Below are 56,889 nucleotides of genomic sequence, written 5' to 3'. Positions count from 1 at the left end.
GAGGTGCCTACAAGGACCTGCCCATCACCGTGGCCGAACTCGAAGATGAGAGCGCGCGCCGCAATGTGGAGCCCGCGCCCAAGCCGGCTCCCGCCCTGGGGCTGGCCGTGACCGACATCAGCGAGGCGCAGAAGCGTGAGCTCAAGCTGCGCGGCGGTGTGCGTGTGGAATCTGTGGAGGGGGCTGCCGCTCGCGCCGGCCTGCGCGAAGGCGATCTGATCCTCGCTGTGGACAACACCGAGATCCAGAATGCCAAGCAGTTCCACGCCGTGATCGCCAAGCTGGAGAAGGCCAAGCTGATCAATCTGCTGGTCCGCCGAGGCAATGTGGTGAACTACCTGCTGCTGCGACCGGGGCGCTGAGCCCTTGCCAACCAAGTGCGGTGGCGGGTCTTTTCACTTGGTGAGAGCCCGCCGCCCCGGATTTCAAGGGTTGGCAGTCGCTAACTTGTGCGTGGCAATGCGGATTGTGTGGGTACTCAGATAGAATCCGGGGTGCTTAAGCTTTGTTTGCGCTGCGCGCGCGATGCAAAGCAAGGCTGGCTTGAGCTATCCCCAGGCTACCCACAGCAGTCTGTTGATAACTTGTGAATAAATTCCTGTTGGCGGTCTGCAACGGCGGCCAATCCTGGGGCGGCGCGGTTTTCTGCCAGGGGCTTTTGGCTACAATGAAGGCCCAACAAGCAGTTGCCATAAGTTTTGTTGGAAGGCGCGTCACCTCTTTCGACGTGCCTTTTTTTTGACTTCAGCACGGCGCTCCCGCGCCTTCACATCGCTTCGCGATATGAGCTTCCGTCGCAACGGCTTCGCCGTTGTTTGTCCGGCTTCTGCATCGCGAATCAAAGCATGAACCACATCCGCAATTTCTCCATCATCGCCCACATCGACCACGGCAAGAGCACGCTCGCCGACCGGATCATTCAGCGATGCGGCGGTCTTTCCGACCGTGAGATGGAGGCCCAGGTGCTGGACTCCATGGACATCGAGCGTGAGCGCGGCATCACCATCAAGGCCCAGACCGCAGCCCTGCAGTACAAGGCTCGCGACGGTCAGGTCTACAACCTGAACCTGATCGACACCCCGGGCCATGTGGACTTCTCCTATGAGGTGAGCCGCTCGCTCTCGGCCTGCGAGGGCGCGCTGCTGGTGGTGGATGCCAGCCAGGGTGTCGAGGCCCAGACCGTGGCCAACTGCTACACGGCCCTGGATCTCGGTGTCGAGATCGTCACCGTGCTCAACAAGATGGACCTGCCGCAGGCCGATCCCGAGAACGCCAAGGCCGAGGTCGAGGACGTGATCGGCATCGACGCCAGCGACGCGATTCCCTGCTCGGCCAAGACCGGCATGGGCATCGACGACATCCTGGAGGCCGTGATCGCGCGCATGCCGCCGCCGCAGGGCCAGATCGAGGCGCCGCTGCGCGCCATGATCATCGACTCCTGGTACGACGCCTATGTGGGTGTGGTAATGCTGGTCCGCGTGGTGGACGGCACGCTGCGCAAGGGCGAACGCATCCGCATGATGGCCACCGACGCCGTCTATCCGGTGGAGCATCTGGGCGTGTTCACGCCCAAGAGCGAGAACCGCGATCAGCTCAATGCGGGCGAGGTAGGCTTCATCATCGCAGGCATCAAGGAACTGGCCGCCGCCAAGGTGGGTGACACCATCACCCTCGAGAAGAAGCTGCCCAACAATCTGGGTCCCGCCTCCGAAGCCCTGCCGGGCTTCAAGGAAATCCAGCCCCAGGTCTTTGCGGGTCTGTACCCCACCGAGGCCAGCGAGTACGACTCGCTGCGCGACGCCCTGGAAAAGCTCAAGCTCAATGACGCCTCGCTGCGCTTCGAGCCCGAGGTGTCGCAGGCTCTGGGCTTCGGCTTCCGCTGCGGCTTCCTGGGCCTGCTGCATATGGAGATCGTGCAGGAGCGTCTGGAGCGCGAGTTCGATCAGGATCTGATCACCACCGCGCCCAGCGTGGTCTACGAGGTGGTGGTGGGCGATGGCGAGGTGATCGAGGTCGAGAACCCCTCGAAGATGCCCGAGCAGAGCAAGATCGTCGAGATCCGCGAGCCCATCGTGACCGTGCATCTGTACATGCCGCAGGACTATGTGGGCCCGGTCATGACCCTGGCCAACCAGAAGCGCGGCGTGCAGATCAATATGGCCTACCACGGCCGTCAGGTGATGCTCACCTACGAGATCCCGCTGGCCGAGATCGTGCTGGACTTCTTCGACAAGCTGAAGTCCGTCTCGCGAGGCTACGCCTCCATGGACTACGAGTTCAAGGAGTACCGCGCTTCCGACGTGGTCAAGGTGGACATGCTGATCAACGGCGACCGCATTGACGCGCTGTCCATCATCGTGCACCGCTCGCAGAGCCAGTACCGCGGTCGCCAGGTGGCGGCCAAGATGCGCGAGATCATCCCGCGCCAGATGTACGACGTGGCCATCCAGGCCGCCATCGGCGCCAACATCATCTCGCGCGAGAACATCAAGGCGTTGCGCAAGAACGTGCTGGCAAAATGCTATGGCGGTGACATCACCCGCAAGCGCAAGCTGCTTGAAAAGCAAAAGGCCGGCAAGAAGCGCATGAAGCAGATCGGCTCCGTCGAGGTGCCGCAGGAAGCCTTCCTGGCCATTCTCCAAGTTGAAGACTGAGGAACGACAGAAGTCGATGATGAGTGCTCTGACCGGAATTCTCTACGCCGCCCTGATCGCCTACCTGGGCGGCTGGTATACCGGCTACTGGAGCGGCAATTTCTCGCTGCTGCTGTTCATCCTGACCGTGGTCACTCTGGCCTACTGGTTGGCTGAGCGCTTCCACTTCGCACCGGCGCGTGAGCGGGCCGCTGCCCGGCTCAGCGAGGCAGACGCCCAGCGTCGGGCGGCCCTGAGTGCACAGGGGATCGCCCGCGTCGATGGCGATGTGGAAGGGGCGCGGCAAGAGGTGCTGCGCCAGCCCTGGTGGCTGGACTGGACGGCTGGGCTGTTCCCGGTGATCCTCATCGTCTTCCTGCTGCGCAGCTTCCTGTTCGAGCCCTTCAAGATTCCCTCGGGTTCCATGGTGCCGACCCTGCTGGTGGGTGACCTGATCCTGGTGAACAAGTTCCACTACGGTGTGCGCCTGCCGGTGATCAACAAGAAGATCATCGCCAACAACGATGTGCAGCGCGGCGATGTGATGGTGTTCCGCTATCCCGAGGACACCAGCCTGGACTTCATCAAGCGTGTGGTGGCCATCCCCGGTGACGAGGTGGCCTATATCAACCAGCGCGTCTACATCAATGGGCAGGCGGCACCGCTGCAGCCCCAGGGTGACTTCTACGACGAGGACAGCCGCGCCTACCGCCCGCACTTCCTGGAGAAGCTGGGCGAGAAGGAGCACCAGATCCTGGTTGATCCGCGACGCGAGCCCCTGTTCCGCGCCGATCGCCGCGACGGTCCCTTCCCCTATCAGGACAACTGCCGCTACAGCCCCGAGGGTGTACGCTGCACGGTGCCGGTCGGACACTACTTCGTGCTCGGGGACAACCGGGACAACTCGCGGGACTCCCGCTTCTGGGGCTTTGTGCCGGACGAGAACATCGTGGGCAAGGCCTTTTTCGTCTGGATGAATTTCGGTAGCCTCAAGCGCATCGGCAGCTTCAACTGATGTGCCGCGCGAGGAGCCGGGCCTGATGGAGGAAATGGATCAATGCGTCAGCAAAGTATGAAGCGTTCCCGCGCGCGGGGTATCAGCCTGCTGGGCCTGCTGTTCTGGGCCGTGCTGCTGGCTTGCGGCGGCGTGGTCGTGGCCAAAGTGGTGCCGACGGTGATGGAGTACTACACCATCCAGAACGCGATCAACCGCATCGCCAAGAACAACCCGGGCACGGTGCCGGCGGCCAAGGCCGAGTTCGAGCGCATCAAGCAGATCGAGTACTCCATCCAGAGCATCACCGGCAACGATCTGGTGGTCAGCAAGGAGAACGACAAGGTGCGCATCTCCTTTGCTTACGAACGCCAGATCGAGCTCTTTGGCCCCGTCTCCCTGCTGATCAAGTACCAAGGCCACTCGAACTGAAGTCCGGCGGGCTCTGTTGTATCGTTCCTCCCATGGTTGCCTTGTCGTCCCTCGAATCCCTGCAGCAGCGCCTGGGTCACCAGTTCGGTGATCTCGGCCTGTTGGTGCGCGCGCTCACCCACCGCAGCTTCGGTGCCGATCACAACGAGCGCCTGGAGTTTCTGGGGGACGCGGTGCTGAGCTTGGCTGTTTCCAGCCTGCTCTACGAGCGCTATGCCGGCTCCGACGAGGGTGACCTGACCCGCATCCGCGCCCATCTGGTGCGCGAGGACAGCCTGCACAAGCTGGCCCTGCAGCTGGGCTTGCCCCAGGTGCTGCGTCTCTCCGAGGGCGAGGCCCGCGGCGGCGGCGCGCAGCGCCCCTCCATCCTGGCCGATGCCCTGGAAGCCCTGATCGGCGCCGCCTTTGTGGATGGTGGCTACGAGGCCGCCCATGAGGTCGTGCGCGGCCTACTGGGCGAGCTGATCGCCAGCAGCGGCAGCGACAACTGGGCCAAGGACGCCAAGACTGCCTTGCAGGAATGGCTGCAGGCCCGCCGCCTGGCCGTGCCCAGCTATCGCATCACCGAAACCCGTGGCCAGGCCCACAACCAGACCTTTGCCGTGGAATGCGCGGTGCCGGCCCTGAGCCTGGCCACCCAGGGTGAAGGCCGCTCGCGCCGCGCCGCGGAGCAAGATGCCGCCCGTCGCCTGCTCGACGAACTGATGGCCCGCGACAAGCCCGGATCCGGGCTGCGGGATTGAAGGCGGCCACGAGCCGACACCCCATGACCGAAGACAAGAGCTCCCCGGCGCCCAGCGATGCTGGTGTCACGCCCGCCCGCCGCAGCGGCCTGATCGCCATCGTGGGCCGCCCCAATGTGGGCAAGTCCACCCTGCTCAATGCCCTGGTGGGTCAGAAGGTGAGCATCACCTCGGCCAAGGCCCAGACCACGCGCCACCGCATCACCGGCGTGCGCACCCTGGACGAGGCCCAGTTCGTGTTCGTGGACACGCCCGGCTTCCAGACCAAGCACAACGCTGCGCTCAACCGCAATCTCAACCGCACCGTGCACGGCGTGCTGGGCGATGTGGACCTGGTGCTCTTCGTGGTGGAGGCCGGCCGCTTCGGCCTTGACGACGCCAAGGTGCTGTCCCTGCTGCCCGAAGACCGCCCCGTGGTGCTGATCGCCAACAAGCTCGATGCCGTGCACCGCCGCGCCGAGCTGGCGCCCTGGCTCAAGAGCATGCAGGAGCGGCGCAATTTCGCCGAGTTCGTGCCGCTCTCGGCCAAGAAGGCGGCCGACGTCACCCGCCTGTTCAAGATCCTCAAGCCCTACCTGCCCGAGCAGGAATGGTTCTACGAGGAGGACGCGCTCACCGACCGTAGCGAGAAGTTCCTCGCCAGCGAGTTGATCCGCGAAAAGCTCTTCCGCCTCACCGGCGACGAGCTGCCCTACACCTCCACCGTCGTGATCGACAAGTGGGAGGACGAGGGCGAGCTGCGCCGCATCTCCGCCTCCATCATCGTGGAGCGCGACGCCCACAAGGGCATGGTCATCGGCCAGGGCGGCGAGCTGCTCAAGCGCATTGGCTCCGAGGCCCGCCAGGAGCTGGAGCATCTGTTCGACGGCCGGGTCTTCCTGGAGCTGTGGGTCAAGGTGCGTTCCGGCTGGGCCGATAGCGAAGAGCATCTGCGCAGCTACGGCTACGAGTGAACGCATCCAGGGCCAAAGCGCCTGCGGTTCAGCAAGCCTTCGTCCTGCACCACTACGACTGGAGCGAGACCAGCCTGGTGCTGGACCTCTTCACCCGCGAGCAGGGCCGGCTGGCCGTGGTGGCCAAGGGGGCCAAGCGCCCTTACTCGCAGCTGCGCGCGGTGCTGCTGCCCTTTCAGCGCATCCAGGTCGGGCTCTCGCGCCCGGCCAAGGGCGAGGCCGCGGCCGAGGTCAGCACCTTGCGCAGTGCCGAATGGGTGGGCGGCCACACCCTGCCGGCCGGCGCGGCGCTCTTCAGTGCCTACTACCTGAACGAGCTGCTGCTCAAGTTCCTGGCCCGTCAGGACCCGCATCCCGCGCTTTTTGAAGCCTATGCCCAGACCCTGGCCCGCCTGGATGAGCCGGCCCTGCGCGCCTTCGAGCTGCGCCTGCTGGCCGAGGTGGGCCTGCTGCCCGACCTCAGCCTGAGCGGCACGCGCCAGACCCCGCTGGAGCTGGAGCGGCTCTACACCATCTCGCCCGAGACCGGCGTGCTGGCGGCCGAGGCCGAGAACCCCGCGGCCCTGCGCGGCGCCAGCCTGGTGCAGCTGCAGGCGGCCCTGCTGCACGGCAGCCCCGCGGCCCTGCATCAGGCCTGCGAGGGCGCACCTGCCCAGGCCCTGCGCGCCGCGCTGCGCGGCCTGCTTCAATATCATCTGGGCCACAAGCCCTTGCGCACGCGCCAGGTCCTGCTGGACGTGCAGAAGCTCATGGAGTGAAACATATGCCCCCACGCTCTCTTCCTTCGCTGCGCCCCGAGGGGGCCTGCAGAGTCCTTCGGACGGCCGGGCGGACTCTGCCATGAACCCTTTGGTCGCTCCTGATTCCCGCCACGACGCCGGGCGCTGCGCGCTCTCGGTCAATGTCAACAAGGTGGCCCTGCTGCGCAACACCCGGCACCTGGGCATTCCCAGCGTGAGCAAGGCGGCCGAGCTCTGCCTGCTGGCCGGTGCCCAGGGCATCACCGTGCACCCCCGGCCCGATGGCCGCCACATTCGCACGCACGACGTGCATGAGCTGGCCGCCCTGCTGGGCAAGGACTGGCCCCAGGCCGAGTACAACATCGAGGGCAATCCCACCCAGAACCTGATGGACTTCGTGCGCCAGGTCCGCCCGCATCAGGTGACCTTCGTGCCCGACAGCGAGGATCAGTTCACCTCCGACCATGGCTGGAACCTGCCCGCCGATATGGAGCGGCTGCGCCCCCTGGTGGCCGAGTGCAAGAGTCTGGGCGTGCGCGTGAGCCTGTTCATGGACCCGGTGCCGCAGGCCATGCCCTTTGTGGCCGAGCTGGGCGCCGACCGCATCGAGCTCTACACCGAGACCTACGCCAGCGCCTGGGGTACCGAGCGCCAGGCCGAGGTGCTGGCCGGCTTCACCGCCACCGCCCAGGCGGCCCTGGCCGTGGGCCTGGGCATCAATGCCGGCCATGACCTCAACCGCGAAAACCTGACGGACTTCTTGCGTGCCGTGCCCGGCGTGCAGGAAGTGTCCATCGGCCACGCCCTGATCGCCGATGCCCTGGAGCTGGGTTACGCCGAAACCGTGCGCGAGTACCAGCGCGCCATCCAGCGCGCCTATGCCTGACAGGTAGTTGATGATCTACGGCATCGGCACCGATATCTGCGACATCCGTCGCATCCGCGAGACCCTGGCGCGGCGCGGCACGCGCTTTGCCGAGAAGGTGCTGGGGCCGCACGAGATCGAGGTCTTTCGGGAGCGCCTGGCCACGGTGGAGGCGCGTGGCGTGGCCTATCTGGCCACGCGCTTCTCGGCCAAGGAGGCCTTCTCCAAGGCCATAGGCTTAGGGCTGCGCATGCCCATGACCTGGCGCGCCTGCGAGATCGTCAAGGCCCCGAGCGGCAAACCCGAGATCCGCCTTCACGGCGAGTTGGCCGCCTGGTTCGAGGCCAAGGGTCTGCGGGCCCATGTGAGTGTGACGGACGAGACCGAGTACGCCGCAGCCTTTGTGGTAGTGGAGACCCGCGGCTGATCCGCGTCCGACGCTCCAAAGGAAACGCCGCCCGGGCTGAGCCCGAGGCGGCGTTTGCATTTCTGCGGCTAAGGCCCGCGAAGGACCGGCCTAGCCGGTCTCGCGGGCAAAGCGCCACGCTTACTGCTCGAAAGGCAGCTTGATCTGGGAGAGATCCTTGCGGGTCTCGACCAGCACCAGCGGGCCTTCATCGACCACCACCAGGGGTGGGCGCTCGCGCGGCACATGCACGGGCTTGGGCTCGGCCGCGATGGCCTCCTGGGCCTGACGGATCTTCTCGGCATCCGAGTTGACCCACTGCAGGCCGGCGCCTTCGGCCACGGCGTGCAGATCGGCCAGTGGCAGCACGAAGCTGGGCACGGCCACCGGGGCGGCAGCTTGGGCCACAGGGGCCGGGTGCTCCACCGGGGCGGCGGGCGCGGCCGGGGTGCTGGCAGCGGCGGTCTCGATCGGCGCGGCCTGGGGCGCAGCGTCGGCTGCAGCCTGGGCACCGGCCTCTGCGCCTTCGGTCACGGCTTGGCCGTCCTGGGCCTGGTCTTCGCGGCGTTCGCGGCGATAGCGATCACGGCTACGGCGGCGGCGGCCGTCGCGACCATGACCTTCACCGGCGTCGTCACCCTCGGGGCGGGCTTCGCTGCCTTCGGTCTCGAGCTCGCCGGTCGTTTCGACCGGGGTGCCCGTCGCCTCGGCGGCCATGGGCAGCTCGCTCTGCTGGCCTTGCTCCAGGGCGCCTTCGGCACCCCGCTCACCGCGGCCGCCACGACGGCGGCGGCGGCGGCCCTGGCGCTCGTCACCCGCTGCCGTGCTGCCGTCCTGGCCTTCGGCCTGGCTATCCACAAAGGCGGGCGGAGCCTCGTGCTCGGCGGCCAGCGGCGTGGCGTTCAGATCCAGGGCGGCCTGGGGGGCGCTGGCCTGCTGGCCCTGCTGCTCCTTGCGCTCGCCGCGCGGGCGGCGCTCGCCACCACGGTCACCGCGTTCGCCGCGCTCGTTGCGCTGCTGCTCCTGGCCCTCGGGCTTGGCGCTGCTGGCATCGCGCTCCTGGCGCTCGTTGCGGCGGCCGTTGCGCTCAGCACCGCGTTCGCCCCGCTCGGCGCGCTCACCGCGCTCCGGACGCCCATCCTGCGACTTGGCAGCCTGGCCTTCGCCGCGCTTGCTGCGGTCGCCACGCTCACCACGCTCACCGCGGCGGCCTTCGCCACCGCGCTCGCCACGTTCGCCACGACGACCATCGCCGCGCTTGCCGTCCTTGCCGGCGCGCTCGCTCTCGGCCGGCTTGGCTTCTACCGCGGGGGCGGGGGCGGGCGCCGGAGCGCCGCCGAACAGGCTCTTGATCCAGCCGAAGAAACCGCTGCCTGCGGCAGGGGCGGGCGCCGCGACCGGGGCGGCCGCGACCGGGGCCGGTGCGGGCTTGGGCGCTGCCACGGGGGCCGGCTGCTCGGGCAGGATGCCCTTGATCACCGGCTCCTGCTTGTTCTTCTTCTCGCCAGCGTCACGACGGGTGATGCCCACCTCGTCGGTCGCCTCTTCGATCATGGTGTAGCTGGCCTGCAGATTCTCCAGGCGCGGATCGTCGTGGCGCAGGCGCTCCAGCTTGTAGTTGGGCGTCTCGAGATGCTTGTTGGGCACCAGCAGCACGGTGACGCGCTGCTTGAGTTCGATCTTGGTGATCTCGGTGCGCTTCTCGTTGAGCAGGAAGCTGGTCACTTCCACCGGCACTTGCACGTGCACGGCGGCGGTGTTGTCCTTCATGGACTCTTCCTGGACCATGCGCAGGATCTGCAGGGCCGAGCTTTCCGTGTCGCGGATGTGGCCGGTGCCGTTGCAGCGCGGGCAGGTGATGTGGCTGCCTTCGCTCAGCGCGGGGCGCAGGCGCTGGCGCGAGAGTTCCAGCAGGCCGAACTTGCTGATGGAGCTGAACTGCACGCGGGCACGGTCCTGGCGCAGGGCGTCGCGCAGGCGCTGCTCGACGTCGCGGCGGTTCTTGGACTCTTCCATGTCGATGAAGTCCACCACGATCAGGCCGCCCAGGTCGCGCAGGCGCATCTGGCGGGCGATCTCGTCGGCCGCTTCCAGATTGGTGCGGGTGGCGGTTTCCTCGATATCGCCGCCGCGCGTGGCGCGGGCCGAGTTCACGTCCACGGAGACCAGGGCCTCGGTGTGGTCGATCACGATGGCGCCGCCCGAGGGCAGGTTCACGGTGCGGCTGAAGGCCGTCTCGATCTGGTGCTCGATCTGGAAGCGGCTGAACAGCGGCGCATCGTCGCGGTAGCGCTTCACGCGATGGCCCTGGTCGGGCATCACGTGGTTCATGAACTGGCTGGCCTGCTCGTACAGATCGTCCGTATCGATCAGGATTTCGCCGATGTCCGCGGTGAAGTAGTCGCGGATGGCGCGGATCACCAGGCTGGATTCCTGGTAGATCAGGAAGGCGCCCTTGCCGCCCTTGGAGGCGTCATCGATCGCCGTCCAGAGCTTGAGCATGTAGTTCAGGTCCCACTGCAGCTCGGCGGCGGAGCGGCCGATGCCGGCGGTGCGGGCGATCAGGCTCATGCCCTTGGGGTACTCGAGCTGGTCGAGGTTTTCCTTGAGCTCCTCGCGGTCCTCGCCCTCGATGCGGCGGCTCACGCCACCGCCGCGCGGGTTGTTGGGCATCAGCACCAGATAGCGGCCGGCCAGGGAGATGAAGGTGGTCAGGGCCGCGCCCTTGTTGCCACGCTCTTCCTTCTCGACCTGGACCAGCAGTTCCTGACCTTCCTTGATGGCGTCCTGGATCTTGGCCGAGCGCACATCCACACCGTCGCGGAAGAACTGCTTGGAGATTTCCTTGAAGGGCAGGAAGCCGTGGCGGTCCTCGCCATAGTCGACGAAGCAGGCTTCGAGCGAAGGCTCGACGCGGGTCACGACGGCCTTGTAGATATTGCCCTTGCGCTGTTCGCGGCCTTCGATCTCGGTTTCGAAGTCCAGCAGCTTCTGGCCATCGACGATGGCCAGGCGACGCTCTTCCTGCTGCGTCGCATTGATCAGCATGCGTTTCATGTCTTCACACTCCTCGCACGCCCCCCGCGGCTCGCTGAGCCCCGTGGACGGCGTGCGCTACATCGCACATATCGCCCGGAGCTTGCGCCGGCGGGCGACTCATCGATGCACGTGCAGACGTGAAAGAACCGAGGAAGGAATCGCCCTGGACTGGTGGTGATCGAGACGTATGCGTCGATCAGGCCGCCGGCGTTGGCGCGTGCGAGAGCTGTTCAACAGCAGGCGGTGCCGCAAGCCTCGCTCCCCAGCGCGCCGCGAGGGGCGCGGCCCGGCCACGGCCGAGGATGCGCGCCGCGCCGGTCAGTGGCGACCGGGGCTGCATCCGCCAGCGGCGGGGGGTGGGGGAGGTTGGAGGATGGCTCATCCGCTAGGACTGAAGCTGACAACAAACGCGGGTCCGAGGTCTGGGCCGCGTCCACAAGGGGCGGGCTCAAGGCCTCGGGCCTTGTAAACCTTTTTCTTCGCCGAGCCCGCCGTCTTCAAACAGCTGGCGGCCCCGACGGGGTTCTTGCAAATCTGCGCTGCCACGCGCTGTCGACAACCGCCCGGTCACTTGGGGACAGGGCCCGCCGCCTCGAGCGCGCGTTGCATCACCTTATGGGCCGATCTTGCCGGCCCGCCACGCCTGCGCCGTGGTCCTAATGCCCGTAAAATCAGGCAAATCAAATACTTACGGCGCAATTGTGGTTCGGAACATTATAGGGGCTAAAGCGGGCCCTAAAGCTGGGGTCAGCCCCAGGGCCCCCAAGCCTGCCGCGCCGGCCGGTGAGCAAACGCCAACTTTGCAGGTTCGCCGGGTGCTGATCGACGAGGGTTCGGCCGGCCAGCGACTGGACAACTTCCTGCTGCGCGAGCTCAAGGGCGTACCCAAGACCCATATCTACCGCGTGATCCGCGCCGGCGAGGTGCGGGTCAACAAGGGCCGCGCCCAGGCCGACACCCGGCTGTCCCTGGGCGACGAGGTACGCGTGCCGCCGGTGCGCCTGCCCGAGCGCGCCACGGCCAAGCCCGACTATGTGCCGGCCAAGGAGTTCCCGGTGCTGTTCGAGGACGAGCACCTGATTGCCGTCAACAAGCCCGCCGGTGTGGCCGTGCATGGCGGCTCGGGCGTGAGCTTTGGTGTGATCGAGCAGCTGCGCCAGGCCCGGCCCCAGGCCAAGTTCCTGGAGCTGGTGCACCGCCTGGACAAGGAAACCTCGGGCCTGCTGCTGATTGCCAAGAAGCGCAGCGCCCTGGTCGCCCTGCAGGACCAGTTCCGCGAGCGCGAGACCGGCAAGACCTATGCCGTCCTGGTGCTCGGCGACTGGGCCGAGAACAAGAAGGTGATCGACGTGCCCCTGCTCAAGTTCGTGGGCAGCGATGGCGAGCGCTGGGTGCGCGCCGTCACCAGCTCGCACGATCCCCAGGCCGAGCAGGCCAAGCGCTCCATCAGCCTGGTGCGGGTGGTCGAGCGCTTCCCCGGCGCGGCCTACAGCCTGCTGGACGTGACCATCAAGACCGGCCGCACCCACCAGATCCGCGTGCACCTGGCGCATGAGGGCCATCCCATCGCGGGCGATCCCAAGTACGGCCAGTTCGAGGCCAACCGCCAGCTGGCGCGCGGAGCGCTCAAGTTCGAGCGCATGTTTCTGCATGCCCGGCGCCTGAAGTTCAGCCACCCCGCCAGCGGCGCCGAGATCGAGCTGCTGGCGCCCCTGCCCCCCGAATGCGAGCGCCTGCTGGGCGCGCTGAGAGCCACCGCATGAGCACCCGACCGCAACGCTTCGACCTGATCGTCTTCGACTGGGACGGCACCCTGTTCGACTCCACGGCCCTGATCACCCGCTGCATCCAGGCCGCGGCCGAGGACCTGGGCCTGCCGCGTCCCAGCGACGCGCAGGCCAGCTATGTGATCGGCATGGGCCTGCACGAAGCGCTGGCCCACGCGGTGCCGGGCCTGGACCCGGCGCGCTACCCCGAGCTGGGGCAGCGCTACCGCCATCATTACTTCGCGGCCCAGCATGCGGTGACGCTCTTCGAGGGCACGCTGGCCATGCTGCAAGCCCTCAAGGCCCGCCACCATTGGCTGGCCATTGCCACCGGCAAAAGCCGGCGCGGCCTGGACGAGGCGCTCAAGGTGGCGCCCGAGCTGGGGGCGCTGTTCGATGGCAGCCGCACCGCCGACGAGACCGCCGGCAAGCCCAACCCGCTGATGCTCAAGGAGCTGATGCGCGAGTTTGGCGCCGAGCCCGAGCGCACCCTGATGATCGGCGACACCAGCCACGACCTGCAGCTGGCCCTGAACGCTGGCACCGCCAGCGTGGGCGTCGGCTATGGTGCCCATGACCACAGCACTTTTGGCGAGTACCGGCCCCTGCACATCGCCCATACCGTGCCCCAGCTGCACGCCTGGCTGATCGAGAACGCCTGACGAGCATGAACGAACCCGACACCCCATCCCAGGGCCTGCCCCTGTGCCCCTCCGAGGCGCTGGAGGAGCGTGGCCGCGCCCACAGCTTCGATGTGCTGCAGTGGAACCAGCCCGCACGCGCCTTCGCCCTGCGCTTTGATGGCGAGGTGGTGGCCTATCTGAACCGCTGCGCCCATGTGCCCACCGAGATGGACTGGCAGGAGGGCGAGTTCCTGGACCGTGACAAGCAGTACATCATGTGCTCCATCCACGGCGCTGTGTACGACCCGCGCAGCGGGCGCTGCGTCACCGGCATGTGCGGGCGCATGGGCCTGACCAAGATCACCGTCTCCGAGCGTGAGGGTCAGGTCTATTGGTATCCTAGCCGCGACACCAAGCCGGCTTTCGAGGAGTAGAAGAAGCCACCATGAATCCCCACGACGATCTGCCGCCCCCGATTGCCGACCCGATAGGCACACCGTCCCGGGCCGCCGCACCCGCCAGCGCCGGCGGCGAGGCCTACGAACATCTGATGGCGCAGTTTGCGCGTGACTATTTGCGTGACCGCCGCGCCGAGCGGCGCTGGCGCAGCTTCTTCCGCCTGGCCTGGCTGGCCCTGATTGCCAGCCTCCTCTACCTGATGTTCGCCCAGCGCCATCCCGGGGCCACCCAGACCACGCCGCATACGGCCCTGGTGGAGGTGCGTGGCGAGATTGCCGTGGACTCGGAGGCCAGCGCCGAGCTGATGATCTCGGCCCTCAAGAATGCCTTCGAGGACAAGGGCGCCCAGGCCGTGGTGCTGCGCATCAACTCGCCCGGTGGCAGCCCGGTGCAGGCCGGCATCGTCAACGACGAGATCCGCCGCCTCAAGGCCAAGCATGGCAAGAGGGTCTATGCCGTCGTGGAGGAGGTTTGCGCCTCCGGCGCTTACTACATCGCGGCCGCGGCCGACGAGATCTATGTGGACAAGGCCTCGGTCGTGGGCTCCATCGGCGTGCTGATGGACGGCTTCGGCTTCACCGGCCTGATGAACAAGCTGGGCGTGGAACGTCGGCTGCTCACGGCGGGTGGCAACAAGGGCATGCTCGATCCCTTCTCGCCCGAGAACCCGCAGCAGAAGGCCTATGCCCAGGCCATGCTGGACCAGATCCACCAGCAGTTCATCACCGTGGTCAAGGAGGGCCGCGGCAAGCGCCTGAAGGAAACCCCCGAGACCTTCTCCGGCCTGTTCTGGAACGGCGAGGAGGCCGTGCGCATGGGCCTGGCCGACGGTCTGGGCAATCTGGACTATGTGGCCCGCGAGCTGGTCAAGGCCGAGGAGGTGGTGGACTACACCCCTCGCGACAATGTGGCCGAGCGCCTGGCCAAGCGTTTCGGCGCCTCGGTGGGCGAGGGCGCCGTCAAGGCCTTGCGCAACCTGGCTCCCATCCATTGAGGCAAGGTGCCGGGCGGCGTGGGCGCGCGAGCTCCTGCTCTGCTCGCCGCTGCTTGGCAATGCGCTCGCCCTCCGCCGGGTCCGCGGCGCTGTGCATGTCCTCGGCACGGCGCCTTGCGTCGGCGGCATTGGAGCTGCTCTGGGCCGCGCGTGCCTCGCGGCTGATGCGCCAGTCCTCCGCTGAGTAGCGGCCCTGGCCCTTGCGGCACTGGCGCACCCGGCGGATTTCGTCCTGCATGAATGCCCGCTCGGCGTCGCCCAGGCTGCGGGAGTTGGCGCGTACCTCCATATCACGCAGCTCCTGGTCGCCGGGGCAGTCATTGACGGGCTCGCTTCTGGCCTGGGACTCCGTGGCTGCCGAGGCAGGCTGTGAAGCGGCAGCGCGCCTGGGCGCCTCCACCACATTGCCTTGCAGGCGCCGCGCGTCCAGTGCCTGGCCCTGGCTGGGGCAGGGACGGTCCGAGAAGCTGATCTGGCCTTGCGCATCCCGGCACTGCCAGACCTCGGCAAGCGCCGGCCAGGGCAATGCCATGGCCAGCCAGAGCGGCAGGCTGCGCAGGCGCCATCGCGATGGGGTGCTGAAGAGGTGGGTCGGTGGCATAAGGCTTCCCTGAGCTGTGCGCCTGTCAACGCGCTGGGCCTGTGTTTGGTGGACCGGCTGCGCATAATCCGCCGATGTCTACAGCATCTTCTTGGCGCGCCGATCCCCGAGCGCTCCTGCGACATCTGTTTGAGGTGGCCGTGGCGCAGGCCTTGCCGCTGAACATTCTGGCAGCTCAGCTACCCGATCCGCCCCGCCGGGGGCGCACCCTGGTGCTGGGGGCAGGCAAGGCGGCCGGCGCCATGGCCCAGGCCCTGGAGGCTGCATGGCCCGAGCAGGCTCCGCTATCGGGTCTGCTGGTCACACGTTACGGCCATGTGCCGCCGGGCTACCGGCCGCGGCGCCTGCGAGTCGTGGAAGCGGCCCACCCGGTGCCGGATGCCGCGGGCCAGCAGGCCGCTCAGGACATGCTGGCCCTGTGCCAGGGGCTGGGGCCGGATGACCTGGTGCTGTGCCTGATCTCAGGCGGTGGCTCGTCCCTGCTGAGCCTGCCGGCCGCCGGACTCAGCCTGCAGCACAAGCAGGACATCAACCGCGAGCTGCTGCGCAGCGGCGCCTCCATCGAGGAGATGAACTGCGTGCGCAAGCATCTCTCGGCCATCAAGGGCGGCCGGCTCGCCCTGGCCTGTGGGCCGGCGCGCGTGCTGACCCTGGCCATCAGCGATGTGCCCGGTGACGATCCGGCCGTCATCGCCTCGGGGCCCACGCTGGCCGATCCCAGCAGCTGCGCGGACGCCCTGGCCATCTGCCGTCGCTATGGGCTGAACCTGCCGCCGGTGGCGCAGGCCGGTCTGGAGTCTGGGGCATTCGAGACGCCCAAGTCGGGCGATCCGCGCCTGGCTGGGCATGAGTTCCGCATGCTGGCCACGCCCCAGCAGAGCCTGGAGGCCGCGGCCCGGGCCGCCCGTGAGCTGGGTCTGGAGGCTCATATCCTGAGTGACGCCATCGAGGGCGAGTCGCGCGAAGTCGGGCGCGTGCACGCCGCGCTGGCGCGTGCCGTGGCCCGACGTGATGCACCCTTTCGCAAGCCCTGCGTGCTGCTTTCGGGGGGCGAGACCACGGTCACGCTGCGCACCCGAGGTGGTCGCGGAGGCCGGGCCACCGAGTTTCTGCTGGGCGCCGCGATTGCCTTGCAGCGCGAGCCGGGGGTGTATGGCTTGGCCGCCGATACCGACGGCATCGACGGGGTGGAAGACAATGCCGGCGCCCTGCTCACGCCCGACACCCTGGCGCGTGCGGCCGCCTTGGGGCTGAGTGCGCAGCGCGAGCTGGAGGCCCATAACGCCTATGGCTTCTTCGCGCCCCTGGGCGATCTGGTCTCGCCCGGCCCGACCTTCACCAATGTCAACGACTTCCGGGCGTTCTTGATCGTGTAGGGGGCTGGAGACAAGCGCTCCGCTTGTCCCTGGTATCGGGGGAGGGGCTTCAAGGCGGGCCGGAGTTTTGACCCAGCGCAAGGCCCCGGCTGCGGGCTTGGCGCACATTGCGCACATGTTCCACCCCCAGCGCCTTGAGCCCCTCGCGTCGTGAGTTCATCGCTGCAAAGTCTGCATGCCTATGCACCGCCCGTCCTGCCGCCCTCGGGGCTGTCGGGTCTGCCGGGTATCGAGCAAGGGGCGCTGGCAGAGCGCTGGCAAACCCTGCTGGGCGGCGCTCGCCCGAGTTCCGAGGTTCTGGCCGCCCTGCAGCTCATGGCGGAGCCGCGGGACTTGGCGGCTGGCGCCCGCGTGTTCAGCCGCAGCGATGCGGCGCGCGGCTTGGTCGCCGTGCTGGAGGGCACGGTGGGCCTGGGGCAGCAGCGCGAGGACGGCAGCTTCCAGCTGGAGCGCACCCTGCGTGGGCCGGCCTGGGTGGATCTCGCCAGTGCCTGGCTGATGGAGGGCCATGACCAGGATGCCCAGGCCCTGGGCCCGGTCCGTGTGGTGGAGTTACCGCTGCCCGCCATGCGCCAGCTCATGCTGCGCCAGCCGCAGTTGCAGGAACGCGTGCTGGTGGCCATGGCGCAGACGGTGCGTGCCCTGTCCGCCGCCACCCATGATCTGATGCACAAGGATGCCGAGAAGCGTCTGGTGGCCTGGCTGCTGCAGCAGTCCGAAGGGCGCCCTCAGCTGCGTCTGGCCGAGCGCAAGCGCGATATCGCTGCCCAGCTGGCCATCACGCCCGAGACCCTGTCTCGCATGATGCGGCAGCTCAAGGAGAAGGGGCTGATTGCCGTGGCGGGCTATACCGTCCAGCTGCTGGACTTGGCCGGTCTGCGCGACCTGGCGCGCGAAGCCTGAACCGACGCCGCCCGGTCGCCGGGCCTGCGCGCCTTAATTCACGGCCTGTAACAGCTTCAAGCCCGATCCGGTCGCCTTTGGCCGGCCGCGCCCCGAAAATACGCCCTTTTGCGGGCTGGCGGGAGGCGGCGCCGCGGAGGAAGGCGCTTGCAATACACCGACTATGTACACAGGGTGCGCCTGCACGAGCAGGCCAGCCAGGATCAGCCACAGGCTTACCGCCGCCGTGTGCTGGCGTTCGCATTGCTGGGTTATGCCCTGATCGGCCTGCTGGGCTTGCTGGCCTTGGGCGGGCTGCTCTGGCTGGCCGGGTCGCTGATCCAGGGGGAGTTCCGAGGCTGGATGCTGGGCCCGGGGCTGGCCTGTCTGGGTCTGCTGTGGGCCACGGTCAGCGGTCTGCGGGTGCCTTTCAGGGAGCCCGAGGGCCAGCGGCTCACGGCCGAGGAGGCGCCCGAGCTCTTCGAGGGCCTGGAGCGCATACGCGACAAGATCAAGGGCCCCCCGCTGCACGCGGTGCTGATCACCGAGGACTTCAATGCCGCCATCGTGCAGCGTCCGCTGTGCATGGGTCTGCGCCACCGCAACTACCTGCTCATCGGCTGGCCCTTGCTGGCGGCCATGGAGCCGCGCCGCGTCTTCGCCGTCCTGGCGCATGAATACGGACATCTGCGCGAGTCTCATGGCCAGCTCTCGGCCTGGATCTACCGCAGCCGTGCCGCCTGGTCGCGCCTGCTGGCGCGTTATCAAGACGATGCCTCGCCCATGGCCTGGCTGCTGGCGGGTTTTGTGCGCTGGTATGCGCCGCGCTTCGATGCCATGAGCTTTGCGCTGGCCCGCGAGGACGAGTATGCGGCCGACCGTGTGGCGGCGCGCATCTTCGGTGCCGAGCTTTTCGGCCAGACCTTGCAGGAGGTGGCGGTCAAGAGCCGGCTCTATGAAGAGCATTTCTGGCGCCACTGGTGGCGACTGGCCCGCCTGCGACAGGGTGGTGCGCCTGCGGCACCGCATGCGCAGATGGCCAGCACCTTGCTGCATCTGAGCGAGCCCGAGCGTCTGCAGCAGGCCTTGCGCCAGGTCTTGCGCGCGCCGGCCGACCCCAGCGACACCCATCCGGTGCTCAAGGATCGCCTGGCCGCCCTCAAGCAGCGGGCCACCAGCCTGGCGCCGAGTTCCACGCGCAGTGCGCTCACCTTGCTGGGGCGGGCACGCGAGCGCATCGGTGCGGAACTCGATGCACGGTGGTGGCAGCAGCACCGGCAGGACTGGCAGCGCCATGGCGAGCAACTGCGTGCGCTCCACGCCGATGTGCGTGCCTTCCAGGCGCGAGCCACCGTCAACGACATGCTGGGGGTCGAGGATCTGCTGCGATGGGCCGCCGGACTCAAGGCCCTGAGCGAGCGGGACCCCAGCCCGGTGCTGGAGCGTGCGCTGCAGCTCTCACCGCGGCATGAGCAGGTCTTGCTGAGCCTGCTCACGCATCACGCGCCGCTGGGCACGCCGCAGGAACGGGTGGCCGACTGGCTGGAGCGGCTCTACCAGGAGCATCCCGGCCAGGCCTGGCGTGCGGCCTGCCTGGCGCGGCAGTGGATGGATCGATGCAGCGACCCCGCCATGCTTGCCCGATTGAGACCCTTGTGGCGTGAGCGCTATGCCCGTGCAGAGGCCATGGAGCAGCAGGCCTGGGCGCAGTTTGCCGCCACGCCCTGCTGGGAGCGCAGCGTGCCCCTGGCGCTGGATGAGGACGGCCTGCGCCGGCTCAGGACCTTGCTGCTGCGTGAGCGCGATGTGCGCGCCGCCTGGCTGGGGGCGCAGGACATCGTGACCCAACCCCCCGGGGCCCATTACACGCTCTGGCTGCAATGCCGTCCCGGCGTGGGGGCGGGCAGCGCCGCGGAGCTGGCTCGGCGCATCGAGGCGGCCCTGGATCTGCCGGGGCGGGCGCGGGTGGTGCTGGTGGATCACGAGGTGGAGCGCGCCCGCGTGGAGCAGACCCTGCACCTGCTGGCGCTGGTGCAGCGGCGCTGAAATCCGCCCTCAGGGGCGGCTGAGGAGGGCGCGCAGCACCGCCTCGGCTGTGGCCGGGGCCCTGAGTGGCGGATCCCAGCGCACCGGGCCGGTGGCCGCCACCGCGTCCTTGATGGCCAGCAGCACCGAGAAGGGCAGCAGCAGGGGCGGCTCGCCCACCGCCTTGCTGCGGTGGATGCTGTCCTCGCGGTTGGGCGCATCGAAGAGCGCCACGCGGAAGTCCAGCGGCATGTCATTGGCCGTGGGGATCTTGTAGGTGCTGGGCGCGTGGGTGAGCAGCAGGCCGGTCTGCGGGTGCCACTTCAGCTCTTCCATGGTCAGCCAGCCCATGCCCTGCACAAAGGCGCCCTCGACCTGGCCGATGTCCAGGGCCGGGTTCAGGGACTGGCCCACATCGTGCAGCACATCGGCGCGCAAGACCCGGCTCTCGCCGCTGAGCGTGTCCACCAGTACCTCGGCCACGGCCGCGCCATAGGCGTAGTAGTAGAAGGGCCGGCCCTGCAGGCGGCTGCGGTCCCAGTGCAGGCCCGGCGTGGCGTAGAAGCCCTCGCTCCAGAGCTGGAAGCGTTCCAGATAGGCCTTGGACACCAGCTCGGCAAAGCCGATCTCGCGCCCGCCGCCGGCCACCCGGCCGCCGGCAAAACACAGCTCGCTCTCGGTGCAGCCCAGCAGGCGCGCGGCCAGGGGCATGAGCCGGGTCTTGATGCGCCGGGCGGCGTCCTGGGCGGCCTTGCCATTGAGGTCGGCGCCGGTGGAGGCGGCCGTGGCCGAGGTGTTGGCCACCTTGCTCGTGTCGGTGGCGCTGGCGCGCACCCGGCCCAGATCCACGCCCAGCTCATGCGCCACGACCTGGGCCACCTTGGTGTTCAGGCCCTGACCCATCTCGGTGCCGCCGTGGTTCACCAGCACCGAGCCATCGGTGTAGATGTGGACCAGGGCGCCGGCCTGGTTCAGATGCACCACATTGAAGGAGATGCCGAACTTCAGCGGTGTCAGCGCCAGGCCCTTCTTGAGCACGGGACTCGTGGCGTTGAAGGCCTGGATGGCGGCGCGGCGCTGCCAGTAGTCGGACTGCGCGATCAGGCGCTGGGTCAGGGGTTCGAGGATGTTGTCCTCGACCTGCTGGCCATAAGGCGTCACATCCCGGCCGCCCTCGCTGCGGTAGAAATTGCGCTGGCGCACCAGGAGCGGGTCCAGGCCCAGGCGGCGCGCCACCGAGTCCAGGATCATCTCGATGGCCAGGGCGCCCTGCGGGCCGCCAAAGCCGCGGAAGGCGGTATTGCTCTGGGTGTTGGTGCGGGCGCAAAAGCCATGCATGGCCACATGGGGCAGCCAGTAGGCATTGTCGAAATGGCACAGGGCCCGGGCCATCACGGGGGCGGAGAGGTCGGCGCTGTGCCCGCAGTTGGAGATCAGCTCGATCTCGGCGGCCAGGATATGGCCCTGCTCGTCAAAGCCCACCTGCCAACGGTAGTCAAAGCCGTGGCGCCGGCCGGTGATCAGGAAGTCGTCATCGCGGTCCAGGCGCAGCTTGACCGGCCGGCCCAGGCGCATGGCCGCCACCGCCGCCACGCAGGCGAACAGGGCCGACTGCGACTCCTTGCCGCCAAAGCCCCCACCCATGCGCCGGCACTGCACCTGCACCTGGTGCGCGCTCCAGCCCAGGGCATGGGCCACGAGCTGCTGCATCTCGCTGGGATGCTGGGTGGAGCAGTGCAGCAGCAGGCTCTGTCCCTCCTGGGGCAGGGCGTAGGAGATCTGGCCTTCCAGATAGAACTGCTCCTGGCCGCCCACCGACCATTCGCCCTCCAGGCGCTGCGGCGCGCTCGCCAGGGCCGCGGCGGGCTCGCCGCGCGTGAGATGCATGGGCGGCACCACATACTGGCCCGCGGCATGGGCCTCGCGCGCCGTCAGGATGGGGGGCAGGGGTTCGGCCCGGATGGCTTGCTTGGCGAGCGCGCAGGCGCGCCGCGCCAGCTCGCGATCGGTGGCGATCACCGCGAACACCGGTTGGCCCAGGTACCTGAGTTCGCCATCGGCCAGGATGGGGTCGTCGTGCACCAGGGGGCCGCAGTTGTTCTCGCCGGGCAGATCGGCGGCGGTGAGCACGGCCACCACGCCGGGCTGGCGGCGCAGCAGCTCCAGGTCCACGCCCAGCAGGCGGCCATGGGCCAGGGGCGAGAGGCCCAGGGCCGCATGCAGGGTGCCCTGGGCCTCGGGGATGTCGTCGGTGTAGCGGGCCTCGCCGCTGACATGCAGGGCGGCCGACTCATGCGGCCGGCTCACGCCCACCTGGGCCAGGGCGGCCTGGGGCAGATCGCTGGGCTTGTTCATGCGCTGAGGCTCCCGTGTTGGGCGGCCTGCCAGACGCTGGTGGCGCCGGCCGGCAGCGGGTTGTCGGGCCGGGTTTCCAGCCAGAAGCGGGTGATGAGATTGCGGGCCACCTGCAGGCGGTAGTCGGCACTGGCGCGCAGATCCGTCATGGGCTGGAAGTCCTGGCCCAGGGCCGCAGCGGCGGCCTGGGCGCTGGCCTCGCTCCAGGCCTGGCCGCGCAGCGCGGCCTCGGCCGCGGCGGCGCGCTTGACGATGGCGGCCATGCCGCCGAAGGCCAGGCGGGCCTCGCGCACCGTGTCGCCTTCCAGATCCAGGCTCAGCACCGCGCAGACGGCGGAGATATCGCTGTCATAGCGCTTGGAGATCTTGTAGGCGCGCAGCACCGTGTCGGGCCCGGGCAGCGGTACCAGCAGGGCCTCCAGGAACTCGCCGGGCTGCAGCGCGTTCTTCATGTAGTCCAGGTAGAAGTCCTGCAGGGGCAGGCGGCGCTGCTGGGCGCCGCGGCGCAGCAGCAGCTCGGTGCCCAGGGCGATCAGGGCCGGCGCGCCATCGCCGATGGGGCTGCCATTGGCGATATTGCCGCCCAGGGTGCCGGCCAGGCGCACCGGGGGCGAGGCAAAGCGCAGCCAGAGTTCGCGCAGGGCCGGCACGGCCTCGGTCAGCGCGCCCCAGGCGGCCTCCAGCGAGGCCGCGGCGCCGATGCGCAGGGCCGGGCGGCCGTCCGCCAGCGTGGTGCTTTCGATGTGCTTGAGTGCCTCCACCGTGCCGATGTAGAGCAGATCACCCACATCGCGGAACTGCTTGTTGACCCACAGGCCGATGTCGGTGGCGCCGGCCAGCAGCCGGGCCTGGGGCCGGGTCTCGCGCAGGGCAGCGAAGTCCTCCAGGCTGCGCGGCGCATCGAAGCGGTCCAGCCGGCCGCCAAAGGCGGGGCTGGCGGCCTGGTAGTGCAGGGGCGGGTCGGCGCGGAACTGCTGCAGGGCGGCGGTGGCGGGGGCCAGATCCAGACGGCGCGCGGGCTGGATCTCGAACATGCGCTGGCCGGCGTCCAGGATGGGCCGGTAGCCGGTGCAGCGGCAGAGGTTGCCGGCCAGATCGTCGGCCAGCGCCTGGCGGCTGGGCCGGGTGCCGGCCTGGCAGTGGCGCTCATAGCTGGCCTGCAGGCTCATGGCAAAGCCGGGGGTGCAGAAACCGCATTGCGAGCCATGACAGTCCACCAGGGCCTGTTGCACCGGGCCCAGATCCTGGGCGCCGCCCAGATCCTCGACGGTGAAGAGCGCCTGGCCGTCCAGTGTGGGCAGGAACTGGATGCAGGCATTGACATTGCGCAGCGCCAGCCGCTCGCCGCTCGCGTCCAGCGATCCCACGAGCACGGTGCAGGCGCCGCAATCGCCCTCGGCGCAACCCTCCTTGCTGCCGCTGCAATGCGCGTGCTCGCGCAGGTACTGCAGCACCGTGGTGGTGGTGGGCAGGTGCTGGACCTCGCGGATCTCGCCGCGGTGGAAGAAGCGGATGGGGCGGCTGCTGGGCGTCATGGCGGCGTGGACGGAACTGGGCGGCATTGGGCGGCGTGCGGGGCGGCTGTGGCGATGACAGTCTCGGGACAATCCCGCACCTTAGCAACTTGCTTTCCTGGGAATATATGCGTTCAAGCATAGTAGGTATCAAGGAAACGATATGAGTGGCCGGGCGCTCTTCGACAAGATCGAGCTTCAACTCGTGCGGGTTCTGCACACCGTGATCAGCGAACGCAGCGTTTCCCGGGCCGCCCTGCGGCTCCAGAGCAGCCAGCCCGCCGTCAGCGCCCAGCTGCGGCGGCTGCGCGAGCTCACGGGCGACGCCCTGCTGGTGCGCGGTGCCGGCGGCATGACGCCCACGGCCACGGCCCTGGAGCTGCTGGCCCCGGCCGCGGCCCTGCTGCGCGAGGCCGAGACCCTGTTCGGCGAGCGCCAGCGCGCCGGTCGCGGGGCCGGCTTCGAGCCGGCCACGGCGCGCCTGAGCTTTCGCCTGGCCGCCAGCGACTATCTGGACCCGCTCTTCCTGCCCGAGCTGGTGGCGCATCTGCAGCGCCTGGCGCCGGCTGTGCAGCTGGACCTGCAGCCGCTCTCGGCCGAGTACGACTACCGCGCCAGCCTGGCCCGGGGCGAGGTGGATCTGGTGATCGGCAACTGGCTGGAGCCGCCGGAGGAGCTGCATCTGGGCCGCCTCTTGTCCGACGAGGTGGTCTGCCTGGTGGCCGAGAACCACCCCCTGGCCAAGTCGCGCAGCCTCAGTGTGGAGCGCTGGCTGGACTGCCAGCATCTGGCGCCCATGCCGCTGTCGCCCGGCCAACCCGGCGTGATCGACCAGCATCTGGCCCAGCTGGGCCTGAGCCGGCAGATCGCCGTGCGCAGCGCGCACTTTGGTCAGCTGCCCGAAATGGTGGCCCGCAGCCTGCTGGTGCTGACCACGGGCCGGCTCTTCTGCAGCCGCTATCTGGACCGGCTGCCGGTGCGCATCGTGCGCTGTCCCGTGAGCTTTCCCCCCATGGCCTATTACCAGCTCTGGCACGAGCGCAGCCATGGCCATGCCGCCCAGCGCTGGTTGCGCGAGCAGGTGCGCGAGGTCGCGCGGGGCCTGGTCGCGCGTGCGCCCGCTGCCGCGCGCGTCAAAGCCTGAGTCCGGCCTGAGACAATCGCAGGCTTCGCCTTATGAACATGCCTTCCCCTACGAATCCTGCGCCCCTACGCGGCCGCCAGGCCCTGCGCGGCGACCTGCTGGACTTCAGCGCCACGCCCGCCTGGGCCGCGCTGGACGACCCGGCGGTGCGCTACCGGCCCGACCACTGGCTGCTGATCGACGCCGACGGCCGCATCGCCGGCGTGCAAGCGCACGAGCCCGACGCCAGCTGGCAGCGCCGCGATTACCGCGGCCGCCTGATCCTGCCGGGCTTCATCGACACCCATGTGCACTGCCCGCAGCTGGATGTGATCGCCTCCTACGGCACCGAGCTGCTGGACTGGCTGAACACCTATACCTTCCCGGCCGAGACCCGCTATGCCGACCCGGCCGTGGCGCGCCTGGGGGCCGAGCGCTTTCTGGACGCGCTGCTGGCCCATGGCACGACCTCGGCCGTGGTCTTCCCCACGGTGCACAAGGTCTCGGCCGAGATGCTGTTCGAGGCGGCGGCCGTGCGCGGCATGCGACTGATCACGGGCAAGGTGCTGATGGACCGCCATGCGCCGGACGCGCTGCGCGACGATGTGGCCGGCGCCGAGCGCGACTGCGTGGACCTGATCCAGCGCTACCACCAGCGCGAGCGCCTGGCCTATGCCGTGACCGTGCGCTTCGCGCCCACCAGCACACCCGAGCAGCTGGCCATGGCCGGCGCCCTGTGCCGCGCCGACGCCTCGCTCTATATGCAGACCCATGTGGCCGAGAACCGCGACGAGGTGGCCTGGGTGGCCCGGCTCTTCCCGCAGGCACGCAGCTATCTGGACGTCTATGCCCGTGAGAGCCTCTTGCACCCCCGGGCGGTGCTGGCCCATGGCATCTGGCTCGACGAGCAAGACCGCCGCGTGCTGGCCGCCAGCGGCGCCCAGGTGGCGCACTGCCCCTCGTCCAATCTCTTCCTGGGCAGCGGGCTCTTCGACTGGGTGGCCGCGCGCGAGGCGGGCTACACGGTGAGCGCGGCCTCGGATGTGGGCGGCGGCACCTCGCTGTCCATGCAGCGCACCCTGGCCGACGGCTACAAGATGCAGGCCCTGGGCGGCCGCCGCCTGACGGCCTGGGCGGCCCTGCACGCCGCCACCCTGGGCGCGGCCCAGGGCCTGGGTTTGCAGCAGGAAATCGGCGCTTTCGAGGCCGGTACACTGGCCGACGTCTGTGTTTGGGACTGGGCCTGCGGCCCGGTGGCCCAGGCGCGCGACGCCGTGGTGCGCGGCCTGCATGAGCGGGTGTTCGCCTGGCTGACCCTGTCGGACGAACGCAATCTGGTGGCCAGCTATGTGGCCGGTGTTCCGCGCTTCAGGCGCGATCCTGAGAGCGAGCCAACATGACACTGCGCCTCGAACTGAGTGGCATCAGCAAGCAGTACCCGGCCGTCAAGGCCAATGACGATATCTCGCTGCGGGTGGAGCCCGGCCAGATCCATGCGGTGCTGGGCGAGAACGGCGCGGGCAAGTCCACGCTGATGAAGATCATCTACGGCGCGGTGCAGCCCGATGCCGGGCGCATGCGCTGGAATGGTCAGGAGGTGGTGATCAAGAGCCCGGCCCAGGCGCGGGCCCTGGGCATCAGCATGGTCTACCAGCACTTCTCGCTCTTCGACACGCTCAGCGCGGCCGAGAACGTCTGGCTGGGCCTGGACAAGAGCGTGCCGCTGAGCGAGGTGCGCCAGCGCATCCGCGAGGTGGCGGCCAGCTACGGCCTGGACGTCGATCCCGAGCGCCCGGTGCACAGCCTCTCGGTGGGCGAGCGCCAGCGCGTGGAGATCGTGCGGGCCCTGCTCACCAAGCCCCAGCTGCTGATCCTGGACGAGCCCACCTCGGTGCTCACGCCCCAGGCGGTGGAGCGGCTCTTCATGATCCTGCGCCAGCTCAGCAGCGAGGGTTGCGCCATTCTGTACATCAGCCACAAGCTCGACGAGATCCGCGAGCTCTGCCACCACTGCACCGTGCTGCGCGGCGGCCGCGTCACCGGCGAGGTGGACCCGCGCAGCCAGAGCAATGCCCAGCTCTCGCGCCTGATGATAGGCGCCGAGCCTCCCCAGCTGCGCCATGAGTCGCGTGCCGTGGGGGCGCTGGCCCTGGAGCTGCAAGGCCTGTCCCTGGCCAAGTCCAGCCCCTTTGGCACCGATCTGCAGGACATCGCCCTGCGCCTGCATGCCGGCGAGATCGTGGGCGTGGCGGGCGTCTCGGGCAATGGGCAGCAGGAGCTGCTGGCCGCGCTCTCGGGCGAGGACCCCCGCGCCCCCGCCGGCAGTGTGAGGCTGTTCGGCGCAGACATCGCCCGCGCCAGCCCGCGCCGCCGCCGCCGCCAGGGCCTGCACTTCGTGCCCGAGGAGCGCCTGGGGCGCGGGGCCGTGCCCACGCTGTCCCTGGCGCAGAACCTGCTGCTCACCCGCACCGAGGCCTTGCGCCCCGGCGGCTTCATCGCCACCGCCGAGCTGCAGCGCATGGCCGCGGGCCTGATCCAGCGCTTTGGCGTCAAGGCCGGCGGACCCGATGCCGCGGCCAAGAGCCTCTCGGGCGGCAATCTGCAGAAGTTCATCGTGGGCCGCGAGATCGAGGCCGCACCCAAGGTGCTCATCATTGCGCAGCCCACCTGGGGCGTGGATGTGGGCGCGGCGGCCCAGATCCGCGGCGAGCTGCTCAAGCTGCGCGATGCGGGCTGTGCCCTGCTGGTGGTGAGTGAGGAGCTGGACGAGCTGTTCGAGATCAGTGATCGCCTGGTGGTCATGGCCAAGGGGCGGCTTTCGCCGGCCCTGCCGGTGGCCGAGGCGACGGTGGAGAAAGTCGGGATGTGGATGAGCGGTCTGTGGGAGGTGCAGCCCCAGGCTGCCGTGGAGGAGGGTGCCCGTGCTGAAGCTTGAGCTGCGCCCGCAGCCTTCGAAATGGATGTCCCTGGGCTCGCCCCTGCTGGCCCTGGCCCTGACGGTGCTGCTGGGCCTGGGGCTGTTCGTGCTGCTGGGCAAGGACCCGATGCGCGGCCTGCAGATGTTCTTCTGGGAGCCCATCAAGAGCGCCTATGCCTGGAGCGAGCTGGGCATCAAGGCCACGCCCCTGATCCTCATCGCCCTGGGCCTGGCCGTGTGCTTCCGCTCCAATGTCTGGAATATCGGGGCCGAGGGGCAGTTCATCGTGGGCGCTCTGGCCGGCGGCTGGGTGGCCATGCAGGCAACACCTGACACCGGCCGCGGCATCGTGGTGCTCATCCTCTTGGCCGGTGTGGCGGGTGGGGCGGCCTGGGCTGCGCTCACGGCCCTGCTGCGCGACCGCTTCAATGCCAATGAGATCCTGGTGAGCCTGATGCTGGTCTATGTGGCCGATCTGCTGCTGAGCTGGCTGGTCTACGGCCCCTGGAAAGACCCCAACGGCTACAACTTTCCGCAGAGCATCAGCTTTCTGGCGGTGACCAAGATCCCGCGCCTGTTCGAGGGCTGGCGGGTCAATATCGGGGTGCTGATCGCTCTGGCCGCGGTGGCGGCATTCTGGTTGCTGCTGTTCCGCACCTATGCGGGCTATGCCTTGCAGGTGGGCGGTCTGGCGCCGGCCGCGGCCCGCTATGCGGGCTTCTCCTCGCGCCGCGCGCTCTGGACGGCCCTGCTGCTGTCCGGCGGCATGGCCGGTCTGGCCGGGGCGCTGGAAGCGGCCGGCCCGCTGGGCCAGCTCACGCCCTATGTGCCGGCGGGCTATGGCTTCGCCGCCATCATCGTGGCCTTTGTGGGCCGTCTGCATCCGGTGGGCATCGTGTTCTCGGGCATTCTGATGAGCATGTTCTATATCGGCGGCGAGCTGGCGCAGTCGCGCCTGGGGCTGCCCAAGTCCATCACCGGGGTCTTCCAGGGTCTGCTGCTCTTTGCCCTGCTGGCCTGTGACACCCTGATCCATTACCGGCTGCGCTGGGCCGCCGTGCGAAAGGCCGCCTGATGGAAAGCTACGCACTCCTGATTGCCGCGGCCATGAACGCCGGCACCCTGCTGGCCATCGCGGCCCTGGGCCTCTTGATCAATGAACGTGCCGGGGTGGTGAACCTGGGCGCCGAGGGCATGATGCTGGTGGCCGCGATTGCCGGCTTTGCCACCGCGGTGCACACGGGCAGCGATGTGCTGGCCTTTGCCGCCGGCATGGGCGCCGGCTCCCTGCTGGCCTTGGTCTTCGGCCTGCTGGTCATCTACCTCAACACCAACCAATATGCGGCCGGTCTGGCCCTGAGCCTCTTCGGCACGGGCTTCTCGGCCTTTGTGGGCATTGGCTATGTGCAGGCCAAGCTCAGCACCCGGCCCAGCTTCTCGCTGCCTCTGCTGGGTGATCTGCCCTTTGTGGGGCCGGCCCTGTTCCGCCATCACCCCATGGTTTATCTGGCGATTGCCCTGACCCTGGCCCTGGCCTGGTTCCTCTACCGCTCGCGTCCTGGCCTGGTGCTGCGTGCGGTGGGCGAGTCGCCCGAGTCGGCCCATGCCCTGGGCTATCCGGTGCGCCGCATCCGCCTGGCCGCGGTCATGGCCGGCGGTGCGCTCTGCGGCCTGGCGGGTGCCTATGTTTCGGTGATCTACACCCCGCTGTGGGTGGAGGGCATGATTGCTGGCAAGGGCTGGATCGCCCTGGCCCTGACCACCTTTGCCACCTGGCGCCCGGCACGGGTCTTGCTGGGTGCGTATCTGTTCGGTTTCGTCACCATGCTGCAGTTCCATCTGCAAGGCCAGGGCGTGCAGATCGCGAGCCAGTTCCTCTCGATGCTGCCCTATCTGTCCACCATCGTGGTGCTGGTGCTGATCTCCAGCAATGCAAGCTTCATCCGTGCGAACATGCCTGCCTCGCTGGGCAAGCCCTTTTTTCCTGGTTCCTGACTCATCCCTACCGGAGGACTCTCCCATGACCCTGAAGACCAAGCGCGATCTGCTCAAACTTGCCGGCTGGACCAGCCTGGCTGCCACCGCGGCCCTGGTGGGCTGCGGCAAGAAGGAAGAGGCCGCACCGGCCGCTCCCGCAGCCTCGGCGGCCGCCTCGGCCCCGGCGCCCAAGCCCGAGCCGCTGAAGATCGCTTTCGCCTACGTCGGCCCGGTGGGTGATGGCGGCTGGACCTTCGCGCATGACAACGGTCGCAAGGCTCTCGAGAAGGAATTCGGCGACAAGATCGTCACCAGCTTCGTCGAGAAGGTGCCCGAGGCGGCCGATGCCGAGCGCGTGTTCCGCGACATGGTGGCCCAGGGCAACAAGATGATCTTCGGCACCACCTTCGGCTATATGGAGCCCATGCTCAAGGTGGCGCCGGACGCCAAGGACGTGAAGTTCGAGCATGCCACCGGCTACAAGCAAGCCGACAACATGCGCACCTATGACTCGCGCACCTATGAGGGCGCCTATATGGCCGGCGTGATCGCCGGCGCCATGACCAAGAGCAACACCCTGGGTGTGGTGGGTTCCATTCCCATCCCCGAGGTGATCCGCAATATCAACAGCTTCACCCTGGGCGCGCAGAGCACCAACCCCAAGATCAAGGTCAAGGTGGTCTGGGTCAATGAGTGGTTCAACCCGCCCAAGGAAACCGAGGCCGCGCAGAGCCTGATCAACGGTGGCGCCGACGTGCTGATGCAGAACACCGACTCCAGCGCCGTGCTGCAGACCGCCGAGAAGAATGGCAAGTACGCCTTCGGCTGGGACTCGGACATGACCGCCTACGGCCCCAAGGCCCACCTGGGTTCGGCCGTCATCAACTGGGGCCCGTACTACATCAGCGCCGTGCGTGAGGCCCTGGAGGGCAAGTGGAGCGCCGGTCCGGGCAAGCATGCCTGGTGGGGCGTGAAGGAAGGCGCCATCGACATGGTCTCGGTCAACGAGGTCGTGCCCGCCGAGGTGCGTGCCAAGGTGGACAGCATCAAGGCCGGCCTCAAGGACGGCAGCTTCTCCATCTGGAAGGGCCCCATCGTCGGTCAGGACGGCAAGGAAGTGCTGAAGAAGGATGAGGTCGCGGACGACAAGTTCCTCTCCGGCGTGAACTTCTACATCAAGGGCGTCGAGGGCAAGGTGCCCAGCGGCAAGTAAGCCGCCGCTGCGGCTTGCCGCAAACGATCCCTGCGCTCTATGCGCTCCGAGCCGCCACGCTGCCCGCGTGGCGGCATTTTTCTTGTGGGTGGCTTGAGCGAGGCGGGCGGCCCAGGTAAGTCACACGCTGCGGCTCATGAACGGGTGTGCCGGCTGCGGCCATTGCGCTCGCCCCTGCGGCCAGGGCGCTCAGGCGTCCGTTGGTCCGCTCCCGTGTCTGGGATCCACCCGAAGCCTTCGTGCCGGGGCTAAGCTCTGCCCCGCATGACGCCCGAATCGACCATCCCCACGACCTCGCCAACCAGCTCGCCAACGGTGGCGTCCGAGCCCACGCCCGCCCAGCACTGCCTCGCCTATGCGCGGCGCATGAACCGGGTGCTGGACCATATCGATGCCCACCTCGACGCGCCGCTGGAGCTGGCGGCCCTGGCGGAGCTGGCGCATTTCTCGCCGTTTCACTTCCACCGGCTCTTTGCTGCCTGGACGGGTGAGACCCTGGGCGCCTATCTGCAGCGCCGTCGCCTGGAGGCGGCCGCGCAAGGCCTGACCCTCCATCCGCAGCGCAGCGTGCTGCAGCTGGCCCTGGCCGTGGGCTTTGGTTCGGGCGAGGCCTTCTCGCGGGCCTTCAAGCTGCAATTTGGCTGCACGCCCAGTGCCTGGCGTGCCGGCTCGTCCCAGCGCTGGGCCGCGTATGTGGAAGACCTGCGCCGCCAGCTGGGGCCGCGTGCGCGGCAAGATCGCAATCCGGATCAGGACGGCGAAGCGGCGGCTGCCGATGATGAAGCCCTGTTCAACACCGAGCACTCACGCTTCATCATGCACGTTGAGATCAAGACCCTGGCCCCGCAACGCATCGCCTATATGCGCCGTATTGGCCCCTACGGCCCGGGCATCACCGAGTTCTGGTACCAGCGCGTGCTGCCCTGGCTGCAGTCCGAGGGCCTTGACCAGCGCCCCACTTATGGCATTGGTCATGACGATCCCGGCATCACGCCGGCCGCGCATTGCCGCTATGACTCGGCGGTGGGCGTGGACGCGGACTTCAAGACCGCCCACCCGGCCGTGAGCCTGGCCGATCTGCCCGGTGGCCTCTACGCCATGACGCGCTTTCGCGGCGATGGCCGCGAGATCGGCACGGCCTGGGCCGAACTCTTCCGGGAGTGGCTGCCGGCCAGCGGCTACCAGTGCGACGGCCGTCCCTGCTTCGAGTTCTATGACGAGCCCGATGGCGCGCAGGAGCCGGACACCGGCCTCTTCCGCTGCTGGCTCTGCATCCCCGTGCGGCGCTGAGCTTCCCAGTTCCTAGAGCTTGACTTCCAGCCGCAGCTGCCAGGTGGTGAAGGTACGGCCGTAGTTGTCGGTCGTGATCAGCTGCTCGCCCGTGTTGATGATCGTGCCGCTGCCATAGTCCTGCGGCGCCAGATTGCTGGCCGACAGGCGCAGCGCCCAGTCGCGATCGATGTTCCACAGCGCAAAGGCGTCGAAGACGCGCTTGCGGTCGCTGCGGCTTTGTTGCAGCAGGCTTTGCTGCAGCAGATTGTCGGGGGTGAAGTTCAGGCTGGCACCCAGCTGCAGGGGCAGGCTGCGCAGGCGGTAGTCGGCGCCCAGATTGGCGGTGTAGCGCGGCTGCTGATCCAGCCGGTTGTTGGGCCCGGGGATCTCATCCACGCGCGAACGGAAGAGGCTCAGATTGCTGCGCAGCGAGATGGGCAGGGCCTCGTCGAAGAACTCGTCCAGGCGGAACTTGGCTTCCAGCTCGACCCCGCTGCTCAGGGCCTTGCCCAGGTTCTGCGGACGGCTGACCCAGCGCTGTTCACCGGACCAGCTCACGGTCTCCAGCCGGGTCACATTGCGCATCAGATCGTCGATGCGACGCACGAAGACCCCGGCGCTGAGCACGCCCCCCTTGCTCAGATAGCGCTCCAGCGCCAGGTCCAGCCCCAGGGCGGTTTCGGGTCGCAGGCTCGGATTGCCGGCGCGGTCGGGTTCGTTGGCGGTGTTGGCGCCGCTGGGGTACTGGTTGTTGATGCTGGGGCGGGCGATCAGGTCCTGGGTATTGGGGGCCCGGTAGCTGCGCGTGAGGCTCATGCGCACCTGGTCGCGGCTCTTCTCCTCGGGCTTCCAGACGGCGTGCAGCAGGGGCGTGAGCACCTGGGAGCTGTTGCTGACCGCGTAGTTGTTCGCGCTGCTGCGGGTGCGTATGCCCTCCCAGCGCAGGCCGGCATAGGCGGACCATTGCTTGCTCGGGCTCCATTCATCCTGCACATAGGCCGCCAGGCGCAGGGTGGAGGCGTCGAAGTCGTCGCCAAACTCGCTGAGCTCGGGCCGGGGCTCACCGTTCTGCAGGCTGTTGCGTTGCTGGCGCCGCTGGTTGCTCTCCAGCTCCAGACCGCTGACCAGGCTGTGCTCCACGCCCCCGATCTGGCCCAGCTGCTGCGAGAGCTTGCCGGCCAGATTGAGGGAGCGATCACGGTTGTTCAGCACATCCTGCTGACTGCGCAGGGGCAGCCCGTCACCGGCGGCGCCCGCAAACTCACGTCGCAGGCTGTCGCTGTCCAGCCGGGCCGAGCCCAGCCCCGCACGCAGCTCCAGACGGCTGTCCTCGCTCAGGCGCTGGTTGTAGAGGCTGCCCAGCCTGAGCATGCTGAACTCGCTCAGGCCCTCGGTGCTGGCGCGTGCATAGCTCTGGGCCGGGTTTTGCTGGATCTCGCTATCGGTGCGGCTGCGGTGCTGCACCAGGAATGGCATCAGCGTGAGCTGGGCGCCGCCATCCAGCTTCAGCTGCAGGCGCCCATGGGCATTGAGGTTGCGGCGCAGTTCCTCGCTCTGGCCGCTCTTGTGCAGCACGCTCTGCGCGCCGCCGCGGATATCCGAGGTGCCGATGCGCGTGTCCACATCGTCGCGGCGGCGCTGTTCGCCGGCCATCAGGCTGAGGTTGTAGGCGTGGCCCGCCTCACCCAGCTTGTCATTGCGTGTCCAGGACAGCTGGGGCTGCAGCAGGCCGCGCTCCGAGCCCAGGCTCAGCCGCAGATCGTTGAGGCGCTTGAGCAGGGCTTCGCGCAGCACGATATTGATGGTGCCGGCCACGGCCCGCGCACCGAACTCGGCCGTGGGTGCGCGCAGCACCTCGATGCGCTCGATCTGCTCCGGCGGCAACTGGTCCAGGGAAAAGCTCGGCGGCATGCGCTCGCCGTTGACCAGGATCTGGGTGTAACCCCCGCCCATGCCGCGCATGCGGATCTCGCCGCCCCGACCCGGCCGGCCGCCAATGGTGACGCCGGGCAGGCGCTTGAGCACATCGGCCACGCTGCTGTCGCCAAAGCGTTCGATCTCCTCGCGCCCGATGACGATCTTGGCGGCGGTGGCCGACCGGCGCAGGGTGCTGTCGCTGGGGCCGCCTTGCACCTCCACGCGGTCCAGACGTTCCCGTGATGCCGGCGTGGCCGCGGGTCGGGCGGGCTGAAGTTCAGCGGATGTGGCCGGGCGCGGCGCCGGTGTTTCGCCCACGGCCGCAGCGGGCGCGGCGTCCTGGCCCCAGGCCGGATTCAGGTGCAGCAGAGCCGCCGCCAGGGACAGGGCTGTGACGGCGCAAGGGGAGCAGGGGCGGGCGGACATGGGGGGGACGTGAGGCAGGGGAGACATTGCAAGGGGCGCCAGCTTCGCATGAAGCGGCCGCTGGCGTGCGGCCGCAGCACCGGCTTTGCCAAAGCTTTACAGAGCTTGTGGTGCTTCAGCCGCAGCGTTGAAAAAGCAGGCCCTTGATACGGGCGCTGTCCAGGCTGAACCCGCAGATGCGACCGGCCGCATCGCGCTGCAGGCGCAGCAGCTGGCTGCCCTGCATCCAGTAGCCGGGGCTTTGCAGCTCGACCAGATCCTCGCTGAGTCCACGCAGCGTCCAGGCGCGCGCGGGCTTGAGCAGCGGCCCTTCGACCTGCAGCTGCGAGCCTCGGATCTGCCAGCGCAGGCCCGCATCGCGGTTGCAGAACACGCCGTCCAGGCCCGTGGGCAGCTCCGGGCGCTGTGCCAGGCGCTGCAGGCGGGCCTCGCGGCCGGCACCCAGCCGCAGACGCAAGCGCCCCTGCTCGTCCAGGGCGGGCGCGGGGATCTCAAACTCGTAGGCCCCGCGCAGGGGCAGCCAGCGAGCGTCGGCCTGCTGCTGCAGCTCGAACGGCGTGCCCCACTGCTGGGCCATGAGCGGGGCGCCCGAGCCCGCCGTGCTCAGCGTCAGCAACTCGCCGGCCTGGGCATCCAGCCATTCGCCGGTCAAGGCCTCGGCCTCGGCCGCGCCGGGTCGGGCCGTGGGGATGGGTGTGGGCCGATCCAGCAGCAGGCGCGCCACCTCGCGCGCCTTCTTGTAGGGGTTGAGCATGCCGTCGTTGCTGATCACGACAATGGCAAGACGCTGCGCGGGCAGCAGCAGGAACTCGGTGCGAAAGCCCGGCCAGAGCCCGCCATGACCCAGCGTGGCCATGCCGTCGAGCGTGCCATGCTCCAGGCCATGTGCGTAGGGCGACATCCCGCCCTCGCTGAGGGGCTGGCCCTCCGCCAAGGCGCCGGAGAGATCGGGGACACCGTCCACCGGCCGCATCAGGTGTGCGGCCCAGCGCAGCAGATCGCCGAGGCAGGACACCAGCCCGCCCTCGCCGCCGTGCTCGAAGCCATGCTGGGCGCGGCGCCATTGCCCCGGGCCGTGTCCCAGGTAGGGTGTCGCCAGCCCGGGCAGGGGCAGGTCGCTCTCCACGACCATGCGGGTGGACTGCATGCCCAGGGGATCGAAGAAGGCCTCCCGCAGCTGTGCGTCCAGGCTGCGCCCGCTCAGACGCTCGGTGATCAGGCCCAGCAGGGCAAAGCCGCTGTTGCAGTAGAGAAAGCGGCTGCCCGGTGCGAAGTTGAGATGGCCGTTGCGCACGAGGGCCTGCAGCAGCTGCTCGCGATCAACGCGCTGGTCCAGCCCCACGCCACCCAGGCGCAGCAGCTCCAGCATATCGGGCAGGCCGCTGGTGTTGCGCATCAGATGGCCCACACGCACCACCTGGGGCAGCTCGGGCAGCTCGGGCAGATGCTGGCGGATATCGTCCTGCTGGCTCAGCCGGCCTTGGCGCTCCAGCAGCAGGGCCGCCGCCACGGTGAACTGCTTGGACACCGAGGCGATGCGCAGGCGGCTGTCCGCCTGCAAAGGCACACCCAGCTCCAGGCTGGCCAGGCCATAGGCCCGCATCCAGCTCGGTTCGCCCTCGCGCCAGACGCCCAGCACGCAGCCCGGCGCGGGACGGTCGGCCGTGTCGGCAAACAGGGCGTCGAGGGCGGCGTGCAGCGGATCCGGGGGCAGGGCGGTCATGGCGGCGCGTGGTGTCCAGGGCGGCGGGGAGCCCCAGTCTACGGCCGCCGCGCCGCAAGGCAGGGCCCGACGTGCGTCAGCCGCCCCCCGCCGCTTGACGCAAGAAAAACGCCCCACCGTTTGAGGGTGGGGCGTGTGCATGGGGTACGTCGGCGCTGGTCACGGGTTCCAGGTCTCTGCCCAATCTGCAGCCGGTTTCCGCCTCCGTGCTTCGCATTGTGCAGACGCTTTGTGACGGCGATTTGACGCAAACCAAGCTCGCTGCATCTCGGCTCGCACAAGCCGGGGGTCACACCTTGCCATAGCCCTGGCTGGCCAGCCAGGCCTGCGCCTCTTGCACGCTGGCACTGTGCTGAAAACGCGTGATGGCCTGGGCCCGCTCGGCGAGGTCGCGCACCAGCAGGGCGTGGAAGCTGGAGGGCAGCACATCGCTCACCGCGTCCAGCCCGTGCGCCACGGCATCCGTGAAGAAGTCCCACCAGCGCGCGAATACCTCGGGGGTGCCGCCCTCCCACTCGCGTGCGTCGGTGAGCATGGCCCAGCGCCGCTGGGGGTCTTGCGTCCAGAAGCTGCGGACGTCGGCATGCAGGGCTTCAACCGCCTGCACATTCCAGGTGCCTTGGTAGCGGACCCACAAGATGGGCTCACGCCATTCGATGTGGTACTCCCCATGCTGCCTCATGGCCTGCCTCCGGACCTGATACGGATTCGAAATTTTGCTACCGGCCGGGTGTCCGGGCGATATCCGTGGTTTTTAAACTGTATACACTTCTGCCCACACCACGTCGCCGCGGCGCCCGGACTTTTGCTCCGGTGGCGCGACGTCTGGCCGGATTACAGCGCCCGCAGTGGTAGCCGGCCCATTCGTTGCTTGTTGCTCAAGGTATGGAACCTAGCTATCTGCTCGACTGGGCCAATCTGCTGCTGCGCTGGCTGCACGTGATCGTGGCCATCGCCTGGATCGGCGCCTCCTTCTACTTCGTCTGGCTGGACAACCACCTGCTCAAGCCCGAGGCCCCGGAGCTCAAGGCCAAGGGCGTGGACGGCGAGTTGTGGGCCGTGCACGGCGGGGGCTTCTACAACCCGCAGAAGTACATGGTGGCGCCGCCCAATCTGCCCCAGCATCTGCACTGGTTCTACTGGGAGAGCTACTGGACCTGGATGAGCGGCTTTGCGCTCTTCGTGCTGCTGTATCTCTTCAATGCCGAGAGCTTTCTGATCGACCGCCAGGTCCATGCCTGGGCCGCACCCTGGCAGGCGGTGCTGGCCTCGCTGGGCTTTCTGGCCGCGGGCTGGCTGGTCTATGACCAGATCTGCCGCCGCTTTGGCCACAAGCAGGACGGCAGCATCGGCAATGACGGCCGGGTGCTGGGTCTGATCGCGGTCTTCATCGCCTTTGCGGCCTGGGCAGCCTGTCAGCTCTTCGCAGGGCGGGCGGCCTTCCTGATCGTGGGCGCCATGATCGCCACGATGATGAGCGCCAATGTCTTCTTCTGGATCATCCCGGGCCAGAAGCAGGTGATTGCCGATATGCGCGCCGGCCGGCCGGTGAACCCCATCTATGGCCAGCGCGGCAAGCAGCGCAGCGTGCACAACACCTATTTCACGCTGCCGGTGCTGATTGCCATGCTCAGCAACCACTACGGCCAGCTCTACAGCCATGCCCACAACTGGCTGGCCCTGCTGGCCCTGATGCTGGTGGGCGTGCTGGTGCGCACCTGGTTCGTCAAGCGCCACAAGGGCGTCAACGCCTGGCCCCTGATCGTGGCGGCCCTGGCCGTGCTGGCCGGGCTGATCCTGGCCCTGGCGCCCGCGCCCCGGGCGCCGGTGGCTGCCAGCGCGCCGGTGCCCACCCTGGCCCAGGTGCAGGCGGTGATCGAGCAGCGTTGCGTGATGTGCCACAACGCCCAGCTGGCGCAAAAAGGCATGCAGCTGCACACGCCCGAGCTGGTCGAGCAGCATGCCCAGCAGATCTACCAGCAGACGGTGCAGCAGCGCAGCATGCCGCTGAACAATGCCACCCAGATCACCGAGGAAGAGCGGGCCCTGCTGGGCCGCTGGTTCGAGGCGCGCGCCCGCTAGGGGGGCTAGCGCGTGCCCAGCAGGGCTTCCGCCAGGGACAGGCCGCTGAGCCAGGCGCCTTCCACCTTGCCGCCGTTCAGCCAGTCGCCGCACAGGCCCAGACCCAGCTCGGCCTGCCAGCCATGGCCCGCGTCCAGCGCCGGGGCGCTGTCGGCATAGCGCCAGCGGTGCAGGCTCCAGCGCTGCGGCGCCGCGCCGCCCAGGGCGGCGAAGGCCAGCAGCAGGGTGGCCGCCACCGTCTCGGGCGCCTCTTCCAGATGCGCCTCGCTCCACTCGGCCTCGGCATGCAGCAGCCAGCTCTCCGCACCGCTGCGCCCGGGCTTGCTGCTGTTGCGGGCGATCCAGCGCAGCGGGCCCTCGTTGACGAAGGCGGCGTCAAAGGGCAGGGCGAGCGCCTGCTCGTACTGCAGCATCAGGGCCCAGCAGCCGCGCATGCGCACCCGGGCGCACAGCGCGGCCAGTGTGGTGGCCGGCGCCGGCAGGGTGTTCAGCAAAGCCGCGGCCTGCGGCGCGGGCAGGGCCAGCAGCACGGCCGCATAGCTTTCGGGCCGCCAGCCCTGCTCGGCGAACTGCAGCTGCCAGCCGCCCTGCGGCGCGGGGCGCAGGGCCTGGAGCGTGCTTTCCAGCTGCAGGGGCAGGCTGTCGGCCAGCCAGCGCGCCGGGGCCGTCATCTGGGGCTGGCCCACCCAGCGCTGCAGGCTGGCATCGGGCTGGTGGCCGGCCTGGCCGCCCAGCACCTGCAGGCGCGGCGTCCAGAGCGCGGCCACGCCGGCCTCGGTCCAGCGCACCAGCTCGGCCTGAAAGCGCGGATCGCGCGCGGTGAAGTACTGCGCGCCATGGTCGCAGGCCCAGTCCTCGCCGCGGCGGGTGCTCATGCGGCCGGCGGGACCGCGGCTCTTGTCGAAGAGCTGCACGCGCCGGCCCGCGGCCTGCAAGGCGCTGGCACAGCTGAGGCCGGCGAGACCGGCGCCGATCACGGCGATGGGGGCGGAGGCTTGCATGGGGGCTGTGTGGGCTTGAGGGTTGGCGATTGTGCCCACACCACGGCGAGGGGCGTGGGGCAGCGCCTGTCCCGGCATCGGCGCAGGGGCATTCGAGTGCCTGTGGGCATGTCTGGCTGCCCTGCGCTAAGCCCGGCCCCGCGGCGGCCTTGAGCCGGGGCCTCGCGCGGTGTCTTTATGCTTTCTTGATACCCCCGCCGCCAGCTTCTACGACACCCTGAGGCGGCTCTTTCTAAGCTGCTCGCATCATCACTTTGCGTGAGTCGAGCACGATGGATTGGGTATTTCTGGGCTTGAGCCTGTTGCTGTTCGGTCTGGCCCTGGGCCTGGCCGCCGCCAGCCACAAGCTGGAGGGCAAGCAGCCATGAGCGCACTGTATTGGGCCAGCGGCATCATCGCTGCGGGGCTGTTCGTCTATCTGATCGTGGCCCTGGTCCGCGCCGAGGAGTTCTGAGATGGACGGCTTGGCATGGATCAATCTGGCCCTGTTCATGGGCCTCTTGCTGCTGGCGGCCTGGCCGCTGGGCAAGTGGCTGGTTGCCGTCTGTGAGGGACGGCTGCCGCGCTGGATGGGCGCGGTCGAAGGCCTGCTGTACAAGCTGGCCGGCGTGAAGCCGGCGCAGGGGCAGCACTGGAAGCAGTACGCCATCGCGCTGCTGCTCTTCAACTTCCTGGGCCTGCTGGCTGCTTATGCGCTGCAGCGCTTCCAGGACCTGCTGCCACTGAACCCGCAGGCCATGGCGGCGGTGACGGCGGATTCGGCCTTCAACACCGCGGTCAGCTTCGTCACCAACACCAACTGGCAGGGCTATGGCGGCGAGGCCAGCATGAGCTATCTGACCCAGATGCTGGCGCTGACGGTGCAGAACTTCGTCTCGGCCGCCACCGGCATCGCCGTGGTGTTCGCGCTGATGCGCGGCTTCGCGGGCAAGCTGAAGAAGGATGTCGGCAACTTCTGGGCCGACCTGACCCGCATCACCCTGTGGGTGCTGCTGCCGATCAGCTTTGTGCTGGCCATCTTCTTCGTCGGTCAAGGCGTGCTGCAGAACCTGGAGCCCTACAAGACGGTTCAGACCCTTGAGGCCACGGCCTACCAGACGCCCAAGCTGGATGCGCAAGGCCAGCCCCTGCTGGATGCGCAGGGTCAGCCGCTGATGGAGGACCAGAAGACCGAGACCCAGCAGCTCGCCATGGGCCCGGTGGCCTCGCAGCTGGCCATCAAGATGCTGGGCACCAATGGCGGCGGCTTCTTCAATGCCAACTCCAGCCATCCCTACGAGAACCCCACGCCGCTGTCCAATCTGCTGCAGATGCTGGCCATCTTCCTGATCCCGGCGGCGCTGTGCTTTGCCTTCGGCCGCATCGTCTCCGACCAGCGCCAGGGCGTGGCCCTCCTGGCCGCGATGAGCGTCATGTTCATCGCCGCCGTGGTGATCGCCACGGCGGCCGAGCAGGCGGGCAACCCGTTGCTGCAGGCCCAGGGCGTGGAGGCGGGCGCCGGCAATATGGAAGGCAAGGAGACCCGCTTCGGCATCCATGCCAGCACGCTCTTCGCGGTGGTCACCACCGCCGCCTCCTGCGGTGCGGTGAACTCCATGCACGACTCCTACACCCCCATCGGCGGCATGGTGCCCCTGGTGATGATGCAGCTGGGCGAGGTGGTGTTCGGCGGCGTGGGCACGGGTCTCTACGGCATGCTGGTCTTCGCCATGCTGGCGGTCTTCATCGCCGGGCTGATGATCGGCCGCACGCCCGAGTACCTGGGCAAGAAGATCGAGCCCTATGAGATGAAGATGAGCTCGATCGCCATCCTGATCACGCCCATCGTGGTGCTGGTGGGTACGGCCATCGCGGTGCTGAGCCCGCTGGGCAAGGCCGGAGTGGCCAATCCGGGCGCCCATGGCTTCTCGGAGATCCTCTACGCCCTGACCTCGGCGGCCAACAACAACGGCTCGGCCTTTGCCGGTCTGTCGGCCAACACGCCCTTCTACAACACCTTGCTGGGCCTCGCGATGTGGCTGGGCCGCTTCGGTGTGATCGTGCCGGTGCTGGCGATTGCCGGCTCCCTGGGGGCCAAGAAGCGCATTCCCGTGGGCAGCGGCACCTTGCCCACCCATGGTCCGCTCTTCGTCGTGCTGCTGATCGGCACGGTGCTGCTGGTCGGCCTGCTGAACTATGTGCCGGCGCTGGCCCTGGGCCCGGTCGTCGAACACCTGATGCTCTGGAAGTGAGCACGCTATGAAACAAAAGGACTTTCTTTTCGACTCCAAGCTGGTGAGCCAGGCCACGAAGGAGGCCTTCACCAAGCTGGACCCGCGCGTTCAATGGCGCAACCCGGTGATGTTCGTGGTCTATGCGGGCAGCCTGCTGACCAGCGGCCTGTGGCTGGCCAGCCTGGGCAACCCGCATCTGGCCGGCGAGGCCGCGAGCGCCACCGCAGGCGGTGGCGAGGGCTCGGGCTTCATACTGACCATCGCCCTGTGGCTGTGGTTCACCGTGCTCTTCGCCAACTTCGCCGAGGCCTTGGCCGAGGGCCGCAGCAAGGCCCAGGCGGCCTCGCTGCGCGGCCTCAAGACCAAGACCTGGGCCAAGAAGCTGCATGAGCCCAGGCATGGCGCGCAGTGGCACCCGACCCAGTCGGACGAGCTGCGCAAGGGCCATGTGGTGCTGGTGGAGGCCGGCGACCTGATCCCCCTGGACGGCGAGGTGATCGAGGGCGTGGCCTCGGTGGACGAGAGCGCCATCACCGGCGAATCGGCGCCGGTGATCCGCGAGTCTGGCGGTGACTTCTCCTCCGTGACCGGTGGCACCCGCGTGCTCTCGGACTGGCTGGTGGTGCGCGTGGGCGTGAACCCGGGCGAGTCCTTTCTGGACCGCATGATCGCCATGGTGGAGGGCGCCAAGCGCCAGAAGACGCCCAACGAGATCGCGCTGACCATCCTGCTGGTGGCGCTGACCCTGGTCTTCCTGGTGGTCACCGTGACCCTGCTGCCCTACTCGATCTTCAGCGTCGAGGTGGCGGGTGCCGGCACCGTGGTCTCGGTCACCGCCCTGATTGCCCTGCTGGTCTGCCTGATCCCCACCACCATCGGCGGCCTGCTCTCGGCCATCGGCGTGGCGGGCATGAGCCGCATGATGGCGGCCAATGTGATCGCCACTTCGGGCCGCGCCGTCGAAGCGGCCGGCGATGTGGACGTGCTGATGCTGGACAAGACCGGCACCATCACCCTGGGCAACCGCCAGGCCAGCCAGTTCGTGTCGGCCCCGGGCGTCACCGAGGCCCAGCTGGCCGACGCGGCCCAGCTCGCCTCCCTGGCCGACGAGACGCCCGAGGGTCGCTCCATCGTGGTGCTGGCCAAGACCCGCTACGGCCTGCGCGAACGCGAGATCGGCAGCCTGGAGGCGCAGTTCGTGCCTTTCACCGCCCAGACCCGTATGAGCGGTGTGGACCTGGCCGGCGGCAGCCGCCAACTGCGCAAGGGTGCGCAGGACGCGATCCGCAAGCATGTGGAGTCCCTGGGCGGCAGCTTCCCGCGTGAGGTGGCCACGGCCGTGGACGAGATCGCCCGCCGCGGCAGCACGCCCCTGGTGGTGGCCGATGGCGCCCGCGTGCTCGGCGCGGTGGAGCTCAAGGACATCGTCAAAGGCGGCATCAAGGAGCGCTTCGCCGAGCTGCGCCGCATGGGCATCAAGACCGTGATGATCACGGGCGACAACCGGCTCACCGCCGCGGCCATCGCGGCCGAGGCGGGCGTCGACGACTTCCTGGCCGAGGCCACGCCCGAGGCCAAGCTCAAGCTGATCCGCGACTACCAGGCCGAGGGTCGCCTGGTGGCCATGACCGGCGACGGCACCAATGACGCGCCCGCCCTGGCCCAGGCCGATGTGGCCGTGGCCATGAACAGCGGCACCCAGGCGGCCAAGGAAGCCGGCAATATGGTGGACCTGGACTCCAACCCCACCAAGCTGCTGGAAGTGGTGGAGACCGGCAAGCAGCTGCTGATGACGCGCGGCTCGCTGACCACCTTCTCCATCGCCAACGATGTGGCCAAGTACTTCGCCATCATCCCGGCCATGTTCGTGGGCGTGTACCCGCAGCTGGGCGCGCTGAATGTGATGGGTCTGCACAGCCCCAGCTCGGCCATTCTGTCGGCGGTGATCTTCAACGCGCTGATCATCGTGGCCCTGATCCCGCTGGCGCTCAAGGGCGTGCCTTACCGCGCCGTCGGCGCCGCCACCCTGCTGCGCCGCAATCTGGCGATCTACGGCCTCGGCGGTCTGATCGTGCCCTTCATCGGCATCAAGCTCATCGACTGGCTGCTGGTGCTTCTGCATCTCGTCTAAGGAGGCTGCTTCATCATGAAAGCCCATCTGCGTCCCGCGCTTGTCAGCCTCGTGCTGCTCTCGGCCATCACCGGCCTGCTCTATCCCCTGGCCGTCACCGGCGTGGCACAGGGCCTGTTCCCCAGGCAGGCGGCCGGCAGCCTGATCGAGGTCGGCGGCAAGACCGTCGGCTCCGAGCTGATCGGCCAGAACTTCACATCGCCCAAGTACTTCTGGGGCCGTCCTTCGGCCACCGGCCCGATGGCCAACAACGCTGCAGGGTCCGGGGGCTCCAATCAGGGGCCGCTGAACCCGGCTCTGGCCGATGCCGTCAAGGCCCGCATCGAGGCGCTGCGCGCCGCGGACCCGGACAACAAGGCCCCGGTGCCTGTCGATCTGGTGACGGCTTCTTCCAGCGGCCTGGACCCGCACATCAGCATGGCCGCGGCGCGCTACCAGGCGGCCCGGGTAGCGCGTGAGCGCGGCCTGCCGCTGGACAAGGTGCAGGCGCTGATCGAGGCCCACACCGAGCCGCGCGACCTGCTGGTGCTGGGCGAGCCGCGCGTGCATGTGCTGAAGCTGAACCTGGCGCTGGACGACAATCGCTGAGCGATGCCTGCCGACTCAAGACCCGACCCCGACTCGCTGCTGCAGCGGCTGCGCGCTGAGGAAGCGAAGGCCGCGCGCGGCAAGCTTCGCATCTACTTCGGCTCCTCGGCCGGCGTGGGCAAGACCTACGCCATGCTGCTGGCGGCGCGCAAGCTGCTGGCCGAGGGCCGTCAGGTGCTGGTGGGTGTGGTGGAGACCCATGGTCGCAGCGAGACCGCGGCCCTGATCGACGGTCTGAGCCTGCTGCCGCCGCGTCAGGTCGAGTACCGTGGGCGCACCCTGCCGGAGTTCGACCTCGACGGCGCCCTGGCCCGGCTCAAACCCCTGGTGCATGAGGGGCAGCCGCGCCCGCTGATCCTGGTGGACGAGCTGGCGCACAGCAATGTGGCCGGCTCCCGCCACCCCAAGCGCTGGCAGGACGTGGAGGAGCTGCTGGCCAATGGCATCGATGTCTACACCAGCCTCAACGTCCAGCACCTGGAAAGCCTCAATGATGTGGTGGGCGGCATCACCGGCGTGAGGGTGCAGGAGACCCTGCCCGACCGCTTCTTCGACGCGGCCGACGAGGTGCTGCTGGTCGACACCCCGGCCGACGAGCTGCTGAGCCGCCTGAAAGCCGGCAAGGTCTATATGGGCGCGCAGGCCGAGCGCGCGGCCAAGCATTTCTTCCGCAAGGGCAATCTGATGGCCCTGCGCGAGCTGGCCCTGCGCCGCACCGCCGACCGGGTCGAGGACGATGTGCAGGCCTGGCGCAGCAACGAGGCCATCAGCCAGGTCTGGAGCACCGAGGCCGCCATCCTCTGTGCGGTCGGACCCACGCCACGCGCCGAGCATGTGCTGCGCAGCAGCGCGCGCCTGGCCCAGCAGCTGGGCGTGTCCTGGCATGCGGTCTATGTGGAGACGCCAGCGCTGCAGCGCCTGCCGGATGCGCAGCGCGAGCGCGTGCTGCGCCAGATGCGCCTGGCCCAGGAGCTGGGCGCGGCCACTGCGGTGCTGCAAGCCCAGGACAAGGTGGCCGCGCTGGCTACCCATGCGCGCGAGCACAACCTGGCCAAGCTGGTGCTGGGGCGCAGTCAGGCCTTGCCCGCTTGGCGCCGCTTGCTGGGCGCTCGCCCCTTGTACGAACAACTGGCACAGGCCCTGCCGGATGTCGACCTGATCGAGGTGGGCCTGCCGCCGGCCGTCGGCCAAGGGGGCGAGCCGCAGCCGGCTCCGCCGGATTGGGATGGGGCGACTCGCAAGGGCGTCCGGTACGGGCTGGCCGGCGTGGCTTGCGCGCTCACCACGGCACTGTCCTGGCCGCTGCAGAACCTGCTCGACGAGGCCAATATCGTCATGCTCTTCCTGCTGACGGTGCTGGGCGTGGCGCTGCGCCTGGGGCGCGGGCCGGCGGTGCTGGCCAGCTTTCTGAGCGTGGGCCTGTTCGACTTCTTCTATGTGGCGCCGCATCTGTCCTTCGCGGTGTCTGACGTGCAGTACCTGCTGACCTTCGGCGTGATGCTGGCGGTGGGTCTGATCGTGGGCCAGCTGACCGCACATCTGCGCTACCAGGCCCAGGTGGCGGCCGAGCGCGAGGCGCGCTCGCGTGCCCTGTTCGAGCTCACGCGCGAGCTGGCCGGCGCATTGCAGACCGAGCAGGTGGCGCAGATCGCCCAGGACCGCCTGGCGCGCGAGCTGCATGGCCGTGTGCAGATCCTGGTGCTGGGCCTGGATGAGCAGCTGCATGCGCCCCTGCCCTTGCAGCCCGTGGCGGGGGAGGGGGAGGCGCCCGATGCGGGCACGGCTCGCTGGGCCCTGGATCATGGCCAGGCCGCCGGCCTGGCCACCGACACCCTGCCCGGCAGCCCCTGGTTCTACCTGCCGCTGGCCGCGCCCATGCGCACGCGCGGCGTGCTGTGCCTTCGCCCGCGCGGACTGGACGCCGTGCTGCGTCCCGAGCGGCGCGCCCAGCTCGACACCATGGCCAGCATCATCGGTCAGGCCCTGGAGCGTGTGCATTACGTGGAAGTGGCGCAGAACGCCCTGGTGCATATCGAGTCGGAGCGCCTGCGCAACTCCCTGCTCTCGGCGCTCTCGCACGATCTGCGCACGCCCTTGGCCGTGATCTACGGCCTGGCCGACACCCTGGCCGCGCTGCCGGATTTGCCGCCCCAGGGGTTTGAATTGGCCGGCTCCTTGCGGCGAGAGTCGCAGCGCATCAATGCCATGGTCAGCAATCTGCTGGACATGGCGCGGCTGCAGAGCGGGGCGGTGCGTCTGCGCCGCGAGTGGCAACCTGTCGACGAGGTGCTGGGGGCCGCGCTGCAGTCCATGCACAGCGTGCTGGCCGCTCATCATGTCCAGACCCGGCTGGCGCCGGATCTGCCCCTGATCGAGATCGATGCCGCCCTGATCGAGCGCGTGCTGGCAAATCTGCTGGAGAACGCCGCCAAGTACACGCCGCCTGGCAGCCATATCGAGGTCTCGGCCAGGATCCAGGATGCGCAACTACAGCTGACCGTGGCCGACGACGGCCCGGGTCTGCCGGCGGGCCGGGAAGAAGCGTTGTTCGAGAAATTCACCCGCGCGCAGAGCGAGTCCAGCATTCCCGGCGTGGGCCTGGGGCTGGCCATCTGCCGTGCCATCCTGGAGGCCCATGGCGGTCGCATCTGGGCCGAGCGTTCGGCGCTGGGCGGTGCCGCCTTTGTGCTGACCCTGCCCCTGGGGCAGCCGCCGGCCCTGCCGCGAGAAGAAGAGATGGAGCGAACAGCCCGCGTATGAGCGAACCCAAACCCACCGCCCTCATCGTCGAGGATGAGCCCAGCATCCGCCGCTTTGTGCGTCTGGCCCTGGAGGGCGAGGGCTGGCAGGTCCATGAGTGCGAGACCGTGCGTCAGGGCCTGATCGACGCCGGCACCCGCCACCCCGAACTCATCATCCTGGACCTGGGCCTGCCCGATGACGACGGGCTCAACTATTTGCAGGATCTGCGCAGCTGGTCGGCCGTGCCGGTGATCGTGCTCTCGGCCCGCGCCGACGAGCGCGACAAGATCGCCGCCCTGGACGCCGGCGCCGATGACTACCTGACCAAACCCTTCGGGGTGGGCGAGTTGATGGCGCGGGTGCGCGTGGCCCAGCGTCGCGCGCAGGCCGTGGCGGCCCAGGCCGGCCAGGCGCCGGCCAGCCGCTTTGCCTTCGGCAGCGTGGAGGTGGACCTGGCCGCGCGCCGGGTGCTGCGCGAGGGTCAGGCCGTGCACCTCACGCCCACCGAATACCGCCTGCTCACCCATCTGATCGCCAACGCCGGCAAGGTGCTCACCCACCGCCAGCTGCTCAAGGCCGTGTGGGGCCCCAGCCATGTGGAGGACAACCACTATCTGCGCGTCTATATGGGCAATCTGCGCCAGAAGCTGGAGGCCGAGCCGGCCCAGCCCCGCCATCTGCTGACCGAGACGGCGGTGGGCTACCGGCTGATGCCCTGAGCGGACGCGGCTGGAGCCGGGCCGCGTGGCGGGGAGACTATCCCCGCCTGCTGTGGATAAGTTTGTGAGCGAGCATTAGATGGGGCTCGCAAGCCCTTGATTCTTAAAGATAAGCCCTGGACTGCTGCAGAATGAGGCAGCGGCTGTCCGGCCGGCTGACCGGGCCTTGCACGGCCAGGCTCAGGGGGCGCTCCAGGCCCTCCAGCCAGTGGCGGTAGACGGCGCGGGCGCCCTGGTGCAGGAGGGCGCAGCGCGGGCCCAGATCGCGCAGCAGCTCGGCCTCGCACTGCACGGTCTCGTTGGGGTGGGCCAGCTCATGGCGACCCTCGGCGCACCAGGCGCGCAGGCTCTCGGGCGTGATTTCCAGATGGCATTGCAGGCCCAGATGCGGGCCGGCGGCAAAGCCCGTGTTGAGGCTGTGGCGGCCGAAGAGCAGGCGCTGAGCGCCGCGCGGAATCTCGAAACCCTCGTAATGCCAGTTGAAGGTCCAGGGCCGGGTGGCACCGTCGAAAAGGGCGCGGCCGGCGCCCGGCGTGGTCCAGAGCCGGCTCCAGCCGATCTGGGCCCGGGCATTGCGTTGCACCCGGGCGCCCAAGGCCCGCGCCAGCAGCTGGGCGCCGAAGCAGTGGCCCAGCACCGGCACGCCGCGGGCGATGGCATCGCGCAGCAGGGCCAGCTCGGCGCGCACCCAGGGCAGCTGCTCCTCGTTGGCGCCGTGGTTGCTGCCCAGCAGCACCAGGCCCGCGAAACCGTCGGCGCGCTCGGGCAGGGGCTCGCCCTCGGTGGCGTGCAACAGGGAGTGGGGCAGGCCCTGCTCGCGCAGGACCTGGCTCAGATAGCCGGGGCCCTGGCTGGGCTCATGCTGCAGGATGGCAATGGGCTTCATGGACGGGGCCGGACTGTGGAACCGGCCTGTACTTGCGAGGCCTTCAGTCTGCGGCGCCGCCCCTCAAGAGGCCGCTCATATTGGGGGGCAGCGCATCAAGAAGGCATCAAGGCTGGCTAGACTGGCGGCCATGTTCAAGCTGTCGAGGCTAGCGTTGCCGTTTCCGAGGCCCGTGGCAGGTGCATGCGCCCTGCTGGGGCTGGCTGTGCTGGTGCACCAGCCCGCCCGGGCCCAGACCGAGGCCATGCTGACGCTGGAATCCTTGCCCCGTCCGACCATGCCGCGGGCGGAGAGCGGCCCCGTGGTGCCGTCCCAGGTGCTGCGCTGGCGCCAGGAGGCCGAGGCGGCCGAGCATGGCGAGAACGGCTTGCCGCGTGACCCGGTGCTGGCGGCCCAGCTCTACTGTCGCGCCGCGCGCTTTGGCGATGCCGTGGCCCAGTACAACCTGGCCTGGATGCTGACCAATGCCCGCGGCATCGCCCGCGATGATGCCCAGGCCGCCTATCTCTTTGCCGCGGCAGCGGAGCAGGGCCTGCCCCAGGCCCAGGCCATGGCCGCCCGCCTGGGGGAGCCCCTGGGCGCTCCGCCGCCCTGTCTGCGTCCGCCCGATGGCGAGGCACCCCCGCTGGCCGCCCAGGCCGTGGCCGCGCGCAAGCCCGCGCCGGCGGCCAAGCCGCTCGCGCCGCCGCCGCCACCACCCAATGCGCCCGAGCCCATCGTGCGCTTCGTCAATCTGGAGGCGCCCAAGTTCCAGCTGGCGCCGCACCTGGTGCTGGCGGTGATGGCCACCGAGTCCAATTTCGACGCCCAGGCCCTGTCGCCCAAGAATGCCCAGGGCCTGATGCAGCTGATTCCCGACACGGCCGCGCGCTTCAATGTGAAGCGCCCCAGCGATCCGGTGCAGAACATCCGTGGCGGCATGGCCTATCTGCGCTGGCTGATGGCTTACTTCGAGGGCGATGTGGCCCTGGTGCTGGCGGCCTACAACGCCGGCGAGCGTGCGGTGGACCGCTACCGCGGCGTGCCGCCCTATGCCGAGACCCGCCACTATGTGCGCAAGATCCTCAGCGCCATGGGCGGCCAGGTCTCGCACCCCTTTGATGCCTCGGTCACCAAGCCCTCGCCCATGCTGGCCCTGCTGCGACCGCGCGCCTCCTGAAGCATTCGCCGACGCACCATGAGAAAAGGGCCTCGTCGAGGCCCTTTGTCATGTGCTGTGCGTGACGGCTTGGATGATCAGCCGCCGCGCTGGCGGCGACGGCTCAGAAAGCCCAGCACGCCCAGGCCGGCCAGCAGCATGGCGTAGGTCTGGGGCTCGGGCACCGGGGTGGTGGGCACGAAGGGCTCGTAGCCCAGCTCCAGCTTGCTGCCATTGGCCGAGGGGCCCATGGAGTGGGCGATGACCGTGCCTTCCAGATGGCCCGAGCCGGTCAGATTGGCATTCACGGCCAGCACGCTGCCATTGAGGAAGGTGTTGACGCTCACGTCCGTCGCATTGCCCAGATTGAAGACCACACGGTCGCGGTGCAGGGCCAGCAGGTCCGCGGAGTTGGCCTTGTCACCCCCTAGATTGCCGCCGAAGGTGACCTTGGACGCGCTGCTGTTGATCACGATATGGGCGCCGGCCTTGATATTGCTCAGGCTCAGATTCTTGATGTCGCCCACATTGCCCAGATTGAAGACCTGGACACTGGAGCTGCCATCGCCCACCAGGCTGATGCCGCCGTTGGCAAAGCTCCAGCTGCCGTTCTGAGCCTGGCCGGCCAGCTGGCTGGACAGACCGCTGAGCTGGGTCTTGGCCGCCGCGAAGTCCAGGAAGCTGGCGTTCTTGGTGGCGCTGCCGTACTGCCAGCTGGCGGCGCTCAGGCTGCCGCCGTAGACGATATTGCCGATCGCGGTTTTCTGCGTGATCCAGGCGCCGGTGCTGGGGCCGATGGAGGCATTGGTGTCGGTGCTGTAGGTCGGGCCGTTGTAGACCGTGCCGCTGTTGCCGCCCCACTGGCTGCTCATGGACACATTGCCCTGCACCACCAGGGTGGGGGCGCTGGAGTTGTGCGGGTTGCGGTAGCCGATGTCGAAGCCGCGGTTCAGATTGCCCCCGACCGCCAGGCGGCCCTCCACATCGGTGGCACCGTTGACGTCGCCGAAGAAGAAGCCGCTGTAGGACTTGGCCACGCCAAAGTCTATGGTGGGCAGGGCCATGGCGCCGCTGCAGGCCAGGCTGACCAGGAGGCCTAGGACCGAATGCATACCAATCTTCTTGCCGAAAGCTTGCTTCTGCACGGACATCATGTATTCCCTTGCGTGTTTGTGAATTCGCCCCTTTTGGGTGTGTGGGCGCATTCTTGCGACGCCGGGAAACTAGGGATACCCCTTGCTCAGGTGGTATCTGACTGGTTTGTGCGCTTCATCACGAAACCCGCTGCTTCACCAGGGGCCACGAGGCCGCGACTCGCCACGCGGCCGACGACTTGCGGGGCAGGGACGGCAGCGCGCCGTGACGCGACAATAGCCACGCCAGCTCGGACGCCATCAGCCTCTCTTGTCCTTTCGCCAGCCTCCAGTCCCTTACACGGCTTGTGCAAGCCCGCTTGCCAGGTCCGCTGTCGATGCCAATGAACGAGAGAACCCGATCATGATCAAAAGTGCCCCAAGTCACCGCGCCCGCTTGTCCAGACCGGCTCTGCGTGCTGCTTTGCTGCTGGCCCCGGCGCTGCTGCTGAGCGCCTGCGCCGCGCTGCGGCCGGCTGCTACGGCGCCCGCAGCTCCTCTGCCCACCGCGCCCTTCGTGCTGCTGGGCGAGGTGCATGACAACCCTGCCCACCATCTGGAGCGCGCGGCCCAGCTGCGCCGCTTGCTGGCCGACGGTCGGCGCAGCACCGTGGTGTTTGAGCAGATGGGGCGGGACCAGGACGCGGCCCTGGCCGCGGCCCCACGCGAGGCCGAGGCCCAGAGCCAGGCTGGCGGCCTGGACCGCCAGGGCTGGCGCTGGCCCCTGCACAAGCCCCTGTTCGAGGCGGCGCTGGCCGGCCAGGCCCAGCTGCGTGGCGGCAATATCAGCCGTGAGCAGGCTCGCGCCCTGGTGCGCCAGGGTGAGGCCGCCTGGCCCGAGGACTTGCTGCCGCTCAAGCTCGCCACGCCCTGGGCCCCGGCCCAGCAGCAGGCCTTGCAGGCCGAGATCGAGCAAGGTCATTGCGGCGCCATGCCCGCGCGCTTGCTGCCCGGCATGGTGCTGGCCCAGCGCGGCCGTGATGCGGCCATGGCCCAGGCCATGCTGCAGGCCCGCGCCGCCGGGGCCGAGCGCGTGATCCTGATCGCCGGCAATGGCCATGTGCGGCGGGACCTGGCCGTGCCCCTGTACCTGCAGGCCGCCGGCGTGCCGGCCGAGCAGATCCATGTGCAGGCCTATCTGGAGCAGGCGTCCGGCCCGGCCGCCGCCGAGCCCCAGACCGCCTTGTATGACCGGGTGGTGCGCACCGCCAAGGCGCAGCGTGAGGATCCCTGCGCCGCCCTTCGTCAGACGGGCAAGTCCTGAGCCCCAGTGGGGGGGGCTGGTGCGAGTGCAGCTCGTGATGTGGCGGCACAGTCCATTACAGTGCGCCCATGCAGCCCTCCCGCACGCCAGTTTTTCGCCGCCTGGCCGCCAGCCTGGCGGCCGCAGTGGCCCTGCTGCAGGGGGCGGCGGCTGGGGCGCAGTGCTCCCGACCCATCGTGGTGCCGGCGGCACCCACGGGCTTCAGCATGATGGTCGAGGGCGATGCCGTGCGTGGCATCTATCCCGATTGGCTCAGGGCCGTGGGCCGGCGCATCGGCTGCAGTTTCGAGTTTCCGGTCGTGCCCCGTGCACGGGCCGATCAGATGTTCTTCGAACAGCACAGCGCCGACATGCTCACGCCCTCATCGCAGACACGCGAGCGCGATGGACGGGCCGAGTTTGTGCACTTCTACAGCCTGACGCCGGTGCTGGTCACCCATCAGAGCGTGCGCGGCGAGATTCCACGCGATGTGGCGGGCCTGCTCAAGGACACGAAATGGCGGGCCGCCATGGTGCGGCGCTACAGCTTTGGTGACGAATACCAGGCGCTGCTGCGCGAGCTGGAGGCGGGGGGGCGGGTGGACTATGTTGCCGATCTGGAGATCGTGGAGCGCATGCTGCGCAGTGGCCGGGTGGACTTCACCATCTTGCCGGCCTCGCTGATGCACTCGGCCCTGCTGGACGGCCAGGCCGCTCAAAGCGCCGGCGAGTTCCGCTATCACGAGCTGCGCGGGCTCAGCCCCATACGCTCGGGCGCCTATCTCTCTCTGCGCTCCTTGCCGCAGCGCGATCGGGAACTGCTGCGCGAGGCCCTGGGCAAGGCGGCGCGTGACGGCTCATTCCGCAAGTCCCACGAGCCCTATCTGCCCGAGAGCGTGCTCAGGACGGATCGCTTTCTGAGCCACTAGGTGCGGCCATCCTTGGCGCCAGCGCGGGCTGTGCGGGCGGCGGATCGGGGGGCTCTTTGAGGGGCTCTTTGAGAGGCGTATCGGGCGCCATCTGCTCCAGCGCCCCCAGGGCGCGGCGCAGGCTGCTGGCGCTGGGCGACTCGATGTAGACGCAGCGCTTGCCGTGGCGTTTGCAGTGGTCCTTGACCCGCCAGTAGGCATCGTGGCTGATGCAGCCGGTCTGGCAGATCACCAGATCGGCCGCGGCCAGGCTGGCATCCAGCTTGGCCACGGCGTCTTCCTCGCCACCGTCGTGGTGCAGAAAGCGCCCGCCGGTGCGCTCTATCAGCTGGCGGTAGATGGGCACCACCGACTGCCGCCCGCCCACGCAGAGCACGGCGCGCTCGTTGAGCACCGGCACCGGCACCGGTTCGGTCCGCGCCGCGGCCTCGACCGGCACGGCTTGCTGGGGCGCGGCCTGCAGCGCTTCCTGGCGACGGCGCTGCTCGCGCTCCAGCTGTTGCTGGGCATGCAGCAGGGCGCGTTCGAGCTGGTGCATGCGTTCTTGCTGCTGGCGGATCTGCTGGGCCTGCTCCTGGCGGTGGCGCAGGCCCGGCATGGCGGCTTCCAGGGCCGCGAACTCTTCGCGCAGGCCGGCCAGCAGGCTGTCGCGCGCCAGCAGCTCGCCGCGCAGGCGCAGACGCTCGGCCTCCAGGGCCTCGATCTGGTGCTGGCGTTCGGCCAGCAGGCGGCTGCTGCGCGACTGGGCCTGGGCCAGCTCGCGGGCCAGCACCTGGTTCTCGTCGGCCAGGGCTTCCAGGCGCTGCAGATCGGCACGGTTGGCCGCGCCCACCTGGTGCTGCAGCATATGGATGTCGCGCAGCACTTGCTCCTGCAGCTCGGGCTCGCAGCGCGCGTGGGTCAGGGTGGCCCAGAGCGAGCCGGCCACATCGCTGCCGTTCTGGGCGGCCTGCCACCAGCGGCCCAGGGCCTCGGCGCTCTTGTGCTGGGCGGCCTGGCGCAGGGCCTGGGCGTAGCGCTGATCGAGTTCGCGCTGCAGGGTTTCGGCGATGGGGCTGCGGCGCGCGCACTCATTGATGGCGCCGCAGTGCAGGTCGTAGTCGGTGTTCAGCGGCACGCCGCCCAGGCTCTTGCCCAGACGGCGGCGCAGCACCGGCATGGGCAGGCAGACACCAATCACCGGGCACAGGGCCTGGCTGGGCAGCTCCCACAGACGGCGCCGGCGCGAGCCGCGCAGGGCCTCGCGCAGCTCGCGCGCCTCGCTGCAGGGTTCGAGCCGCTGCTTCAGGGCGGCGGGCAGGGCGGGCCGTGTGGGCGCATCGTCCTGCGCTGCCAGCAGCGGGCTGAAGATATTGGGCTTGTCGCACATGGTTCAGGCTTGCGTAGACATGGACGGGGCGGGGCGGTGCGGATCGGGGGCTTCAGGCCGCCTGGCGCAGCGGCAGCAGGGCCAGGCCCTGCGCGTCGCGCAGCAGGCGCAGGCGCATGTCGTAGAGCTGCTCCAGCAGGGGCAGGGCGGCGGGCAGGGCGTCGCAGTCGGCCAGCACCCGGCCCTGCTTGATCAGCCACAGTCGCTCGAAGTGGTTCATCGCCAGGTTCAGGTCGTGCAACACGGCCACCAGGGCATGGCCGCGCGCGGCGGCGAAGTCCGCCAGGCCGTCCATCAGGGCCTGGACCAGGCCGGGGTCCAGGGCGGCCAGGGGCTCGTCCACCAGCAGCAGGCCTTCGCGCTGGTCCCAGGCCTGGGCCATCACGCGGGCCAGCTGCACCCGGGCCTGCTCGCCGCCCGAGAGCGTGTCGAAGCGCCGGCCCCAGAGATGGCTGGCCTGGGCCGCGGCAAGGGCCTCGCGCAGGATGCGCTCGCCGCCCGGGTCCGCGCCCAGCGCCACCCGACCCAAGCTCACCACCAGCTCCACCGGCAGACCGAAAGCCACCCCCTGCTGCTGGGGCAGCACCGCGCGGCGTCGGGCCAGAGCGGCGCGGTCCCAGTCGGCGAGGGTGCGGCCCTCCAGCAAGACCTGGCCCCGGCTGGCCGGGCTGTCGCCGGCCATCAGGCGCAGCAGGCTGGACTTGCCGGCCCCGCTGGGGCCCAGAATGGCGATGCGCTCGCCCGCGCGCAGGCTCAGCGAGAAGGGGCCCATGGGCGCGGGCGCCGGGCGGCCGGGCAGGGCCAGCTCGGCCGCCTGCAGCTGCAGCAGGGGCGGCGCCATCACAGCGCTCCCGGCTGGCGGCGCAGGGCGCCGCGCAGCAGCCAGAGGAACCAGGGCGCGCCGATCAGGGCGCTGAACACGCCTACCGGCACCTCGGCCGGCACGGCCACGCTGCGGGCCAGGGTATCGGCCAGCACCAGCAGCAGGGCGCCGGCCAGCATGGCGCAGGGCAGCACGCGGCGCTGGTCGGCGCCCACCAGCTGGCGCGCCAGATGCGGCGCCATCAGGCCGATGAAGCCGATGCTGCCGCACCAGGCCACGGCCAGGGCGCTGAGCAGGGCGATGCCGGCCACGACGCGGCGGCGCAGCGCGTCCACATCCACGCCCACATGGCCGGCCGCTGCCTCACCCAGGGCCAGGGCATTGAGCTGGGGTGCCAGGCGCCGGGCCAGGGGCACGAGCAGGGCCAGGGTGGCGGCCATCAGGGCCACCATGCCCCAGTGGGCACCGGCCAGCGAGCCCAGGGTCCAGAAGTTGATGGCCCGCAGCTGCTCATCATTGGCCAGAAAGCTGCACAGGCCCACCACCGCAAAGCTCAGGGCCTGCAGGGCCAGGCCGCACAGCAGCAGGGCGGCCACTGAGCCCGGGGCCAGCCAGCGCGCCAGGCGGGTGAGCAGCAGGCAAACGCCCAGGGCGCCCACAAAGCCCAGCAGGGGCAGCAGCCACAGGCGCCAGCTTGGTGGCAGGGCCAGCTGCAGGCCTGCGAACACCGTCAGGCTGAGTGCCACCGCGGCGGCGGCGCCGCTGCTTACACCCAGCAGGCCCGGCTCGGCCATGGGGTTGCGGAACAGAGCCTGGGCCAGCGCCCCGGCCAGGCCCAGGGCCGCGCCCACGCTGGCAGCCAGCAGCAGGCGCGGCAGGCGCAGCTGCCACAGCACATGGGCGCTGGCGCTCACGGGCCCCTCGGCCCAGGGGCCATGCAGCCAGTCACGCGCCTGCAGGGGCACGGCGCCGAACTGCAGGCCCGCCAGCAGGGCCAGCAGCAGGGCCAGGGTCAGCAGCAGCGGACGCGAGAGCCGCGCGCCCGTGGCGGGGATGGCCGAGGGGCGCGCAAGCGCCGTCGCGGTAGGCAGGATGGCGGCCATGGTGCATCAGGTCCGGGTGGTGGCGGCGCCGTGGATCAGGGGCACCAGGCGTGCCAAGGCCTGGGGCAGGCGCGGGCCAAAACCCAGCAGCTCCATGGTTTCCATGGCCGCCACGCGACCGGCCTGGCCGGCGGGCGTCTGGGCGAGGCCGTTCTGCCGCAGCAGGCCGGCACTGCCGCCCAGCAGGTCCAGGCTCTGCTGGGTGCTGAGGATGAGGTCCGGCGCCGCGGCAATGGCCGCCTCGGGGCTCAGGGCCTTGTAGCCTTGCACGCCCTGCAGGGCGTTGCGTGCGCCGGCATAGGCCAGCATGGCCTCGGCCGCCGTTTCCTGGCCGGCCATGCGCAGCTGGCCCGGCGCATGCGCCATCACGAAGAGCACGCGCGGCCCGGCCGTGCCGGCGGCGCGGCGCCGTGCCAGCTCGCCCTGGGCCTGGGCCCACTCGGCCTGCAGGCGAGTGCGCAGCTCGCGCGCCTGGGCTTCGCGGCCCAGCAGGCTGCCCAGGCGTTCGGTGCGGGCCAGCACGCCCTCGAAGCGGTAGTCCGAGCGCAGCAGCTGCAGGGGCACGCGCGCGGCCTCCAGCTGGCGCAGCACGGCGGGCGGGCCGGCTTCCTCGGTGGCCACGATCAGACTGGGGCTGAGGGCCAGCAGGCCCTCGGCGGCCAGGGTGCGGGCATAGCCCACCTGAGGCAGGCGCTGGGCCGCGGCGGGAAAGATCGAGGTGCTGTCCACCCCGACCAGCAGGCGCTCGGCGCCCAGGGCGTAGATCAGCTCGGTGAGCGCGCCGCCGATGCTGACGACGCGCGGGGCAGGGCCGGCGTGGG

General features: G+C 69.1%; 47 protein-coding genes (2 of these 47 only partly in view). 33 read left to right on the top strand and 14 right to left on the bottom strand.

The features are described 5' to 3' along the window. The 9 genes from DFR39_RS14845 to acpS form a co-directional block, all read left to right on the top strand. A protein-coding gene (locus tag DFR39_RS14845; RefSeq protein WP_133604363.1) for a DegQ family serine endoprotease crosses the window boundary here: on the top strand, positions 1–362 show its end. 1,066 nt of this gene lie to the left of the window's left edge; 362 of the gene's 1,428 nt are visible here — the last part of the coding sequence; its start codon lies off the left edge, out of view; the stop codon is at positions 360–362. 483 nt (positions 363–845) lie between these two features. Then, positions 846–2,654, top strand: coding sequence for a translation elongation factor 4 (lepA, locus tag DFR39_RS14840; RefSeq protein WP_133604362.1), 1,809 nt, complete (start codon positions 846–848; stop codon positions 2,652–2,654). 19 nt (positions 2,655–2,673) lie between these two features. Continuing rightward, positions 2,674–3,648: a signal peptidase I gene (gene lepB / locus DFR39_RS14835; protein WP_133604361.1), complete on the top strand. Its 975-nt coding sequence runs from the start codon at positions 2,674–2,676 to the stop codon at positions 3,646–3,648. 57 nt (positions 3,649–3,705) lie between these two features. Beyond that, positions 3,706–4,059 carry a DUF4845 domain-containing protein gene (locus tag DFR39_RS14830; RefSeq protein WP_246030849.1) on the top strand — a complete coding sequence of 118 codons (354 nt, stop codon included), beginning with the start codon at positions 3,706–3,708 and terminating at the stop codon, positions 4,057–4,059. Positions 4,060–4,091: 32 nt separating this feature from the next. Continuing rightward, positions 4,092–4,802, top strand: coding sequence for a ribonuclease III (rnc, locus tag DFR39_RS14825; RefSeq protein ID WP_133604359.1), 711 nt, complete (start codon positions 4,092–4,094; stop codon positions 4,800–4,802). A 23-nt stretch (positions 4,803–4,825) separates the two neighbouring features. Further along, positions 4,826–5,755 (top strand): GTPase Era, encoded by a 930-nt coding sequence (era, locus tag DFR39_RS14820; RefSeq protein WP_133604358.1) that lies wholly within the window; start codon positions 4,826–4,828, stop codon positions 5,753–5,755. Continuing rightward, the gene (recO, locus tag DFR39_RS14815; protein ID WP_133604357.1) at positions 5,752–6,513 is read left to right on the top strand and encodes a DNA repair protein RecO; all 762 of its coding nucleotides are present in this window, start codon (positions 5,752–5,754) and stop codon (positions 6,511–6,513) included. Before era ends, recO begins: the two co-directional genes overlap by 4 nt. A gap of 82 nt (positions 6,514–6,595) precedes the next feature. Continuing rightward, the gene (locus DFR39_RS14810) at positions 6,596–7,381 is read left to right on the top strand and encodes a pyridoxine 5'-phosphate synthase (RefSeq protein WP_133604356.1); all 786 of its coding nucleotides are present in this window, start codon (positions 6,596–6,598) and stop codon (positions 7,379–7,381) included. 10 nt (positions 7,382–7,391) lie between these two features. Then, positions 7,392–7,787: a holo-ACP synthase gene (gene acpS, locus DFR39_RS14805; RefSeq protein ID WP_133604355.1), complete on the top strand. Its 396-nt coding sequence runs from the start codon at positions 7,392–7,394 to the stop codon at positions 7,785–7,787. A 120-nt stretch (positions 7,788–7,907) separates the two neighbouring features. Here acpS and DFR39_RS14800 read toward each other — a convergent pair whose 3' ends face one another. Further along, on the bottom strand, positions 7,908–10,823 hold the full coding sequence (locus DFR39_RS14800; protein ID WP_133604354.1) for an Rne/Rng family ribonuclease: 2,916 nt from the start codon (positions 10,821–10,823) through the stop codon (positions 7,908–7,910). A 641-nt stretch (positions 10,824–11,464) separates the two neighbouring features. On the opposite strand from DFR39_RS14800, the gene DFR39_RS14795 reads away from it, so the two are divergent. The 4 genes from DFR39_RS14795 to DFR39_RS14780 are packed head-to-tail and all read left to right on the top strand — an operon-like array spanning position 11,465 to position 14,647. Further along, positions 11,465–12,568: an RluA family pseudouridine synthase gene (locus DFR39_RS14795; protein ID WP_133604353.1), complete on the top strand. Its 1,104-nt coding sequence runs from the start codon at positions 11,465–11,467 to the stop codon at positions 12,566–12,568. Then, entirely contained in the window at positions 12,565–13,233 is a 669-nt protein-coding gene (locus DFR39_RS14790; RefSeq protein WP_133604352.1) for an HAD family hydrolase, read from the top strand. The genes DFR39_RS14795 and DFR39_RS14790 overlap by 4 nt, the downstream gene beginning before the upstream one ends. Before the next feature lie 5 nt (positions 13,234–13,238). Then, the gene (locus tag DFR39_RS14785) at positions 13,239–13,628 is read left to right on the top strand and encodes a Rieske (2Fe-2S) protein (RefSeq protein ID WP_133604351.1); all 390 of its coding nucleotides are present in this window, start codon (positions 13,239–13,241) and stop codon (positions 13,626–13,628) included. An 11-nt stretch (positions 13,629–13,639) separates the two neighbouring features. Then, a complete protein-coding gene (locus DFR39_RS14780; protein ID WP_133604350.1) occupies positions 13,640–14,647 on the top strand; it encodes a S49 family peptidase in 1,008 nt (335 codons plus the stop codon). Here DFR39_RS14780 and DFR39_RS14775 read toward each other — a convergent pair. Beyond that, positions 14,613–15,248 carry a DUF4124 domain-containing protein gene (locus DFR39_RS14775; protein WP_133604349.1) on the bottom strand — a complete coding sequence of 212 codons (636 nt, stop codon included), beginning with the start codon at positions 15,246–15,248 and terminating at the stop codon, positions 14,613–14,615. The two genes, DFR39_RS14780 and DFR39_RS14775, sit on opposite strands and share 35 nt — an antisense overlap. A 74-nt stretch (positions 15,249–15,322) precedes the next feature. On the opposite strand from DFR39_RS14775, the gene DFR39_RS14770 reads away from it, so the two are divergent. The 3 genes from DFR39_RS14770 (at position 15,323) to DFR39_RS14760 (ending at position 19,552) form a co-directional block, all read left to right on the top strand. Further along, positions 15,323–16,624: a glycerate kinase type-2 family protein gene (locus DFR39_RS14770; RefSeq protein WP_133604348.1), complete on the top strand. Its 1,302-nt coding sequence runs from the start codon at positions 15,323–15,325 to the stop codon at positions 16,622–16,624. 150 nt (positions 16,625–16,774) lie between these two features. Next, positions 16,775–17,527 (top strand): Crp/Fnr family transcriptional regulator, encoded by a 753-nt coding sequence (locus DFR39_RS14765; protein ID WP_133604347.1) that lies wholly within the window; start codon positions 16,775–16,777, stop codon positions 17,525–17,527. A gap of 147 nt (positions 17,528–17,674) precedes the next feature. Next, positions 17,675–19,552: a M48 family metallopeptidase gene (locus DFR39_RS14760; RefSeq protein WP_133604346.1), complete on the top strand. Its 1,878-nt coding sequence runs from the start codon at positions 17,675–17,677 to the stop codon at positions 19,550–19,552. Positions 19,553–19,561: 9 nt separating this feature from the next. On the opposite strand, the gene xdhB is transcribed toward DFR39_RS14760, so the two are convergent. Continuing rightward, complete coding sequence (gene xdhB / locus DFR39_RS14755) at positions 19,562–21,886, bottom strand: xanthine dehydrogenase molybdopterin binding subunit (RefSeq protein WP_133604345.1); 2,325 nt, start codon at positions 21,884–21,886, stop codon at positions 19,562–19,564. After that, positions 21,883–23,448 carry a xanthine dehydrogenase small subunit gene (gene xdhA, locus DFR39_RS14750; protein ID WP_246030848.1) on the bottom strand — a complete coding sequence of 522 codons (1,566 nt, stop codon included), beginning with the start codon at positions 23,446–23,448 and terminating at the stop codon, positions 21,883–21,885. The genes xdhB and xdhA overlap by 4 nt, the downstream gene beginning before the upstream one ends. Before the next feature lie 115 nt (positions 23,449–23,563). Here xdhA and DFR39_RS14745 point away from each other — a divergent pair, with 115 nt between their 5' ends. The 7 genes from DFR39_RS14745 (at position 23,564) to DFR39_RS14715 (ending at position 31,920) form a co-directional block, all read left to right on the top strand. Next, positions 23,564–24,544 carry a LysR family transcriptional regulator gene (locus DFR39_RS14745; RefSeq protein ID WP_133604343.1) on the top strand — a complete coding sequence of 327 codons (981 nt, stop codon included), beginning with the start codon at positions 23,564–23,566 and terminating at the stop codon, positions 24,542–24,544. Positions 24,545–24,576: 32 nt separating this feature from the next. Beyond that, positions 24,577–25,923 (top strand): guanine deaminase, encoded by a 1,347-nt coding sequence (gene guaD, locus DFR39_RS14740; RefSeq protein WP_133604342.1) that lies wholly within the window; start codon positions 24,577–24,579, stop codon positions 25,921–25,923. Continuing rightward, complete coding sequence (locus tag DFR39_RS14735) at positions 25,920–27,458, top strand: ABC transporter ATP-binding protein (RefSeq protein WP_133604341.1); 1,539 nt, start codon at positions 25,920–25,922, stop codon at positions 27,456–27,458. The genes guaD and DFR39_RS14735 overlap by 4 nt, the downstream gene beginning before the upstream one ends. Beyond that, on the top strand, positions 27,445–28,515 hold the full coding sequence (locus tag DFR39_RS14730) for an ABC transporter permease (RefSeq protein WP_133604340.1): 1,071 nt from the start codon (positions 27,445–27,447) through the stop codon (positions 28,513–28,515). The genes DFR39_RS14735 and DFR39_RS14730 overlap by 14 nt, the downstream gene beginning before the upstream one ends. Further along, positions 28,515–29,435, top strand: coding sequence for an ABC transporter permease (locus DFR39_RS14725; protein WP_133604339.1), 921 nt, complete (start codon positions 28,515–28,517; stop codon positions 29,433–29,435). Before DFR39_RS14730 ends, DFR39_RS14725 begins: the two co-directional genes overlap by 1 nt. Before the next feature lie 25 nt (positions 29,436–29,460). After that, positions 29,461–30,630 carry a BMP family ABC transporter substrate-binding protein gene (locus DFR39_RS14720; RefSeq protein ID WP_133604338.1) on the top strand — a complete coding sequence of 390 codons (1,170 nt, stop codon included), beginning with the start codon at positions 29,461–29,463 and terminating at the stop codon, positions 30,628–30,630. Between the two features lie 264 nt (positions 30,631–30,894). Further along, the gene (locus tag DFR39_RS14715) at positions 30,895–31,920 is read left to right on the top strand and encodes an AraC family transcriptional regulator (RefSeq protein ID WP_211343879.1); all 1,026 of its coding nucleotides are present in this window, start codon (positions 30,895–30,897) and stop codon (positions 31,918–31,920) included. 12 nt (positions 31,921–31,932) lie between these two features. On the opposite strand, the gene DFR39_RS14710 is transcribed toward DFR39_RS14715, so the two are convergent. The 3 genes from DFR39_RS14710 to DFR39_RS14700 form a co-directional block, all read right to left on the bottom strand. After that, positions 31,933–34,245, bottom strand: coding sequence for a TonB-dependent receptor plug domain-containing protein (locus tag DFR39_RS14710; protein ID WP_162849540.1), 2,313 nt, complete (start codon positions 34,243–34,245; stop codon positions 31,933–31,935). Between the two features lie 115 nt (positions 34,246–34,360). After that, positions 34,361–35,968 (bottom strand): serine hydrolase domain-containing protein, encoded by a 1,608-nt coding sequence (locus tag DFR39_RS14705; protein ID WP_162849539.1) that lies wholly within the window; start codon positions 35,966–35,968, stop codon positions 34,361–34,363. 289 nt (positions 35,969–36,257) lie between these two features. Further along, positions 36,258–36,650 (bottom strand): hypothetical protein, encoded by a 393-nt coding sequence (locus tag DFR39_RS14700; RefSeq protein ID WP_133604335.1) that lies wholly within the window; start codon positions 36,648–36,650, stop codon positions 36,258–36,260. Between the two features lie 203 nt (positions 36,651–36,853). Here DFR39_RS14700 and DFR39_RS14695 point away from each other — a divergent pair, with 203 nt between their 5' ends. Then, positions 36,854–38,050, top strand: a complete 1,197-nt coding sequence (locus DFR39_RS14695) for a urate hydroxylase PuuD (protein ID WP_133604334.1) — start codon at positions 36,854–36,856, stop codon at positions 38,048–38,050. A gap of 5 nt (positions 38,051–38,055) precedes the next feature. Here DFR39_RS14695 and DFR39_RS14690 read toward each other — a convergent pair whose 3' ends face one another. Continuing rightward, positions 38,056–39,051 carry an NAD(P)/FAD-dependent oxidoreductase gene (locus DFR39_RS14690; protein ID WP_133604333.1) on the bottom strand — a complete coding sequence of 332 codons (996 nt, stop codon included), beginning with the start codon at positions 39,049–39,051 and terminating at the stop codon, positions 38,056–38,058. Between the two features lie 364 nt (positions 39,052–39,415). On the opposite strand from DFR39_RS14690, the gene kdpF reads away from it, so the two are divergent. The 6 genes from kdpF to kdpE are packed head-to-tail and all read left to right on the top strand — an operon-like array spanning position 39,416 to position 47,444. Beyond that, complete coding sequence (gene kdpF / locus DFR39_RS14685; RefSeq protein WP_133604332.1) at positions 39,416–39,505, top strand: K(+)-transporting ATPase subunit F; 90 nt, start codon at positions 39,416–39,418, stop codon at positions 39,503–39,505. Position 39,506: 1 nt separating this feature from the next. Beyond that, a complete protein-coding gene (gene kdpA, locus DFR39_RS14680) occupies positions 39,507–41,282 on the top strand; it encodes a potassium-transporting ATPase subunit KdpA (protein WP_133604331.1) in 1,776 nt (591 codons plus the stop codon). Between the two features lie 7 nt (positions 41,283–41,289). After that, positions 41,290–43,395 (top strand): potassium-transporting ATPase subunit KdpB, encoded by a 2,106-nt coding sequence (gene kdpB, locus DFR39_RS14675; protein WP_133604330.1) that lies wholly within the window; start codon positions 41,290–41,292, stop codon positions 43,393–43,395. A gap of 15 nt (positions 43,396–43,410) precedes the next feature. Next, entirely contained in the window at positions 43,411–43,983 is a 573-nt protein-coding gene (gene kdpC, locus DFR39_RS14670; protein WP_133604329.1) for a potassium-transporting ATPase subunit KdpC, read from the top strand. A gap of 3 nt (positions 43,984–43,986) precedes the next feature. Then, positions 43,987–46,743, top strand: a complete 2,757-nt coding sequence (locus DFR39_RS14665) for a DUF4118 domain-containing protein (protein ID WP_133604328.1) — start codon at positions 43,987–43,989, stop codon at positions 46,741–46,743. After that, the gene (gene kdpE / locus DFR39_RS14660) at positions 46,740–47,444 is read left to right on the top strand and encodes a two-component system response regulator KdpE (protein WP_133604327.1); all 705 of its coding nucleotides are present in this window, start codon (positions 46,740–46,742) and stop codon (positions 47,442–47,444) included. The genes DFR39_RS14665 and kdpE overlap by 4 nt, the downstream gene beginning before the upstream one ends. Positions 47,445–47,547: 103 nt before the next feature. Here kdpE and DFR39_RS14655 read toward each other — a convergent pair whose 3' ends face one another. After that, on the bottom strand, positions 47,548–48,330 hold the full coding sequence (locus tag DFR39_RS14655) for a type 1 glutamine amidotransferase (RefSeq protein ID WP_133604326.1): 783 nt from the start codon (positions 48,328–48,330) through the stop codon (positions 47,548–47,550). A gap of 172 nt (positions 48,331–48,502) precedes the next feature. Between DFR39_RS14655 and DFR39_RS14650 the strand changes: the two genes are divergently transcribed. After that, positions 48,503–49,489: a lytic transglycosylase domain-containing protein gene (locus DFR39_RS14650; protein WP_246030847.1), complete on the top strand. Its 987-nt coding sequence runs from the start codon at positions 48,503–48,505 to the stop codon at positions 49,487–49,489. A 77-nt stretch (positions 49,490–49,566) separates the two neighbouring features. Here DFR39_RS14650 and DFR39_RS14645 read toward each other — a convergent pair whose 3' ends face one another. Beyond that, the gene (locus tag DFR39_RS14645; protein ID WP_133604325.1) at positions 49,567–50,580 is read right to left on the bottom strand and encodes a choice-of-anchor A family protein; all 1,014 of its coding nucleotides are present in this window, start codon (positions 50,578–50,580) and stop codon (positions 49,567–49,569) included. Positions 50,581–50,965: 385 nt separating this feature from the next. Between DFR39_RS14645 and DFR39_RS14640 the strand changes: the two genes are divergently transcribed. Then, positions 50,966–51,865 (top strand): ChaN family lipoprotein, encoded by a 900-nt coding sequence (locus DFR39_RS14640; RefSeq protein WP_133604324.1) that lies wholly within the window; start codon positions 50,966–50,968, stop codon positions 51,863–51,865. A gap of 68 nt (positions 51,866–51,933) precedes the next feature. Then, positions 51,934–52,773 (top strand): substrate-binding periplasmic protein, encoded by an 840-nt coding sequence (locus DFR39_RS14635; RefSeq protein ID WP_133604323.1) that lies wholly within the window; start codon positions 51,934–51,936, stop codon positions 52,771–52,773. Here the strand turns inward: DFR39_RS14635 and DFR39_RS14630 are convergent. The 4 genes in view from DFR39_RS14630 to DFR39_RS14615 are tightly spaced (at most 52 nt apart) and all read right to left on the bottom strand, a layout consistent with a single transcriptional unit that may run on beyond the window. Beyond that, a complete protein-coding gene (locus DFR39_RS14630; protein WP_133604322.1) occupies positions 52,745–54,142 on the bottom strand; it encodes a DUF2325 domain-containing protein in 1,398 nt (465 codons plus the stop codon). The genes DFR39_RS14635 and DFR39_RS14630 overlap by 29 nt on opposite strands. Before the next feature lie 52 nt (positions 54,143–54,194). Next, a complete protein-coding gene (locus DFR39_RS14625; RefSeq protein ID WP_133604321.1) occupies positions 54,195–54,983 on the bottom strand; it encodes an ATP-binding cassette domain-containing protein in 789 nt (262 codons plus the stop codon). Continuing rightward, a complete protein-coding gene (locus DFR39_RS14620; RefSeq protein ID WP_133604320.1) occupies positions 54,983–56,068 on the bottom strand; it encodes a FecCD family ABC transporter permease in 1,086 nt (361 codons plus the stop codon). Before DFR39_RS14620 ends, DFR39_RS14625 begins: the two co-directional genes overlap by 1 nt. A 6-nt stretch (positions 56,069–56,074) precedes the next feature. Continuing rightward, positions 56,075–56,889, bottom strand: partial view of a heme/hemin ABC transporter substrate-binding protein gene (locus DFR39_RS14615; protein WP_133604319.1) — the 3' portion only. The gene runs 67 nt beyond the window's last position; 815 of the gene's 882 nt are visible here — the last part of the coding sequence; its start codon lies off the right edge, out of view; its stop codon occupies positions 56,075–56,077.

The organism is Roseateles asaccharophilus, from assembly GCF_004362405.1.
GTDB lineage: Bacteria > Pseudomonadota > Gammaproteobacteria > Burkholderiales > Burkholderiaceae_C > Kinneretia > Kinneretia asaccharophila.
The sequence above is the reverse complement of the archived record's forward strand: the minus strand, read 5'-3'. Positions and strand labels throughout refer to the sequence as shown.

Coding starts and splice junctions, on each gene's coding strand:
- DFR39_RS14800 (WP_133604354.1), bottom strand. CDS start 10,823: ATGAAACGCATGCTGATCAATGCGACGCAGCAGGAAGAGCGTCGCCTG.
- DFR39_RS14745 (WP_133604343.1), top strand. CDS start 23,564: ATGAGTGGCCGGGCGCTCTTCGACAAGATCGAGCTTCAACTCGTGCGG.
- DFR39_RS14705 (WP_162849539.1), bottom strand. CDS start 35,968: ATGACCGCCCTGCCCCCGGATCCGCTGCACGCCGCCCTCGACGCCCTG.
- DFR39_RS14785 (WP_133604351.1), top strand. CDS start 13,239: ATGAACGAACCCGACACCCCATCCCAGGGCCTGCCCCTGTGCCCCTCC.
- DFR39_RS14795 (WP_133604353.1), top strand. CDS start 11,465: ATGCCCGTAAAATCAGGCAAATCAAATACTTACGGCGCAATTGTGGTT.
- DFR39_RS14735 (WP_133604341.1), top strand. CDS start 25,920: ATGACACTGCGCCTCGAACTGAGTGGCATCAGCAAGCAGTACCCGGCC.
- DFR39_RS14695 (WP_133604334.1), top strand. CDS start 36,854: ATGGAACCTAGCTATCTGCTCGACTGGGCCAATCTGCTGCTGCGCTGG.
- era (WP_133604358.1), top strand. CDS start 4,826: ATGACCGAAGACAAGAGCTCCCCGGCGCCCAGCGATGCTGGTGTCACG.
- acpS (WP_133604355.1), top strand. CDS start 7,392: ATGATCTACGGCATCGGCACCGATATCTGCGACATCCGTCGCATCCGC.
- DFR39_RS14620 (WP_133604320.1), bottom strand. CDS start 56,068: ATGGCCGCCATCCTGCCTACCGCGACGGCGCTTGCGCGCCCCTCGGCC.
- DFR39_RS14725 (WP_133604339.1), top strand. CDS start 28,515: ATGGAAAGCTACGCACTCCTGATTGCCGCGGCCATGAACGCCGGCACC.
- DFR39_RS14635 (WP_133604323.1), top strand. CDS start 51,934: ATGCAGCCCTCCCGCACGCCAGTTTTTCGCCGCCTGGCCGCCAGCCTG.
- xdhB (WP_133604345.1), bottom strand. CDS start 21,886: ATGAACAAGCCCAGCGATCTGCCCCAGGCCGCCCTGGCCCAGGTGGGC.
- DFR39_RS14710 (WP_162849540.1), bottom strand. CDS start 34,245: ATGTCCGCCCGCCCCTGCTCCCCTTGCGCCGTCACAGCCCTGTCCCTG.
- DFR39_RS14690 (WP_133604333.1), bottom strand. CDS start 39,051: ATGCAAGCCTCCGCCCCCATCGCCGTGATCGGCGCCGGTCTCGCCGGC.
- DFR39_RS14715 (WP_211343879.1), top strand. CDS start 30,895: ATGACGCCCGAATCGACCATCCCCACGACCTCGCCAACCAGCTCGCCA.
- kdpB (WP_133604330.1), top strand. CDS start 41,290: ATGAAACAAAAGGACTTTCTTTTCGACTCCAAGCTGGTGAGCCAGGCC.
- DFR39_RS14810 (WP_133604356.1), top strand. CDS start 6,596: ATGAACCCTTTGGTCGCTCCTGATTCCCGCCACGACGCCGGGCGCTGC.
- DFR39_RS14775 (WP_133604349.1), bottom strand. CDS start 15,248: ATGCCACCGACCCACCTCTTCAGCACCCCATCGCGATGGCGCCTGCGC.
- kdpC (WP_133604329.1), top strand. CDS start 43,411: ATGAAAGCCCATCTGCGTCCCGCGCTTGTCAGCCTCGTGCTGCTCTCG.
- DFR39_RS14830 (WP_246030849.1), top strand. CDS start 3,706: ATGAAGCGTTCCCGCGCGCGGGGTATCAGCCTGCTGGGCCTGCTGTTC.
- DFR39_RS14655 (WP_133604326.1), bottom strand. CDS start 48,330: ATGAAGCCCATTGCCATCCTGCAGCATGAGCCCAGCCAGGGCCCCGGC.
- kdpE (WP_133604327.1), top strand. CDS start 46,740: ATGAGCGAACCCAAACCCACCGCCCTCATCGTCGAGGATGAGCCCAGC.
- DFR39_RS14770 (WP_133604348.1), top strand. CDS start 15,323: ATGTCTACAGCATCTTCTTGGCGCGCCGATCCCCGAGCGCTCCTGCGA.
- DFR39_RS14640 (WP_133604324.1), top strand. CDS start 50,966: ATGATCAAAAGTGCCCCAAGTCACCGCGCCCGCTTGTCCAGACCGGCT.
- DFR39_RS14630 (WP_133604322.1), bottom strand. CDS start 54,142: ATGTGCGACAAGCCCAATATCTTCAGCCCGCTGCTGGCAGCGCAGGAC.
- DFR39_RS14645 (WP_133604325.1), bottom strand. CDS start 50,580: ATGCATTCGGTCCTAGGCCTCCTGGTCAGCCTGGCCTGCAGCGGCGCC.
- DFR39_RS14720 (WP_133604338.1), top strand. CDS start 29,461: ATGACCCTGAAGACCAAGCGCGATCTGCTCAAACTTGCCGGCTGGACC.
- kdpF (WP_133604332.1), top strand. CDS start 39,416: ATGAGCGCACTGTATTGGGCCAGCGGCATCATCGCTGCGGGGCTGTTC.
- DFR39_RS14665 (WP_133604328.1), top strand. CDS start 43,987: ATGCCTGCCGACTCAAGACCCGACCCCGACTCGCTGCTGCAGCGGCTG.
- DFR39_RS14780 (WP_133604350.1), top strand. CDS start 13,640: ATGAATCCCCACGACGATCTGCCGCCCCCGATTGCCGACCCGATAGGC.
- rnc (WP_133604359.1), top strand. CDS start 4,092: ATGGTTGCCTTGTCGTCCCTCGAATCCCTGCAGCAGCGCCTGGGTCAC.
- xdhA (WP_246030848.1), bottom strand. CDS start 23,448: ATGCCGCCCAGTTCCGTCCACGCCGCCATGACGCCCAGCAGCCGCCCC.
- lepA (WP_133604362.1), top strand. CDS start 846: ATGAACCACATCCGCAATTTCTCCATCATCGCCCACATCGACCACGGC.
- DFR39_RS14790 (WP_133604352.1), top strand. CDS start 12,565: ATGAGCACCCGACCGCAACGCTTCGACCTGATCGTCTTCGACTGGGAC.
- kdpA (WP_133604331.1), top strand. CDS start 39,507: ATGGACGGCTTGGCATGGATCAATCTGGCCCTGTTCATGGGCCTCTTG.
- DFR39_RS14700 (WP_133604335.1), bottom strand. CDS start 36,650: ATGAGGCAGCATGGGGAGTACCACATCGAATGGCGTGAGCCCATCTTG.
- guaD (WP_133604342.1), top strand. CDS start 24,577: ATGAACATGCCTTCCCCTACGAATCCTGCGCCCCTACGCGGCCGCCAG.
- DFR39_RS14625 (WP_133604321.1), bottom strand. CDS start 54,983: ATGGCGCCGCCCCTGCTGCAGCTGCAGGCGGCCGAGCTGGCCCTGCCC.
- lepB (WP_133604361.1), top strand. CDS start 2,674: ATGAGTGCTCTGACCGGAATTCTCTACGCCGCCCTGATCGCCTACCTG.